Origin of the sequence: Cohnella baijiui, from assembly GCF_020731285.1 — a bacterium.
Classification (GTDB): domain Bacteria; phylum Bacillota; class Bacilli; order Paenibacillales; family Paenibacillaceae; genus Cohnella.
Genome location: NZ_JAJFOW010000022.1, coordinates 1 through 57,260, shown reverse-complemented (window position 1 = coordinate 57,260; position 57,260 = coordinate 1). Strand labels below are relative to the sequence as shown.

Sequence of the window (57,260 nt, the reverse complement as noted above, 5' to 3'; positions counted from 1 at the left end):
GACGTAGGTTTCCTTTAACCAATGCTGTACCGCTTGGCTTCCCTCAGCTTGGCTTGCCCGGCTTTCCGGACTTGCGGGAGCGACCGTCTTGTACTTGCCCGTCAGCACGCCCTGGGCGAGCGGGGAATACACGACTTGGCCGATTCCGTTGTCCCGGCACAATGGGATGATTTCCTTTTCGATCTCGTTCGCGAATAGATTATACAGCGGCTGGTTGGCCGCGATCGGATGCCAGTCTCTGCTGTTCGTGACCCGCACGGCCTCGCGAATGTGCTGCGCGCTCATATTGCTGATCCCGATATACAGCGCTTTTCCCTGCTGCACCAGGTCATTCATGGCGCGCAGCGTTTCTTCGAGGGGAACGTCGGGGTCCGGATAGTGGCAGTAATAGACATCGACGTAATCCGTCCCCAATCTTTTCAGCGAGGCCTCGCATTGTTCCATGATGTGCTTGCGGGACAGTCCTGCCTGGTTGGGACGATCGCCCATCGGACCTCTTACCTTCGTCGCGAGGACGTACGAAGAGCGCGGATATTTCGCAAGCGCTTGGCCGACGACCTTCTCGGCTTCTCCGTTCCCGTACACGTTGGCCGTATCGAAAAAGTTGATGCCGCATTCGTACGCCTTGTCGATGGTATCCTCCGCTTGGCGCGCTTGGACGTAGCCGCCATAAGTCAGCCAGCTGCCCAAGCTGATCTCGCTGACCTGGACCCCGGACGAGCCCAGTCTTCTGTATTTCATTCTCTTCCCTCCCGTCTGCATTTCCTTTCCAAATTATGAGCCGGGAAGGCGAATCAGAATCTGCTTTCGCATGATCGTCGTCGTTTTGGATAAACAATCGGGTTTTGAGCTAAAGCTTGCGCCGGCCTGGTATTCTATACTTAAATGAACCGTCGTCCGGGGGATGTCTCCGGCCTGCGGGATGCGGGGGAAACTCGGAGATGGAAGCTTGGATGAATACGCTGTCGCCGCACGTGCGGGCGGTCAAAATCGTGAAATCGTCCGCGCTTTCAATACGATGCCGCGCACGTCCGAACGCGCCGGGACGGCGAAGATGCGTAACATGCGAAAAGGAGAACAAGCCAATGAATAACAAGCAAATCGTGTTCACGGCGCCATGGCAGGTCGAAACGCAGGAGACGAAGCTCGCTTCAGCCGCGCTTGGCCCGAAGGAAGCGCTCGTGAAAAAAAAGTTCACGCTGATCAGCCCGGGGACCGAGCTGGCGTGCCTGTCGGGACGTGAGGGCTGGTTTCCCATGCCGGGCGTGCCCGGCTATGCAGCCGTAAGCGAAATTGTCGAGGTCGGCGCCGAGGTGCGGGAATTCAAGCCCGGCGACGTTGTATTCCATTACGGCGATCATTCGGCTTATCAGGTCGTCCCCGCGGAAGGCGTGTTTTTGAAAGCCCCCGAAGACGTCCCGCTGTCGTGGATTCCGTTCGTGCGGCTGGCTACGGTCGCGTTCACGTCGGTGCGCGTCTCGAATATCGAGCTGGGCGACGCCGTCGTCGTGACCGGGCTGGGACTCGTGGGCCATATGGCATCGCAGTTGGCCAAGCTTCAGGGCGCTTCCTTGTACGGCGTCGACTTGTCGCCCCGGCGCCTGCAGCTGGCCGAGGAGGTCGGAATCGACGCGGCGCTACATCCGGAACAGGTTGACGTCCTAGAGGAAGTCTTGAAACGGACGAACGGCGAGGGCGTCTCCGCGCTGATCGAAGCGACGGGCGTGCCGAAGGCGGCTGTGGACAACCTGCCGCTGCTCGCCCAATACGGCGAGCTGATCCTGCTGGGCAGCCCGCGCGGGGAATACCGGACCGACGTCACGGAGCTGCTGAATTACGTGCATCTGAACAACCAAGGCAGCATCACCATTCGGGGCGCGCACGAGTGGCGCTATCCGGTCGCACCCGATCCGTTCGTCAAGCACTCGCTCGTCCGCAATTCGCAGATCGTCTTCCGCTTGATGGCGCAGCGCAAGCTGCAGGTCGAGCCGCTGATCAGCCACGTGCTCCGGCCGGAGCAGGCCGCGGAGGCGTATGAGGGCTTAAGGAACGATAAAGAGCGTTACGCCGGCGTCTTGTTCGACTGGACCTAAGCGGAAAAGGGGACGCTTCGAAACGGATGCGGCGAAAAGAAGACGGCTCCGATTCATAGCGCTTCGGCTCGTGCGTCCCATACGTCGAAGCGCGCCGCCCCAGGCAGCGTGAAGGCAAACGTCACGCCGTCGCGCTCGTTCGTCGCCTCGCAGCGGCTGCCGTGAAGCTCGAGAATTTGCTTCACGATGGCGAGCCCGATCCCGGTCCCCCCGCTGGACCGGTTGCGCGCTTTGTCGATGCGGTAGAATTGTACCCAGATACGAGAGAGTTCCTCCTCCGGGATGGGGTCGCCCTCATTATGGACGGACAATCGCCATCCTTCGCCTTCCGCCGCGGCCGCGATCGTAACCGTCCCGCCGGCTGGCGCATGCCGAACGGCGTTCGTCACCAGATTCGTCAGCACTTGTCCGATTCGGGACCGATCCGCCATCGCGGGGACGGTCCCGTTCTCTTGTTCGGGCAAGGCCAACGCCACGCGTATGTTCCGCCCGGCTCCGAGCGCTTGCGCGCGAACGGCAGACTCCCGCAGCAGCTCCGCCGCGTCGAACGGCTCCCGATTGAGGCTGTATTGACCGGCCTCGAGATGGGACAGGTCCAGCATGTCGCCGACGATCGCCGACATGCGGCGGGTTTCGTCGAGGATCACCTCGACGTACTTCTCCCGCTTGACCCCCGAACCGATGTTGTCCTGCAAGCCTTCCGCATACCCTCCGATCAGGCTGATCGGCGTCTTAAGCTCGTGCGATACCCCGGTCACAAAGTCGCGGCGCATCCGCTCCAGCTTTTTCTCTTTCTCGATATCCGCTCGCAGCTTGTCGTTGGCCGTCTGGAGATCCTCGAGCGCCCGCTGCAGATTGTCGGCGAGGAAGTCGAACGACTGCGCGAGCCGGCCGATCTCGTCCTTGCGCCGCCAGCGGATGCGGGCGGAAAAATCGAGCGACGCGAGCCGGCCGGCACGTTCGTTCAAGGAGCGGAGCGGCTTGGTGAGGATGCCGGCATACAGGAAGGCGAGCAGCGTCACCAGCACGAACGAGATGCCGAACGCGTACCACGAGAAATCGCGAATGACGCTCGCGGCTCCGATGACCGGCTGCAGCGAAGAGGCGGCGAACAGGACGGTTCCGTTGCCCTTGCCGTCCGAATGGAACGGAGCGACCGCGATCAGCTGATCGCCCCCGGACTTCTCCGATCCGACGCCTTTCGTCCGGTACACCAGCGTCTTGCCCTGCATCAGCACCCGTTCCATGGCTTGAGGGTCAGTTCGCCATTCTACCAGCGCAAGCATGAACTTTCTCGTTTGCTCGTCGAATCCCGGGCTTGGGAATTTCAGCAAAGGATTAAACGGCGAATCGGGCAGCAGGGCGTCATCGGACGCGCCCGACTTGTCCTGTGCCCCGCTTTGAATCATGATCGTGCCTTCGTCAAACTTCACCAAAGAGATGGACGCATAAAAATCGTTCTCGAATCGGGAGAGGTAGGAAGGGAACCCGGACGGGGAAGACGATGTCTCTTCGCTCGCGTACCGGTCTTTGATGAGATTCATCTGCGATGTGATATCCCGGATCTGCCGGCGCTCGTAAAACGAAGAGAAGCTGCCCGCCAACGCCGACAAAAGTCCTCCCAGCAGCAGCATCACGACGAGAAAGGTAATGGCGAACAACCGGAAGGCGATCGAGTGTCTCCATGGCGTCATGACGCCACCTTCATCCGGTAACCGTTGCCTCTCAGCGTCACGATCCATTTCGCCCGGTCCCCCAGCTTCTGGCGCAGACGCTTCACATGGGTATCGACCGTCCGGACGTCCCCTTCGTAGTCAAATCCCCAGACAGCGTTCAGCAGCATCTCGCGGCTGAGCACCCGATTGCGGTTGCGGACGAAGTACAGCAGCAGGTCGAATTCTTTGGGCGACAGCGCCAGAGGCGATCCCGCCAGCGACGCTTCCCTCGCCGAGACGTTCAGCTTCAGTTCGTCCACCTCCAAAGCTTCCGTTTCGCCGGCTTCAGACCCCTCTTTTTTGGGTGCCTCCGCCCGCTTTAGCAAAGCTTTGATCTTGGCCGCCAGCACTTTCGGGCTGAACGGCTTGGTCATATAGTCGTCGGCGCCGAGGTCGTATCCGAGCAGTTTGTCGTCCTCTTCCGACTTGGCTGTCAGGAAGATGATCGGCACATTCGACTCGGCCCGAATCGCTTCGCACACGTCGTACCCATCCAGGCCGGGCATCAAGATGTCAAGCAGGACGAGCTGCGGCGCCTGCAGGCGGAACGTTTCCAGAGCCGCGTCGCCCCGTTCGCATTCGCACCAGGCCAGTCCCTCTTCCTCCAGATAGTCGGCGATCAACTCCCGGATTCGCCGTTCATCCTCGATTATCAGCACTTTCGGCTGCATGACGCCCCACCTTTCTTCGGTTCCGTTCGCTTCCATTAGCACCCTTATTGTAAGTGGCTCGCGCGGCTTTGTCATCCCGAAGGCTGTCACACGGTTGTCACACAACGCGGCTATGATGGGGTGCGAGTTCGAGAGGACGCGCTGCGGAGCATCCTCGGAAGGAGGTACCCATCTGAAGCGGCCGAGTCTTCAATACCGCCGGGACGCGCCGTTCGTGCTGCTGTTCCTGGCGCCGAGCCTGGCGGGATTTCTTCTGTTCTTCATCCTCCCGTTCGGCGCGGTCGCCTATTACTCGCTGATCGACAATCCCGTCAGCGGCCATTTTGTCGGTTTCGAGAATTACCGAATCTTGTGGGCCAGCGGTTCGTTCCGCAAAGCGTTCGCCAATTCCCTGACGTTTGCCGGCTTTGGCGTTCCGCTGCTTTACGCGGCATCGCTAGGGCTGGCGCTGCTGCTGAGAGGGAAGCTGCCGTTCCGGCAGTCGTTCAGGACGATGTTCCTCATGCCGCTGGTCGTCCCCGTCGCCTCCGTTATCCTGGTCTGGCAGACGCTTTTTCATTGGAAAGGCGCGATCAATGGCTTTTTCCTCCATTGGGGATCCGATCCCGTCGACTGGATGAACACCCGATGGGCGCTCGCCGTCATGCTGATCGTATTCGTGTGGAAAAATGTCGGCTACAACCTGATCATTTTCCTCGCGGGTCTGTCCAACATTCCGGCGGAACAGTACGAATCGGCGTCCATCGACGGCGCTGGAGCGGTCCGGCAGTTTCTGCACATCACCTGGCCGGGGCTCGCCCCGACTTCCTTCTTCGTGATCGTCATGAGCATCGTCCAGTCGTTCAAGGTATTCCGCGAGACGTACCTGGTGGCGGGCGCTTATCCGAACGACGCCATCTACACGCTCCAGCACTTCATGAACAACATGTTCCAATCGCTGGACTATCCGAAGCTGACGGCGGCGGCCGTCCTGCTGTCGATCGTGATCGGGGTCACGGTGTATATCCTGTTCCGGCTGGAACGCCGGTCGAGGGAGGCGCTGTCATGAGGAATGCGCTGCGCCAGATGTCGACGCTCCTGAAATGGTTGCTGCTGGCCGCGTTCGCGCTGATGATCTTATTCCCCGTCGTCCTGACGGTCAGCAATTCGTTCATGGCCGAGCAGGAGATCGGCCGGCATTACGACGCGCTCGGAGCCGACTCGACGGCCACCCGGGATCATGCCGCGATTCGGCTCATCCCGGAGCGCGCGACGCTGTCCCAATACAACGAGATCTTGCTTAAGCGTCCGAAGTTTCTGCTGCACTTCTGGAATTCGGCGAAGCTGACGCTCCCCATCATCATCGGTCAGGCCGTTGTCGGGACCTTGGCCGGATACGCGTTCGCCAAGCTGGTTTTCCCCGGGAGAGACAAGCTCTTCTTCGTCTACCTGCTCACGATGCTCATGCCCTTTCAGGTGACGCTCGTGCCGAACTATCTCGTGGCGCAGCAGTTGGGCCTCCTGAAGAGCTACGGAGCGATCGTGCTGCCCGGCATTTTCGCCTCCTTCGGCGTATTCCTGATGCGGCAGTTCATGAGCGGCATCCCGAACGGCTATCTGGAAGCGGCCAAGATCGACGGTGCAGGCCACTTGCGGGCATTCCTGCACATCGCCTTGCCGCTCGTCAAGCCGGGCATCGCCGCTCTCGTCCTCCTGTCGTTCGTGGACAACTGGAACATGGTCGAGCAGCCGCTCCTGTTCCTGAGCGAGCCGATCCGTCAGCCGTTGTCCGTCTACTTGGCCTATATCGCCGAAGGGGCGCGCGGCGTCGCGTTCGCCGCATCCGTGCTGTACATGACGCCGATGGTGCTCATCTTCCTGTATGGCGAAGAGCATCTCGTGGAGGGGATTCAGATGTCGGGCATCAAAGGCTAACCGGTAGAAGGAGGCGACATTCGCACATGCAACGACGCAAAAAAGCGCTGCGCTGGACGATCGGCTTGTTTTTCGCCATCCTGCTCGTCCTGACGTTTCTGTCCAATACGATTCAAGGCTTGTCGCTGCCCAAGGTGTCCGTAGACAAGCCCGAGACGGGCGGACTCGAGCTCACCGTATCGGGCGAAGGATTCCTCCAGCCGGCCTATACCGCTCCGCTCTATACGAAGGGGGATTGGACGGTCGTCAAGATCCTCAAAAGCAAAAACGACCGCGTGAAGCGCGGCGATCCGCTCCTCACGTTCGATACGTCTTCGACACAAAGAACGTTGGAGGACGAACAGGCCCGCTACGATCAGCAAGAGCTGCAGTTGGCCAAGCTGGCGGATCAACTGAAGACGATGCTGTGGAATGACGATACGGCCGGGATCGACAATCAGAAGCGCGATATTGAAGCGAAGCGACTGGATCTGCAGATGCAGAAGCGCAAGATCGACGATCTGAAGCAGCAGATCGCGGATGGCGGTACGCTGACTTCGCCGGTGGACGGCGTCGTGACGGCGATTAACGTTTCCGAGGGCGTCACGGCCGGCCGCGGCCAACCGGTCGTCGAAGTCGCCGACGATAGCTCGGGCTATCAATTCTCCGTCGTGGCGGACAGCAACGACGCTTCCGCGCTTCGCATCGGCGACAAGGTCAGCATTCAAGTCGAGGAGACGCCGCGGAGGACAATCGAAGGAAAGATTTCCGCGATCGAGGACGCGGTGTCGGACGCCAAAGGCGCCAGTGGCGAGAGCGGGGCGGAGGAGACCAACAAGAAAATCACGTTCGACGTGAAGGAGGCCAAGCTGCAACCGGGCCTGAAAGCCTCCGTCAGCATCACGAGTTCGAGCCATTCCTTCGGCATGCAAATCCCGAAGTCGGCGCTTCATCAGGACAACAGCGGCTACTACATCTTTACGGTGAAGGAAAAGGACGGGCCGCTCGGCTCCGCCTATTACGTTAGCAAAACCTATCTCCGAATCCAAGACGAGAACAAAGATACGGTCGTAACGGACGGGATGATGCCGAACGAGCAGTTCGTCACGGCATCCAGCGAACCGCTCAGCGACGGAGACCGCGTACGATATTGACTTCATTGATCAAAGATAAGGGAGGACGACGAAATGAAAAAGCAAGCGAACGGATGGAAGACGGGAGCGCTGATCCTGCTGTGCGCGGCCATGACGGCCTGCGCGGGCGGCAAGGACAAGGGCGGAGCCGGCGGGACGCCTGCCGCCGTAGGCAGTGAGACCGAGAAGTCGAACGGCAAGACGGTCGTGACGATGAGCGTCCTGACCAAGGACCGTTTTCTCGCGGAAGCGGAGCAAAAATTCGAAGCGGCGCACCCCGACATCGACATCGTCATCGACGAGCTTGTACCGATGGACACGAGCGAAGTCGGCGGCAAAATGGTCATGCGGCAAGGCGGGGGGGGGGAATCGGAAAAGGAGAAGCAAGACGCGGAGAAATATGCGAACAACGTCAACACGGCCATTATGTCGGGCAACGCGGCGGACATCATCTCCGTCGAAAATCTTCCCTTCGACAAGTACGCGGAGAAAGGGCTGTTGGCGGATTGGAACGCGCTGGCCGAAAAGGACGGCAGCTTCCGCAAGTCCGATTATTACGAGAATATTTTCAAAGGGCTGTCGAAAGGGGACGGCTGGTACGGCATTCCGGTCTCGTTCACCCTGGACGTCATGCTCGGGAACGCCGAACTGCTGAAGCAAAATCAACTGGACGACAAGACCTGGACATGGGACCAGTTCGTCGATCTGCTCGACAAGACGAAAACCGAAGGCAAATATGGCTTGGCCGCCATATCGCCCGAATCGCTGCTCGGGTACCTCGTCGGGTCGGTATACGGACAAGTGGTGAAGAACGACGGCAAGTCCTGGACATTCGATGCCGACGCGTTCGAAGCGTATCTGGAGAAAATCAAGAAGCTGTACGACACCGGTATGGCGACGTCGGAGATGATGGGGCCGGACACGGCGAACTTCAATCAAATGAACATGAATTCGCCGATGGATGTCGTGCTGATGCCGCAGATGGGCGACAAATCGCGGGCGATGCTTCGCCCGCCGGGGATCGGACAGGACGAGGGCATTCCGTTCAAGTCGGGTCGGGTGCTCGGACTGAACGCCAAATCGAAAGCGCAGGACGCGGCCTGGTCTTTCGTTAAATTCCTGCTCTCCGAAGAGATGCAATCCTCGATGTCCCTGATGCAATTCCCCGTCAACCAGGCCGCGCTCCAAAACAAGCTGGTCGAAACGAAGAACATGCTGGAAGGCAAAGGCGGAGGGGGGGGGATTCAAATCAGAAACAAGGACGGCACCACACTTCAGCCGAAACTGAGCGATGAAGATATTACGCGGGTGGTGAACCTGATGCCGTCCGTAAGCAAATATAGCAATCAGAATCCGAAAGTGCTGGCCATGATCGCCGAAGAATCCGCCGCTTACTTCTCCGGCAGCAAATCGGCCGATGCGGTCGCCAAGTCGCTCGCGAGCCGGATCGGCACTTATTTGAACGAATAGTCCGCCCGGAACGGGGAAGCGGGGAGAGCGGGAGCCGGCGTTGCGCGATCGCGCAAAAGAATTGCGCGGACGGGGAAGGAATTCGCAGTCCGCTACGGATACGCTGCCGTACGGAGGCTTGGTAGGATGAGAAGGCACCGAACTCATCCCAGAGACAAAGGAGATAGCCATGCGCATCCTGCCAAGATCAGCCGGCAGTTCGTTCTGCCGGGTGCTCGCAACCGTCTTATCCGCCGTCCTGATCTTCCCCTACCCTCTCTCGGCAGCTTCTTCCGGCCCCAGCGATTCCGCGGAAGCGGCGGCGTTCGCGGACGACTTTTTTAGCCGGCCGGACATCCGTCAGTCGCTCGTCGGCGCCGTCGTCGTCGTCGTCCGGGACGACCGGACGCTGCTCGCCAAGGGCTACGGCTACGCCGACGCGACGCAGCGGACGCCGGTCGATCCCGACGCGACGCTTTTTCGCCTCGCTTCCCTGTCCAAGACCGTGACGGCGGCCGCCGTCATGCAGCAGGCCGAGCAGGGGAAGGTCGAGCTCGACCGGGATGTCTCCGTCTATCTCGGTTCCCTGAACCTTTCGAACCGAACCGGAGTGCCGCTTACCCTCCGGCATCTTTTGACGCATACGAGCGGATTCGACCGGACGGAGGCGGCCGCAGACGAAGGGGAGCCGGAGGAGGTTTATCCGCTGGACGACTTCGTCAAGGACCACCTCCCGACCGTCGTCCGCAAGCCGGGTACCGCCTATCGCTATGACAATTACGCTTACGACTTGCTGGGGTACGTCGTGCAGCACGTGACGGGCCAGCCGTTCGGCCAAGTCGTCGCAAACCGGATCTTCGCTCCGCTCGGCATGAAGAGCAGCTACTTTGCCTTGAGCCCCTACGTGCAAAGGCGAATGGCGACGCCCCATGACGACGAAGGCCGTCCGCTGCCGCAGTACGCTACCTTCCCGACCGATTCGCCGGACGGCGGGCTGATCTCCACGGGCGCGGATATGGGCCGATTTCTCCGGGCGCTCTTGAACGGGGGACGGCTGGGGGGTGCTTCTATCCTGACCGAAGACTCCGTAAAAGAGATGGAGCGGCGGCAGGTGTCGATCCATCCCGATATCCCCGGCGTCGGCTACGGCTTCGAATCAACGTATCCCGACCTCTCGAACGGACAGTTCGTTGTGGACAAGGGCGGCGTCTCGACCGGATTCCAGTCGCATCTTTGGCTGCTGCCGGAGCGCAAGACGGGGTTGTTTGTCGCGCTGAACAGCGCTCGGGATGCGAGGACGATCCAACGGGAGCTGTTCGCGGCGTTCATGAACCGCTTCTACCCGGCTTCCGCCCCGCTGGAGGCGGAGACGACCGTTCGGCAGAGCCAGGCGGAGCTCCTGAGGCTGGAAGGGATCTATCGCGACCTGCGACTGCCGATGTGGCACTACGAGGTCGAAGCGCGCGAAGGGGGAATCACCGTCACCGACGGGTACGGCGCGCATCGGCTGACGCAGGAGAAGGAGCTGCTGTTCGTCGACGAGGACGGGAGAAAAGCGGCATTCAAGGAGGACGAGGCAGGGCGGATCGCCTACTTTGCCTACAACAAGGCGGATAGCTGGGCGGAGCGGCTGCCGGATCGGGAGCAGTATGCGGACGTGCCGGACGATAGTCCCTACGCGAAGCCGATCTCCTATGCCAGACAGCAGGGCTTGCTGGATAAGGAAGACGTCCGGCTGTTCCGTCCGACCGAGCCGATCACCCGCGCGCAGTTCGTCGGGCAGCTCATGGCGCTTGCGGGCGGGCCGTATTCGGAATCGCCGTCTGCGTTCGTCGATACGGCCGGCCATCCGTATGCGACCGAAATCCAGACGGCGCTGGAATACGGGCTCGTCACCGGGACAAACGGCGGAAGGTTCGAGCCGGACCGTCCCATTGCCCGGCAGGAGGCGGCCGTCATCCTGGCCCGCGCGCTGCAGCTCCAATTCGGCGCAGGGGGCGCCGCTCCGCTGACGACGCCGCTGAGAGGCGAGACAGCCGCGTGGGCCCGGGAAGGTGTGCAGACGATCGTCGCGCGGGGCTACTACGGCCCGGAAGTGGCGAAGGACGCGTCCGGCGCCGTCGACTATCGCTCCAAGCAGCCGATGCTGCGGCAAGAAGCGGCCGCCATGTTCTTTAAGTTTCCCTGAGGACACCCCCGACTCGAGCGGCCGATCGGTGCCGTTCGGGTCTTCTTCTTTTCCGTGGCCATGCTATACTGGAACCGGGTGATGAGAGATGTACGGAACGATCCGTGCCCGATCGAAGCATAAAACCCGCCTGCTGCTCGTCGCCTCGCTCGTTTGCTACGCGCTGCTCGCGGCGTACATGCACCTGATCTCTCTGCGCTCGCCGTATATCGGCTTGTCGCTGACGGCCGACGGCGGAGCGGGATGGACCGTGACCGCGGTTGAGGAAGGCGGCAAGGCGGAGCAGTGGGGAATCGCCAAGGGCGACAGGGTCGCGATGGTCGAAGGACGGCCGACGCCGAAGTTAGAGGTTACGGAAGCGGGTACGATTTTGCGCAAGGCGGAAAAGGTCGTCGTGCGGACCAGGGAGGGAAATGTCGAGACGTTCCGGAGTGCGCCGGGCGAGGCCGACGTGGCGGAGGCTTCTTTCGCGATCGGGATGGAGCTGATCTTGCTCGGCATCGGCTTGTACGCGCTGCGAAAGATGCCCCAATCCCGGATCGCTCGTTTGTTTTACTTGCTCAACTGGCTAATGGCCTTGTGCATCCTCACCCAGTTCACCATGGAGAAAAGCTTGGCCGACCTCGTGATCGCCTGCTGCGCCATTTGGTTGCCGCATTGCTTGCTGTCCTTTTATTTGCTGCTCGCCTTTCGAACGGAGTTTCGGCGCTTCCGGCCTCTGTCGCTCGGCAGTTTAGCCATTGCCGTCGCTTGGTCGGCCTATCTGGCGTATCTGCTCGCGACGGGAGGAGAGCTCCGCAAGGGAGTGGAGGACCTGCTCAATTGGGCGGTGATCGGCATCCTCGTCCTGCTGGCGGGCGTGACGGTCGTGCTCCGGAGATCGATCGAGCCGATGAAGAGATCACAGTTGCTTATCTTATTCGGCGGGGCGTTCCTCAGCCTGCTCCCGTATCTCGGCGGATACGCCGTGCCGACGCTCGTCGGAAGAGAGACGGCGCTGCCGATCCGGTTTGCGCTGATCGGGCTCCTACCTTTATCCGGTACGCTGACTTATTGGATGTCCGCCAAGGGGGTGGTGAACGCGCGGGTTCGGATTTCCGGGCCGGTCGTTCATGCCGTCTATTTCGGCGCGTCGTTCGGACTGATCGCGTTTGCCGCGCGAGGCGTGTCTGCGCCCGTCGTCACGCTGCTTTTCGCCGCGTTCGCCTTGCTGACTTGGGCGTATCGCCTCGCTTTGTCGAGGCGGCGGCGTACGGCGCTTGAAGGGAGGAGCCTGCTCGAAGCCCAGCATGCGGAGCGGATGCGGGTGACGTATTACTTGCACGATCAATTACTGCAGAATTTGATCTTCCTATCACGGGATCTGGAGGAGCTCCACGATGCCGGGGCATGGGAGCGGGAGCGGGTCGCAGCCTGGCTGGAGTGCGTCTACGACTCGCAGCGCGGCATTCGGATGCTGTGCGACGACCTTTATCCGCCCATCGTCGACAAGGGCGACCTCAAGGAAGCGCTGCAGTGGCTGCTCCGGACGATGCGGGACAAAGGCGGCATACAGACGGAGCTGCAGTACGAGCTTCGGCCGGGCGAGCCGGCGGACGAGCTCGTGAAGACGAATCTGTTCCGCGCGATTCGCGAATTTGTCCACAACGCGTTCAAGCATGCTCGCGCGACGCGTCTTCACATCCGGCTGTGGCGCGACCGGGAAGCGATCGTCTGTACCGTCGGCGACGACGGGCAGGGATTCGATGTCGCAGCCGCATTGGCTCCCGGCGCCGGCGAACGGCGTTTCGGCCTCCTGTCGGCATGCAGCCAGATCCGCCATCTGGGCGGTGAAACGGATATTCGGACTTTGCCGGGCGGAGGCACGCTCATTACGATCCGCCTGCCGCAGGAAAAGGAGAAGATCGCCCATGCCTGACCCCATCGGCGTCGTGCTGCTCGACGACCATCCGCTTGTGCTGGAAGGATTGAAAACAAGGCTGGAGAAGGAGCCGGATATCGCGGTGGCGGGGACGTTCGCCGATCCGCGGGACCTGCTGGCGCAGATCGACGCCATTCAGGCCGACGTGATCGTCCTGGATATTTCAATGCCGTACCTGAACGGCTTCGAATTGGGGCACCGGCTGAAGGAACGCTACGGACACGCGCTCAAGATGATTGTGCTGTCAGGGTTTACGTACGACGAATTCTACCATCGGGCCTACGAAATCGGCGCCCATGCTTATTTGTCCAAGCAGAGCACGTATGCGCAGATCATCAACGCGATCCGGCAATGCGTAATGGGGTACGCGCTCGTCCCCGAGAAAGCGATGAACCGGGCGCTGGATCCGCTCACGCCGACGGAGCGCGAAGTGCTGCGCCGGGTTGCCGAAGAAAAGACGAACAAGGAGATAGCGCGCGAGCTGGCGATGAGCCAGCGCACGGTGGAGTATCACTTGACGTCGATCACCGGCAAATTGGGCGCCAAGACGCGCATCGGCGCTGTCGCGCGCGGCTACGAGCTGGGCCTTCTCGGCGCCGTGCGCGATTCGGCCGCCGAAGAGGAGCGCTAGCAGGATCAATGGGGATCTGGCCCTTCCGGGGTCGCGCCAAGAAGCTTCCTTTCCCGCCGAACGGTCCTGGAAGGAAGCTTTTTTGTCGTGCCGCCGCAAAAACGGGGAAGCGGGGAGGACCCAAGTTACGACGGGGACGGGAGCGACGTCCTGCGGACCGCAAAGCCGTCTCCGTCGCGGTTCGGCAGCGACGGGACGGAGACGATCCGGTTGTTCTGGACCATGTACCCGCGCTCGTTCATCTTCAGCTTGGGGTTCGCGCCGTTGAGCCGGCATCGGGCGAACTTGATCGGGGCGAATCGCGCCAGGCGAGTCGGCTTCCCGTTCAGTTGGGGCGCCTCGACGATCCACTCCGCGGACGATTGGGGGCCGCTGTAGCTCTGAACGGTCGTGAACGTCCAGTTTTGCGTGGCGTTCCGCATGCGGATGACCCAGCGATTGCCGCCGCCGAGCTTGGCGATCGAAGCCTGAATGCGATCCCCCGGATAGACCGGATGCGGGATCACGGTCTCCGCGGCGGGAAGAATCTCCCACCAGGCCTGGTAGCTCGCTTTGCCGTTGACGTAATCGTGGGACGTGCCGGTCTGGATCAGGTTGTTGTTCGAGAATCCGTCGATCCCGATCCAGGCCGACGAATAGGCGGATCGGGATGAAGGGAGAACGTGCGGAACGATCCATTGCGCCGAGACGCGGTTGATCGCGCGGGCGTCTTTCGCGACGACCATGCCGGACCAGTTGGCCGAGGACCAGCCGTAGCCTCTGCGCAAGCCGGCGTTCACTTTGCGAATCGCTTGAGCTTGCCCGCGAGAAATAGGACGAACCATCATTCGGTCACCGCCTGTCTGCTGGGATACTACCAGTCAATGCGGGGCCGTCTCGCGGGGCTTGGACGAATGATCGCCGCGAAAGGCCGTTTTTAAACGGCGGGCCGGGCCTTGTCCCTTTCGCTTCGGGCAAGCGCCAAGCATGGTAGAATAGGGAGGTGCGAAACGCGAGAGAGGGGTAGGGAGATGCCGGCCTATACGCGGGGACAGTTGGCCAAGTTGGCGCAAGTGAACGGAGAGACGCTGCGTTATTACGAGAAGATGGGCCTGCTCCCGCCGCCCGCGCGGACCGAGTCCGGCTATCGCCGTTACGGGGAGTCGGACGTGGCGAGGTTGACCTTCGTCAAAAACGCCCAATCCTGCGGCTTTACGCTGCGCGAGATTCGAAAAGCGCTCGCGCGCGCCGAACGCGCGGAGCTCGGGATCGTCGATTTTCTCCAGGCGATCGATCGCAAGCGGGAGCGAATCCGCCGGCAGATCGCCGAACAAGAGGAAAAGCTGGCCCGGCTGGACGGACTTCAAGAGCAGCTCGGGCGGGCGGATCGGCATCCGCAAATTCGGGATACGCTTCGGGAGCTGGGGATGGATTCGCCTACTTGACCCTGTACCGTACTACAGGCCGTATGCTTGGGATAAACCAAGCAAAGGCGGGGAGTCGGCATGAAGTCAACCACGAGCGTCGAGACGCTTCGGGCAATCAAGCATCATCTTCGGCAAACGGGCAGTTACGAGAGCAGGACGGTCGAGCAAATTCGCCGGGACATGGAGGAGACTGCGCGCCGGTTGCCGCAGTTGGAAGGGGTTCGGGTTCGCGCGACGCGTATTGGCACCCTTGAAGGAGAATGGATCATCCCCGAAGCTGCTGCGGGGACGAGGGAAGAAGGCGCGATTCTCTACCTGCACGGAGGCGGCTTCGTCTCCGGCACCTGCGCCTTCTACCGGGACCTCGTCTCGCGGATCGCGCTTGCCGCCGGTACGCCGGCGCTCGTCGTCGCCTATCGGCTCGCACCCGAGTTTCCGTATCCCGCCGCGAACGACGACGCGCTCCTCGCTTACCGCTGGCTCGCGGAGAACGGCTGCGGCGCCGGCCGGATCGTGCTCGGCGGAGACTCCGTCGGCGCCTCGCTCGCCCTGATGACCCTGCTCTCGCTGCGGGACGGCGGCGAGGCGCTGCCGGCGGGCGCGTTTTTGCTGTCGCCGCATGCCGACCTCGTCCATCTGGACGGCGAGTCTTACGAGAGTCGGGCCGCATCGGACCCGACCGGCAGCCGGGCGGCGAGCGAGCGGATCTTGCGCGATTATTTGGGCTCCCGCTATCGCGAGGCGGAGTCCCTCCCGCTGCTCTCGCCCTTGCGCTGCTCGTTGGAAGGGCTGCCGCCGCTTCTCGTTCAGGCCGGAGACGAGGAAGTGCTGCTGAGCGACGCGGAGCGGCTGGCGGAGCGCGCGACGTCGGCGGGCGTTTCGGTCGAGCTGGAGGTTTGGGGGCGGATGTGGAGCGTCTTTCCGTTTCTGGCGTCTCATCTGCCCGAAGCCCGCGAGGCGATCGTCCATATCGGGTCATTCGTGCGTCGCAGGCTCGGGGTTCGCTAGGTTCGCGGCGGGTCGAGCGTCAAAGAGGGAGTCCAGGACTCCTACATGCGCGGAAACGGCGGGTCGAAGAGGGAGTCTAGGGGGCGAGAGTCAAAGAGGGAGTCCGAGTTTCCTGCTTGCCGATGCCTGGTTTCCTGCCCTATAGTAGAGGCATCGGTGCGTTCGGGCAGACAACGAGCCGGCGCAATGCACCCAACCGCTGAGCAGGAGGCGATCGCATGGCCGAAAACGTGCTGTGGAAAGGCAAGCCTTTCAACTACGGATTTCCGTCTTTCACGACCTATACGATCACGGATACCCGCGTCATCGTCGAGAAAGGAATCTTTACGAGAACGCGAAAAGAAATTCGGCTTTACCGCGTTCGGGACGGCTCTTCCAAGCGCAATCTGTGGGAACGCCTGTGGGGCATGGGCGATATTTATATCAGCTCGACCGATGCCGATTCGCCGCATTTTATGCTGCGCAATATCAAGGGAGCGGAAGAAGTGGCGGATATCGTGCTGAATGCCGCCGACGAGGCGAGAAGGACTCACCGCGCTTACGAAATGACGGAGATCAACGAGCCCTCGATTCGGTAATCATCCCCAACCGAATGCTCCATCACCGAAAAAACCGCCGATTCGGCGGTTTTTTCGCATGTTCCGGAAGGGAACGGCAAGGGCTAAGCAATAAAAAAACCAAGTCCCGAACGAAGGAGACTTGGTTGGATGGGCATCTGAATCGTATGTCCTTTTTTGGACCCACGATAAAAATATAATACAACAAAGAAAAATATAAGTCTATACCTTTTTTTCCATTTCTCTATACTAAAGACGATTCCAAGCAGGAAAGAGGGAGCGCGTATGGTCCGAAATCCAACCGAAGCGGAAGAGAAGATCTACCTGGCACAGGTCACCCGCATGCTGCGGGAAGCCGCGTCATCGATCGAAGCGAAGGTCGATAACGCCCGGCGGGGCGTGCTCGAGGCGAAGCGGTACGTCTGGGAGAACCGGTCCGGGCTCGATCCGGCCGAACTGGCGGCGAACCGGGTCGACATCTCGCTCGTCATCGACCAGGGGGAGAAGGCGGCGGAAAAGCTGCAGAAGCTGCGGAAACTGCTTGCGAGCCCCTACTTCGGCAGAGTCGACTTTCTCGCGGAAGGGGACGCGGAGGAGACCGCGCACTACGTCGGCGTCCATGCCTTTTCCGGGGAAGACGGCCGGGCGGACGTCGTTTACGATTGGCGCTCGCCGGTCGCGAGCCTGTTCTACGACTATGAAGTCGGGAAGGCGGCATACGCATCTCCGGGCGGAGAGGTGAAGGGAGAGTTGCTGCTCAAACGGCAGTACAAAATCCAAGAGGGTGCCATGGCGTACATGATCGAAACCTCGCTCGCGATCCAGGACGACGTGCTGCAGCGGGAGCTCAGCCAACGCTCGGACGAAAAAATGAAGAACATCGTCGCGACGATCCAGCAGGAGCAGAACCGCATCATTCGCGACGAGCACGCCCGCGAGCTGATCATTCAAGGTGTGGCCGGCTCCGGCAAGACGTCGGTCGCGCTGCACCGGATCGCGTTTTTACTCTATCGCCACAAAGGGACGCTTACGTCCGGGCAGATCCGCATCGTTTCCCCGAACAAAGTGTTCTCCGACTATATCGCGGGCGTGCTGCCGGAGCTCGGGGAGGAGAACATCCCGGAGCTCGGCATGGACGAGCTGGCGGCCGGCCTGCTCGCAGGGGTTTGCGAGTGCCAGACGTTCGGCGAGCAGGTGTCCGCGCTGCTCGCCGGAGGGGACGCCGGTCTCGCCGAGCGGATCCGCTTCAAGTCGGGCATCGATTTCGTGCGAACGCTCGAGTGGTTCGCGGAGCGGATCGCCGAGACGTACTTCGAACCGACGGATCTCGAAGTCGGCGGGATCCGTGTCGCCCGCGAGGACATCCGGACCGCTTACCATGCGGCGAGCGCGCTTCCCGTCGAGGCCCGCTTAGACAAAACGGCGGCCGTCATCGCGGGCGAAGCCCGGGACGAGGACGGCGACAAGCCGAGCCGGGCCGATGCAAAAGCGATCCGAACGAAGATCCGGCGCATGTTCCGGACACTCCGCGTCCTCGAGATTTACAAAGACTTTTATCGTTCGCTCCACAAACCGGAGCTGTTCCGGTCGCTCGGGCCGAAAAAGCTGGAGCATGCGGACGCGTTCGCCGTGGCGTATTTGAAGCTGCTGCTCGAAGGGAGCAAGGGCTACGACGACGTCAAACATCTGGTGGTCGACGAGATGCAGGATTACACGTGCATGCAGTATGCCGTTCTGGCACGCTTGTTTCCCTGCAAGAAGACGATACTCGGCGACGCCGGCCAGTCCGTTCAGCCTTACGTTTCCTCTGCGCTGGACGAGATCAAGGCGATCTTCCCCCAGGCGGACACAGTCGAGCTCCGCAAAAGCTACCGCTCGACGGCCGAGATCATCCGGTTCGCCCGGCATATTCGCCCGGACAGCCGGATCGAGCCGATCGAGCGCCACGGTCCCCAGCCCCGCGTTCTCGGCGCCGCCGATGCGGAGGCGGAGCTGGCGCTCCTTCGCCGGGAGATCGCGGATTTCCGCGCCGGGGAGCACCGATCGCTCGGCATCGTCTGCAAGACGGGGCCGCAGGCGGAGCGGCTCTATCGGTCGCTGTCGGAGAACGGGGCTGGCGAAGGACTCACGCTGCTCGACTTTGCCAGCGACCGCTATCGCGAGGGCGTCGTAATCGCTTTCGCCCATCTGGCCAAAGGGTTGGAGTTCGACCAGGTGATCGTTCCCCACGCCGATGCCGACCATTACCGGACGCCGCTGGACCGAAACCTGCTCTATATCGCCTGCACGCGGGCGATGCACCGGCTCGCCGTGACGTATGCGGGAACCGCATGCCCGTGGCTTCCGAAGGCGGGGGCGGACTTTTAGACGGCAGCTATCCGCCGTGCCTGTACAGCGGCGCGATCCGGTCGATCCGATTGGTCCAGATGCCGCCCGAGTAGTCGGCCTTCAGCCGCTTGAGGTCGGCGGGCGAATCGAAGCCGCTCGAGAAATCGCTGCCGTCCCCGCCCACGACGATGACGCGCGTGTCTGCGCGGTCCATCCGGTTCAAGAAACGGTCCGGCCAACCCCACAGCAGGGGCGCGATCTTCTCCGGAATGTGCAGCTCCGTATGTTTGCAGGCGTTCGGCAAATAGCCGGTCCAACCGGCTGCCAGATAAGGGACAAGGCAGCTTTTCATCGTTTCTTTGGACATCGCCCGGACCGTGGGGAGTTCGTCCTTCAGCGCCGCGATCGGCTCGTCCCCGCCGTAGACGGCCAGCTGATCGACGCGGCTTGCCGGCAGGGTCGCGAAATACCGCGCCAACTGCCGGCCTTCCTCCGGATCGTTGCTCTTGATATGGATCAGCAATTCCTCATCGGGGAATCGGCTCAGCACCTCTTCGAGCGAAGGCATCAGGCCGACGCCTTGGCCGCGGAACGGATAAGTTTTGCCTCCGTCGGCGGTGTAGCCGTATCCGATGTCGGCTCGTTTCAACTCTGCCATCGTATAGTCCCCGGTAGTGCCTTTCAGATTCGTCCGGCAATCCAGCGTCCAGTCGTGAAACACCGCAAATTCGCCGTCTTTGGTCGGCTTGATATCCAGCTCGACGACGTCCGCGCCGGCTTGAAACGCCGCGTCTATCGAAGGGATCGTATTTTCCAGGTACGGGTATTCGGGTTCGCGAATCCGCTCGGCTGTGCAAGTGTCATTCTCGATGCCTTCCATGGAGAAGGTTTGAGCCAGACCGCGATGGGCCAGCAGGAGCGGCGTTCCGTCCCGGTGGACCCACAGAGACGTATTGTTTGCATAGATAAAAGCGATCAGAATAAGCAGCGAAATCGTAATCTTGCTTTTAAAGATTCTTTTCAACCGTCGCATCGGCGATTCCCTCCCAGGCCAGGTCCAGCTGCCGAACGAGCATCCGGCGCATCTCCGGCGCGTCGAGCCGGGACGAATAGAGGATCAGCGTTTGAAAAAGAAGGCCGACCAACAGCGCGGCGCAATCGTCCGCATTCGCCCGGGTCCGTATCTCGCCGGCCGTCTGCGCGTCTTCCAGAAACGCGGAGAACGCGGAGCGTAACCGCGAAATGTTCGTTTCCTCGTCTCCGGCCGCGAGCGATGCGCGGATCGACTCCACCAGCGTAATCCGAAGCAAATCGGCATACTGCAAATAAAGGTCGAGCAGATCGCTCAGGATGCACTCGATGCGCGCCCGTACCGGACCGGTCCGATGCCGCCCGAAGATTTGACCCATTAGAGGTAAATAAGAATCGGCCATGTGCAGAAGAACGTGTTCCTTTTTGGAGAAATAGTTAAAAAAAGTCCCCTTGGCGATATCGCTTCGGAGCGCAATTTCCTCGACCGTTACCTGGTCGAACCCTTTCTCTTTGAACAAAGCGATGGCGTTGCGGGTGATGTCCGCTTTGATCTTCTTTTTCTTTTCCTCGCGGGTCATCGATGATTTCCTCCTCCATTTCAGCCATGGACTAAAAAATGACCTTGGTCATTTATGACTACGGTCATTATATCGAAGAGGGGTCTGACGTGCAAGCGAGAGGACGGCAAGAGGGGGGAGCGGCGCTTGACACCCATAAAGCTTCGGGGAGATGATAGACGTAACAACATTCGCTCGACATCGAGGAAGGGAGTGAGACGATGCACCGCTACCGACCGCTTCAACCGCCCATTCTGCAGCGCGATCTACAGGATGCGTCCTACCGTTACCGGGAGTATGCGCCGTCTCCCCTTCTATCGCCGTACGTCGCTTGCTATTGGACGATCGACGCACGGCCGTCCGAGGCCGCCCTGTTGCACCGCATCCTGCCGGACGGATGCGTCGATCTGATCTTTGACCGGCATGCATCGGATGCCTCGCGGGCCGCTTTCGCCGCCGGTCTCATGACGACGTACGAGACGATCGTCCTCGACGAAACGTATGCCATGTTCGGCATCCGATTTTTCGCGGATCGGGCGAAGCGGCTGTTCGGGCACCCCGTCTCGTCGCTGGCCGGCTATCACGTCCGGCTGGACGAGATGTGGGGCGCCGAGGCGGCCGAACTGGCGGAGAAGGTCGTCGATTCCAGCTCGGTTCGAGATGCGATCGCGCACGTGGAGCGCAGGCTGCGGCACATCCTGCATCGGACCGACAACGCGCCTGGCGGTTCGCTGGTCGGCGCGGCGATGGGGTATCTTTACGCCAGCGGAGGCGCGATGACCGTCCGCGAGCTGGCTGCGGCGGTCAGCTACTCGGACAAGCACCTGCGGCGCGCGTTCCGGCAAGAGCTCGGCATGGGGCCGAAGGAACTGGCCGGCATTATCCGGTTCCAAAGCGTGCTCGGCGAGCTGCACCGGGGGTCGCGCGCTCCCTTTGCCGATCTGTCGGTCCGGTTCGGCTATTACGACCAATCCCATCTGATTCATCATTTTCAGCGGTACTACGGATTGACTCCCCGGCAGGTGTGGCGGATATGATGTCCGTTTTTTCCTATTCCGGAACGTTGTCGATGGGCAATCATAGGAAGGAAGCCTTTGTAATTACAAGGAAGGGAAGGCGAAAGCGCGTATGAAACCAAGATTATCGGTATTAACGCTGGCCGTGGCGGATCTGGAGAAGTCGTTGGTCTTTTATCGCGACGGATTGGGCCTGCCGACCGAAGGGATTGTCGGCCGGGAGTTCGAGCACGGGGCGGTCGCCTTTTTCGAACTGCAGGGGGGCGTGAAGCTCGCGCTCTGGGGCCGGGACGACCTCGTTCACGAGACCAAGGTGCCCCGTTCGGCGCCCAGCTCGTGCGAGTTCACGATCGGCCACAACGTCGGGAGCAAGGAGGAGGTCGACCGCGTCGTCGAGCAGGCGCGCCAAGCCGGGGCGATCGTGACGGACCCTCCGCACGACGCCTTTTGGGGCGGCTACTCCGGTCACTTCCTCGATCCGGACGGCCACTTGTGGGAGGTCGTCTGGAACCCCGCGTGGCCGGTCGAGGATTAGACGCGGCGCCGGCGCCGTAGGCGCCATGTCGCCGAGGCGATTCGAATTCCGGGTCCCGACCGCCGCCGCAACGCCGAGCCGATCCTTGCAGCGTCGAGATCGAAAGCCTGTTCCGGACCGCACTGGACCGGGAAAACACGCCCTAAACAAAAGGACCTTCGGTTCCGCTGGCCGCGGAATCGGAGGTCCTTCGGCTTGGTTTCGAGCCGGCAGCGCTGCGCTGCGGGAAATAGCAGATGCCCCCGCGCACCGACCGCGATTATTTCTCCGGATACGGATCGATCGCGACGATCGTGCCGTCGTCGTTGTACCGCAGCTCGGCGAACTTCACGGAGCGTTTGTTGTCGGCGCCGCCGGACAGGGAACTGTCGTGATAGAAGAGGTACCATTTGTCCCGGAACTGCACGATCGAGTGATGCGTCGTCCAGCCGATGACGGGTGTCAGGATCGTCCCCTTAAACGTATACGGCCCCATGGGATGCTCGCCGACGGCATAGACGATTTTGTGGGTCGTGCCGGTTGAATAGGAGAGGTAGTAGAGGCCGTTGTACCGATGAACCCACGGACCTTCGAAGTAGCGGCGGTCCTCGTCGCCGGCCAGGATCGGCTGCCCGTCTTCGTCCAGGATGGCAATCTCCCGAGGCGCGTCCTTGAACGAGAGCATGTCTTCGCTCAATTCGGCGACGCGCGGCCCGAGCGCGGGCTCATTGGGCGCAGGCCCTTCGGCATCCGGATCGAACGTCCCGCCCTGCCACTTCTCCAGCTGTCCGCCCCACAATCCGCCGAAATACATATAAGCCCGGTCGTCATCGTCCACCAGGACGGCCGGATCGATGCTGAAGCTGCCCGGCAGGTAAGACGGCTGCGCCGCGAACGGGCCGGCAGGCGACGAGCTCGTCGCGACCCCGATGCGGAAGATGCCGTCGTGGTCGCGCGCCGGGAAGAACAAATAATAAGTCCCGTTTTTGCAGGCGGCGTCCGGCGCCCACATTTGCTGTTTGGCCCAAGGGACGTCTCTCACATGCAGCGCCTCGCCGTGGTCGACGGCGGCCGACGCCGCGTCGTCCATGGACAAGACGTGATAGTCTTCCATGTCGTACTGGTCGCCGTTGTCGTTGGACGCCCGTTCATGGTCGAGATCGTGCGACGGATAAATGTAGATCTTGCCTTCGAAAACGTGCGCCGACGGGTCCGCGGTGTACATGTGCGTAACGATCGGCTGGTTGAATTTAACAGGTGCGGTCAACTCGGTTCCTCCTCGAATGGCGCTTGAGAGCGTTATTTCCCCATTCTAACAGACCGAAAAGCGCCGATGGACCCTACAAAGCATGGTTGATGACCGAGAAAAGTATAGATGTTTTTTTCGCCATCCGCGTTTCGACGCCAAGATGACGATTCCGACGAATCACTATGCCTCCCGTCCCAGCAGGTTTTTTTTGGCGTTCGAGGTGCAGCACGGCTCCTGCGCGTGAACCATCCGCAAGAAAGCTTCCGCCCCGCCTGCCGCCCAGCTGCTTTTCATGTAAAATAAGCAATAGACTGGCAAGCGCTCCGTGACTTGACGGCCCTTTTTCCAAGATGGGGCTGAAAAGAGGGAGCGCCATGTCGCTGCAGATCTTCATCTGGGCTTCTTGAGCCAAGGGGATCATCGTTCGTACGACATGAGGGGGGCGAAGAGACGATGAAAATCGTGCTGGCACCGGATTCGTACAAGGGCACGCTGAGCGCCGCGCAAGTGTGCGCCGTCATGGCGCGCGCGGTCCGGGAGGAGCTGCCGGAAGCCGAGACGGACGCCGTTCCGATGGCCGACGGCGGGGAAGGCACGCTCGATGCCATCGTGAACGCGGCGAATGGGGAACGGATCGGGATTGCCGCCGCCGGGCCGTTCGGACGGCCTTTCGCAGCGGAGATCGGCATTTTCCGTCGCGGCGGGGAGCGATGGGCCGTCGTAGAGGCGGCGGGCTTGTTTGGCCTGCCGCTTTTGCGGCTGGAGGAGCGCAATCCGCTTCACACGACATCGCGGGGACTCGGCGACGCGATCCGTGCGGCGCTCGATCTGGGCATCCGGCACCTGGTCGTCGGCTTGGGCGGCAGCTCGACGAACGACGGCGGGATGGGGATGCTCGCCGCGCTCGGCGCTAAGTTTGCGGACGGCCGGGGCGCCGAATTGACGGGATTCGGCCGCGATCTCGCGGAGATGGCCGTCGCCGACCTGGCCGGACTCGACCCGCGGCTGGCGGAATGCACGCTGCTCGTGGCCAGCGACGTCGCCAATCCGCTGCTCGGCCCGGAAGGGGCGACCCGGGTGTACGGTCCGCAGAAGGGAGCGGATCCAGCGACGGTGGAACGTCTGGAGCGGGCGATGGCGAATTATGCCGAGCTGCTTGCGCAGGCGAGCGGGAAGCGCCATGCCGACGCGCCGGGCGCGGGCGCGGCGGGAGGACTGGGCGCCGCGCTCCTGACCGTCGGCGCGCGGATCGAGCGCGGCGCCGAAGTGGTGGGCCTGCTGTGCGGGCTCGAAGAGCGGGTTCGCCGCGCTGACGTCGTCTGGACGGGCGAAGGCAGCAGCGACGGGCAGACGCTATACGGCAAGCTGCCGCTCCATGTTGCGGGTGTCGCCCGGGAAGCGGGCAAGCCGGCCTACCTGATTTCCGGCAGCCTCGGGGACCGATGGATCGAGTTGCTGCCGCATTTCGCGGGCTGCCTGTCGACCGTCACGCGCCCGGCGGCGCTGGAGGACTGTCTGCGGGATGCCGAGGCCAACCTGTATGCGACGTCGCGCAATTTGGCAAGGATGCTTGCGTCCGTCAGGGGGCGATAAGAGAGGCTGGGCCGGTTCGCCGACGTCCCTGGCGCGATTCTGACCATTCATCGAAAATCAAGGAGGGAAGCGCCCGATGGAGAAAGACACGCAGCGCACTTATTTGACCCGACTCGGACTTGAGGAGCCGGCGTCTCCGACGCTGAATTACTTGAAAGAGCTCCACCGCGCCCATGTGACGCGTATTCCGTGGGAGACGGTCGACATTTTCGCAGGGAAGCCGATGCCGATCGGCGTGGCGCAGTCGGTCCGGCTTTTGACCGAAGGCAGGAGCGGGTATTGCTTCCACTTGAACGGCGCTTCCGGGCAGGAGGGGGAATCGCGGGCGGTATCGGAAAAAGCGAAGGTTCTACTCGTCCGGAGGCGGCTTCAAGCGCGAAGAGGCGGCAGCTTGCGACGCGGTTAGCTCAAATGCTGGCGGTTGACTTGTTCGTTTCGGATCATTTGCTCCAGCTTATCCCGAATCGCGTCATGCTCGGGCGGCTTGCGACGCAGACGCCAGAAAGATATGCGGCTTTCCTTTTTCAGCAACTGGAGCAGGTACATCTTTTCCTTGAGCGTAAACATGATCGACGGCACCTTTCCTACGGGACAATGAATCTGCCACGGTTGGTCATAGGGTCAGGATAACACAAATTGCAAGCCGCGTCCCGTGCGAACGACACGCCTGACCGATGGCGCATGTTCCCACCAAGGAGATTCCCGTTATTCGCAGTCACGTCCCGATTGGCTTCCTCCGCCCCCGGCGGATCGAACGATTTGATGCCATCTGCTGCGAGGAGTCCGCTCCGGGAGCATCTGGACCGAGCCGTACGCGCCGGCCAAGGCGTCGAGCGACTTTAAGCGGCCATACGGCGGACCGAATATGCACGACTGTCCCCCCACAAGCAGGACTGTCCCCACAAGCACGACTGTCCCCACAAGCAGGACTGTCCCCACAAGCAGGACTGTCCCCACACCAAGCACGACTGTCCCCGCAAGCAGGACTATCCCCACAAGCACGACTGTCCCCACAAGCACGACTGTCCTTCAACAAACAAGATTGATCCTCCTTGCAACTGATTGACCTCATCAATCAATCAATATCGCGCCGATTGACTTACCTCCAGCAAGAAAAAAGTCCAAATATCCCTTTACAGGAATATTCCGTTTAGAGTATATTTAAGTCGTAGGCCCGGATAGCATTCACTACAAGCAGGAACGAGCAAGCAAATCACGAAGATGTGGTAAGTAAACGGCAAACGATAACGAAGCGAAGATCCATATTCAAGTACGGGAGGAATCCGAATCATGAGTCAAGCGCATGCCCCGAACGAAACCAACACGGCCATCGAAGGCCCTCAACTGAAAGTTACCCGAACGTTTAACGCACCGCGCGAATTGGTTTACAAAGTGTGGACGGAACCGGAGCATCTGCCGCATTGGTGGGGGCCGTCGGGTTTCACCATCACGACGCAGGCGATCGACGTCAAAGAGGGCGGCCGTTGGCGTTTCGTCATGCACGGTCCGAACGGCGCCGATTATGACAATCAGATCCGCTATTTGGAGGTCGTTCGTCCGGAACGGATCGTATACGCGCACGGCGACGGAGAATCGGAGGATTTCCGGGTGACGGTGACGTTTGCGGAACGGGGGCAGCAGACCGACCTGACTATGGTCATGACATTCCCGTCGGTTGAGGCCCTGGAGAAAACCGTCCGTGAAGTTGGCGCGATCGAAGGCGCCAAGTCCACGATGGACCGATTGGCCGCTCATCTGGCGGAAACGGCCTAAGCAGGCGGAAAACGCTCAAAGAGAGAGTCCTAGACTCCCTCATTCGCATCCAGCGGGCCAAACCGCTCAAAGAGGGAATCGTGGACTCCTTCTTCGGCCTATGGCGGGCAAAAATGCTCAAAGAGGGAGTCCTAGACTCCCTCTTTGACGTTCGACCAAGCCGCGAAGCTCGTCCTAGTGTTCCAATCCTCCAGCTCGTACTTCTCACACGAGCGGCGTCATGCCGCGTTCGACCCACGTATCGTATGTCGGCCCATATACGTCGGGGACGCGAAGGCCCGCCTGGCTCATGAGGACGGTCATTTGGCCGCGGTGATGAACCTGATGCATGACCGTAAATCTCAATGTAGCGCCGTTTTGCCACTCCTCGCCGAACAGCATCTGGGTCCTCGCCAAATCCTCGTCCTTCCACTGCGTCTGCACGGCCTGTACCATCCGTTCGCCCAGCTTCCGGTATTCTTCCGCGATCGCGGCGGCGCTTTGGCGGATCGCCTCGTCTTTCGCAGGACCTTCATAAGACAGGCCGCACTGGCTCATGTAGCCCAGCGACTCCACGAGATGCCAGGCGAGCCCTCCGAGCGTCCGGCGGTCGCCCCGGATCGCCTGGGAGAGGGAAGCGTCCGTCAGGGCGTTCATGACGTTCAGCGTAATCTGGTATTCTTGGTTCCATTCCGAGACAAATCCTTCGATCGTGGTAAACATGCACAATCCCTCCGATGTCTAGTGGTGGTTCGTTTCTTCTATTTTAGTATAGGGGAGAACGACTGACAAATACGGCCAGCGAATTGAAGTTTGTCATTACGAATTTTCGAACCTAAAACATGATCCTGTTCTATTGACCGAATCGCCGGACCATGTTACTTTTGGTTCATAACGTTATAATGTTTAAGAATGGATGGCTGCGTATTGGGCGTATGCGACAAATGCGGCATATGAGGAATAGGCGATGTGTATACGGGCATGCGCCGTATGCAGGCATTCGCCATATGCGGACATGGGCCAAATGCAGGCATGCGCTAAATGCGGTACATTCGCCATATCGGACATGCGCCATATGCGGTGTATGTGTCGCATGCCCCGCCCGCATGCTTGCCGCCAGAGCCTAGGTGAAACAAAGCTCACGGCATCCTACGCATTTCAACCCAGCAAACGAGAAGAAGGTGAGAGCATTGGCTGAACGGATCGTGCTGCAAGGCGTTAAGCGGGTGGACGGAGAAACGATCGACATTGTCGTCGAAGACGGCGTCGTCGCGGACATCGCGCCGGCGGGAACCGCCGCCGGAGGCCGGGTGCTCGCGCTGGACGGATGCTACGTCTCGAGCGGGTGGATCGATCTGCACGTTCACGCGTTTCCGGCGTTCGACCCGTATGGCGACGAGATCGACGAAATCGGCGTGAAGCAAGGCGTGACCACGGTCGTCGACGCCGGCAGCTGCGGAGCGGACCGAATCGCGGATCTGGCGGCGAGCCGCGATCAGGCCTACACCAATTTGTACGCGCTGCTGAACGTCTCCCGCATCGGTCTAGAGCGGATCGATGAGCTGTCCGATCTCGCCTGGATCGATCGTGCGGAGGCGTTGAAGGCGGTCCGGGCATTTCCCGACTTCATCGTCGGCCTGAAAGCCCGCATCAGCAGCAGCGTCGTCCGCGACAACGGACTGGAGCCGCTGCGGCTCGCGCGGGCGTTCGCGGAGGAGACGTCGCTGCCTCTCATGGTGCACGTCGGCTCCAAGCCGCCGCGCATCCAGGACATTCTTCCGCTGCTCGCGCAAGGGGACGTGGTGACGCATTACTTGAACGGCAAGCCGAACATGCTGTTCGACGACGAAGGCCAGCCGATCCCGGAGCTCGCGGCGGCGCGAGCGCGCGGCGTCCGACTCGACGTCGGCCACGGAACCGCGAGCTTCTCGTTCCGGGTGGCGGAGGGGGCCAAGGTGCACGGGGTCCACTTCGACACGATCAGCTCGGATCTGTACCGCGGCAACCGGCTGAACGGTCCCGTCTACAGTCTGGCCCGCGTCATGACGAAGTTTTTGCAGCTGGGCTATCCGCTCGCGGACGTCGTGGCGGGTGTGACGAGCCGGCCGGCGGCGTGGCTGAGACGCCCCGAGCTCGGCCGCATCCAAGTCGGAGACCGGGCCAATCTGACGTGGTTCGAGATCCGCGACGAAGCGGTGGCGCTGATCGATTCCGAAGGGGAAGCGCGCATGTCATCAATCAATTTGGTCGCAAAAGGGGTTATCGCGAATGGGCGATTCATGGAATGCTAAATACGGATTAAAAAGGGTCATCAACGCGAGCGGCCGCATGAGCATCCTGGGGGTTTCGGCGCCGAGCGACACGGTTATGGAAGCGATGAAGCGCGGGGGCCAGCGGTACGTCGAGATCGCGGACCTGGTGGACAAGGCCGGCGATTACGTCGCCCGCATCCTCGGCTCGGAGGCGGCAGTCGTCGTCAACTCCGCGTCGAGCGGCATCGCGCTTTGCGTCGCGGGCATCGTGACGCAGGGCAACCGCAGGCTGAGCGAGCGTCTGCATCAAGAGCCGATCGCGAAAAACGAGATCCTCATCCTGAAGGGACACAACGTCCAGTACGGCGCGCCCGTCGAGACAATGGTCTTTCTGGGCGGCGGCAAACTCGTCGAAGTAGGCTACGCCAACGAAGGCAAAGCCGAGCACCTCGCGGACGCGATCGGCGAGCGGACGGCCGCGATCCTGTACGTGAAGAGCCACCACGCCGTTCAAAAAAACATGATCTCCGTCGAGGAGGCGTGGGAGGTCGCCCAGCGTCACGGCGTGCCGCTTATCGTGGATGCGGCGGCCGAAGAGGATTTGCAGAAGTACGTGCCATATTCGGATCTTGCGATCTACAGCGGCTCCAAAGCGATCGAAGGGCCGACCTCCGGCATCGTCGGCGGCAAGCGCCGCTACGTCGAATGGGTCAAGGTGCAGCTGCACGGCATCGGCCGCAGCATGAAGGTGGGCAAGGAGACGACGTTCGGTCTGCTTCAGGCGCTGGACGAATACAGCGTCAAGGTCGACCGCAGCGCGGAGGAAAAAGCAGCCGTCGAGCGGGTGCTGCTGCCGCTGAACGACATCCCCGGCGTCAAAGTGACGATCGTGCAGGACGAAGCGGGACGCGCGATCTTCCGGGGCCGCGTGCATATCGATCCCGCCGCGTCCGGCACGACGGCCAAAGCGGTCGTCCTGGGACTGCAGGAAGGCGACATCGCCATCTATACCCGTGACTACGGCGTCCGCCAAGGCTACTTCGACATCGATCCCCGCCCGCTGCAGGGCGACGACATCCACGTGATCGCGGACCGGATCCGCGCGCTGACAGGAGGCAATTGACATGACCCGGATCGCAAGCAGATGGTACAAGGGGCGGGCCGCACTGAACGTGCTCGCAAACAGCATCGATAACGCCAAGGAAGTGTTCGACGCGGCCGAGGGCCATGTGCTGGTCGGCGTCCTGTCAAAGGATTATCCGACGGCGGAGGCGGCGGTGGAGGCGATGCGCCGCTACGGCGAAGCGATCGACGAGGCCGTGTCGATCGGGCTCGGCGCCGGCGACAACCGTCAGGCGGCCGTCGTCGCGGAGATCGCGAAGCATTATCCCGGCAGCCACATCAACCAGGTGTTCCCGGCCGTCGGCGCGACGCGCGCGAACCTGGGCGCCCGGGACAGCTGGATCAACGCCCTCGTATCTCCGACGGGCCAAGCCGGCTACGTGAACATTTCGACGGGTCCGGCCAGCGCGGCCGCCGGGCAGACCGCGATCGTGCCGGTCGAAGCGGCCATCGCGCTCGTCCGAGATATGGGCGGTAACGCGCTGAAGTACTTCCCGATGAACGGTCTCGCCTGCGAGGACGAGCTGCGCGCCGTCGCCAAGGCTTGCGGGGAAGCCGGCTTTGCCCTGGAGCCGACCGGCGGCATCGACCTCGGCAACTTCGAAGCGATCCTCCGCATCGCGCTGGAGGCGAACGTGCCGCAGGTCATCCCGCACGTGTATTCATCGATCATCGACAAGTCCACGGGCCGAACGAACGTCGCGGACGTGCAAGAGCTGCTCCGGACGACGAAACGTCTGGTCGACGCCCATGCCTAAGCGGATTGCGGCATTCGGCGAGGTGATGATGCGCCTGCAGGTGCCGGGCTACGAGCTGCTGACCCAGGGGAGCAGTCTGAACTACTCCTTCTCCGGAACGGGCGTGAACGTTAGCGCGGCGCTCGCCCGGCTGGGCCACGAAGGCAGCCTCATCACGCGCTTGCCGGACAATTCGGTGGGCGACGCCGCGGCTTCTTTTTTGCGCAAGCTTGGCATTTTGCCTCATTTTCTGCATCGGGGCGGCAAATACTTGGGAATGTACTTTCTCGAAAACGGCTTCGGCGTTCGTCCGGGACGCGTCACCTACACGAACCGGCAGGAGAGCAGCTTCAACACGGCGCCTCCGGACGCCTACGATTACGAGGCGATTGCGGGGCGGATCGACGTCGTCCACTTTTGCGGCATCTCCCTCGCCATGAACGACGGGGTGCGCGCGCATATGAAGGCGCTCGCCCGCGCGGTGAAGGCGCGGGGAGGCACCGTCGTCTTCGACTGCAATTACCGGCCCGCGCATTGGGGCGAAGGCGGCTATGCGCTTGCCAAGCCGCACTATGAGGAGATGCTTCAGCTGTCGGACATCGTGATGATGAACGAGCAGGACGCGATCCATACGTTGGGCATGCCTACGAGCCAGGCCGAGCGCCGCGAGCAGCTGGTCGAGCTCATCCCCGCGGTCGCGCGAAGTTTCGATCTCGCGGCTGTCGCAGGCACACACCGGCAAATCAACGGGGACAATACGCATTCGTTGCAAGGCTATCTATACAAGGACGGGACGTTCTCGTTCTCCGACAAGCTTACGTTCGCCGTCTACGACCGGATCGGGGCAGGCGATGCCTACACGAGCGGCATCGTACACGGAGAACTGGAACGCTTCGCCCCCGGCCGCACGGTGAACTTCGCGGCCGCCGCGGCGATGCTCGCGCATACGGTCGTCGGGGATACGCCGATGTCGTCCGAGCGCGACATCGTCCGCGCGATGACGGACGCCGCGGGCGATGTCGAACGATAGGAGGCGAACCCCATGAAGCTGTCCCGCCGGCAAAAGCCGCTTTATTTGCAAATCATGAACATCCTCAAAGACCGCATCCTGCACGGCGTGTATCCGGTCGGCACGAACATCCCGTCGGAGCCGCAGCTCGAGCAGGAATTCCAGGTCAGCAAGATCACGGTCCGGAGCGCCATCAAGGAACTGACGCAGGAGGGCTATCTGGAAACGGGCAGCGGCAAAGGAACGAGGGTCATCCGCAACACCTCTTCGTCCAAGCTGTCCAAGCTCAAGCGCTTCACCGAAGTGCTGGTGGAGGAAGGGCACCGGATCCGCAAGCAGCTGCTGCGGGCGGACATCGCGGCCAATCCGGAAGGGACCGAAGCGCACAGGCTGTTCGGCGAGCGCGCCCTGCGCATCGAACGCCTCTATTTTTTGAACGACCGGCCCTACATCCATTACACGCATTACCTGACAAGCGAGGTCGCGGATCTGCTTGCGTCCGATCTCGGCGCCCAGTCGCTGTACGGACTGCTGGAGGAGCAGGACGTGTCGCTCGCGAAATACCGGGACGAATTTTCCGTGGAAACGGCGCCCCCGGACGTGCAAGCCGCGCTCGGGGTGCCGCCGGGCGGGTTGCTGCTCAAGCGGACGCGGTATTCGTACGACGCCGAAGGCGGCTTGGTCGAGCTGAGCCTGGGCTATTACCATACGGAAATGCATCGCTATGTCGTCCACTACGACGTGTAGCGATGCAGGAAGCAAGACGACTCCCTCTGCATCGCGGAGGGCCGCGGGTTCCGCCCGCGGTCCGCGCGGCAGAGGGAGTTTATGATTACGGAGGTGCGACATGACCGATTGGCTGCGCAGATCGCTCAAACGCAAAATCTCGATTCTGCTCCTCGTCTCGATTTTGTTCCCGCTGCTTTCGCTCGGCTTTTTCTCCTATCTCATCGCCTCGAACCTGACGGAGGAGAAGGCCAAGCAGTCGGGCACGAGCGTGCTGCGGCAGCTCGGAACGAACCTGGAGTTCATGATGCGGGATGTCGAGAACATGTCGATCTTTCTGATCGGCAACAAGGACGTCCAGCTGTACCTGAGGAGCCCGGAAGCCGAGGCGGCCATGCAGCAGACGCGCATGATCGAGTTTATTTCGAATTTGACCTACTCCAAAACCTACATTTCGGACATGACCATCTATCCGAACAGCGCGGCGGTGCCGGTATCGAGCACGACGATCTTCGAATCGGAGCTGCCGGACGTCACGCGGACCGACCCCGAATACTTCGAGGCCCATCCGTCGTGGTGGACGCCGCTGTACCGGACGAATACGGCGGCCGGGCAAAAGCAGGTGCTCTCGCTCGTGCGGCCGATCCGCAATTTAAACTCGTTCCGGCCGCTCGGCAAGCTGGTCATCAGCCTGGACGAAAGCGTCGTCGCCCGCATGCTGAAGCGGTCGGGCATCGAGGGCGACGGCTTTCTGCTGCTTGCCAACGCCTCCGGCCAGGTGCTTTCCGGTTCGATGGACGCACTACCGGCGACGGTGGACGAGCTGCTGCCCGGCCTGCCGCTCCTCGACGGGACGGAGGGGGCCGTCTACCACGGCAGCGGCAAGAGCCGGATGACCGTGCTGTACCGCACCCTGCCGGTCGCCGATTGGCAGCTGATCGAGGCGATTCCGGTCGCGGATTACAAGGCGCAGAACCGCTATGTGCTCGCCTTGACGGCCGCCGCCGTAGGCGTCGCGCTGCTCGCGATCGCCGCGCTTGTGCTGTTTTTCGTGCAGCGGATGACACGTCCGCTCCGCATGCTGACCAATTTCCTGAAACGCACCGATCCCGAAAAGCCGATGCCGATCTATCCGGTCGAGTCGATGGACGAGGTCGGCCAGCTCGTTCGCAGCTACAACCAGCTGGGCGGCCGGATCGAACGGTTGACCGAGCAGGTGAAGATGACGGAGGCGGCGCGAACCGAAGCCGACCGGCAGGCGTTGCAGGCGCAGATCAACCCGCACTTTCTCTACAACACGCTGTCGTCGATCCATTGGATGGCGCTCATGAATCAGGATCACCAAATCGCGGAGATGGTCGGCAATTTGAGCGACTTTTTGCGATTCAGTCTGAACCAGGGCGCGCAGTTCTGCACGGTGGAGCAGGAGATCGCCCACGTGCGCCACTATGCCAACATTCAGGCGATCCGGTATCCGGACCAGTTCGACATTCTGTTCGCCGTTGACCCGCAGCTGCTGAGCCGGACGATGCTGAAGCTGCTGCTGCAGCCGCTCATCGAGAACGCGCTCGCGCACGGCATCCAGAAGAAGGTGGGCAAAGGGACGATCAGCGTCCATGCGAGCCTGCAGGGCGAGCAAATGACGTTCGCGGTCGAGGACACGGGCGTCGGGATCGAGCCGGACAAGCTGCAGCGGATCGTCGCGCGGCTGAACGAGCCGCAGGCGCCCGACCGGACGGCCAAGGAACACTACGGGCTGCGCAACGTGCAGCACCGGCTTCTGCTGCACTACGGGGCGGAAGCCGGACTTCAAATCGAAAGCACGGCGGGCGTCGGGACGCGCGTCTCGTTCACGCTGCCGGCCACGGAGGGGAAACCGACATGAAGGTCATGATCGTAGACGACGAAGTCATCATCCGCAACGGCCTCAGCACCGTCATCAAGTGGGACGAGCTCGGCTTCGAGCTGCTGCCTCCCGCCGCTTCCGGAGAGGAGGCGCTCGCGCGGTTCCCGGCCGAGCAGCCGAACATCGTGCTGACGGATATCCGCATGGCCGGCATGGACGGCCTCGAGCTGTCCGCCGAGATCAAGCGGCTGCTGCCGGACACCGAAATCATTATCCTGACGGGGTACGACTCCTTCTCGTATGCCCAGCAGGCGATTCGGGACGGGGTAGGCGACTATTTGCTGAAGACGAGCCGGCCGGAGGAGATCATCATGGCGGCGATGAAGGCGAAGCAGCGCCTTCTCGCACGCTGGGCGTCGCGCAGGCAGGAGAGCTTGGGCCGCACCGCCTTCCGCGACAGCCTGCTGGAGCGACTCGCGACCGAAGGCCCGCCGGCCGATTCGTCTGCTCCGCCGGTTCAGGAGCTCCTGCCGGCTTTGCGTGCGGACGCCGCCGCCTACCAGGTGCTGCTCGTCTCCGCCTCGGGCTGGGGCGCCTCCGCCGCGGACCTGGCGCTGGCCCACTTCGCGGTGGCCAACGTCGCCCAGGAGCTGCTTCCCTGCGAGACGCTGCTCCGCAAAGATCACATCCTCCTCGTCCTGGGCCGCGCTGAAGCGGATCGCGGGACCGAACCGATCGAGGCGGCACTCGGACGGATCTGCCGCAAGCTCAAATGCAAGCTGTTCGCCGCGGCCGGCTCCTGCGTCGGCAGGCTGGAGGAGCTTCCCCGCTCCTATCGGGAGGCCGAAGCCGCTTTCGCCTATCGCTGGATCGCCGGCGAAGAGGCGTTCGTCCGATACGATCGCGTCGCCGGATGCAACGGCAGCCGGGCGTTCTGCACGGATAAGGAGGAGGCGGGGCTCATCGCCGTCCTCAAGACGGGAAGCGTCATCGAGCTGCGGAACTGGGTGGACGACGCGGTCGGCGCGCAGCTCGCCGATCCGGAGGTGACGCCCGACTCGCTCGAAGCGTATCTGCAATCCGTCGTCCTCTCGGGTCAGCGGTGGGTGTGGCGGGCCATGCAGTCGCTCGGCGAGGACGTGCCTCCGGACGAGCAGATGCGGCACGAGCTGCCGGACCGGACCGGAAGTCCCCGGGAGATGCTGTTCGGACGGCTGCAGGCCGTCATGGAGCTGTACCGGGACTTCCTGTCCGGCGACCGGGTCTCCTACGTCCGCCGGGCGATCGTCTACATCCAGGACAACCTGGACCGCAATCTCACCCTGCAGCAGGTGGCGGGGCACGTCCACCTGCACCCTAGCCATTTCAGCGAAGTGTTCAAGCGGGAGACGGGGCTCACGTACATCGACTTCGTGACGCGGGAGCGCATGCGCCGGGCGATGGCGCTGCTGGACCGGTCGCCCGCCAAGATCGGCGAGATCGCCGGAAACGTCGGCTACGAGGACGTCAAATATTTCACGCAGCTGTTCAAGAAACATACCGGCCAAACGCCGACCGAATACCGCCAAAGACCCGATCGTTTTCCCCCCTCCTCCTGATGGCTGTCCCCTGCCCGCCCCGGCCAGCCGCCTCTATACTGGAGATGTTCCACCGCAAGCGACATCGAACTTCAATCAGGAGGGGTATATCGAATGAAGAAAAAGACATGGGCGCTCGCCGCTCTCGCGCTGTCGACGTCGCTGGCGCTGGCCGGCTGCGGGAGCAGCAACGGCAATAGCGGCGGCAAGGAATCCGGAAACGGAAACGGCGGAAACGCCGGCGGCGACGGCAAGGAAAAGGTCACGCTGTCGCTCTGGCATAACTATACGGGCGACGACCAGCGCGCCAAGACGATGCGCGCCATCATCGAGGAATACCAGAAGAGCCATCCGAACGTCGAGCTCGACATCCAGGCGATTCCGCCGGACGGCTACCGGACGCGTCTAAAGACCGTCGCGGCCGCCAACGAGATGCCCGACCTGTTCGTCATGTGGCCGGGCGTCATGACCAAGGAGTTCCAGGCCGGGGATTTGATCCAGCCGATCAACGAGCTGCTGGACGGCAAGCCGGAGTGGAAAAACAACTTCCTGCCCGGTTCCTTCGACGGCTTCACGATCGGCTCCGACATCTACAGCGCGCCGATCGCCCTGTCGCCGACGTCCATTCTTTATTACAACAAGTCGATCCTCGACGCCAACGGCCTGCAAGTGCCGAAGACGTGGGACGACCTGCTCAAAGCCGTCGACGTGCTGAAGAGCAAGAAGATCACGCCGATCGCGCTCGGCAACAAAGCCGCGTGGCTCGCCCAGTCGAGCATCTTCAGCTCGCTGGCAGACCGCGTCACCGGCACGGAGTGGTTTCTCAAAGCGGCGGCCGGCGACGGCGCGAAGTTCACGGACCCCGAATTCGTGCAGGCGCTGAAGTACTTGCAGGATCTGCAGAAGGCCGGCGCGTTCCAGGACGGATTCAACGCCCTCGACAATACGCAGATGGAGCAGTATTTCGCCCAAGGTAAAGCCGCGATGATGATCGACGGCGGCTGGGCGCTGACGAACCTGGCGGCCACGGCTTCCCAGGACGCGATGTCCCAGATGGGTGCGACCGTACTGCCCGCGATTCCGGGCGGCAAAGGCGATCCGAACACGCTGTCCGGCGTCGTCGGCACGGGTCTCGGCATGGGCAAGAAGGTATCCGGCGCGAAGAAGGAAGCCGCCTTCGATCTCCTGTACGCGATGGCCGGCCCGGACGCGCAGAAGCGGGTGCTTGAGAGCAACCAGCTCGTCAGCTACAAGGTCGATCTCGACAAGAGCAAGGTCACGCCGATCTTCGCCGAAGTGTACGCGCTCGTCAACAGCGTGAACCGGACGCCCGTGTACGACGGCGTGCTGTCCTCCGCCGTCGCGGACGAAGTCAACAACGGCCTCCAAGACCTGCTGATGGGCGGCAAGCCGGAGACGATCGCGAAAAAAATCCAGGACGCGCAAGACAAGTCGACGCAGTCCGCCAAGTAACGTTTGCACCAAGCCTCGCGCGGTTCCCGCATCGCTCCCCGGGAGAGAGGCGGGACCGTGCGGAGCCCGTTATTCGAAGGAAAGGGAGGGGGCGTAATGACGTCTACCGGCCGAGCTAGAGGATTCATCGCGATTGCGCTGCTCCCCGCGCTGCTCCTGTTCGTCTTTTTCGTGATCGTGCCGATCTTCTGGTCCGCCTACTACGGCTTCTATGATTGGAAGGGAATCGGGGCGGCCAAGTTCATCGGCTTCGGCAACTATGTCGAGGCGATCCAGGACCCGGTGTTCTGGCGCGCCTTCAAAAACAACATGCTGATCGTCGCCGCGTCCGTTTTCGGACAGGTGCCGATCGCGCTCGTGCTCGCACTCCTGCTCGTCCGCAACCGCTGGATTCACAAGTTCATCCGCACCTCCGTCTTCATGCCGATGGTGCTTTCGTCCGTCGTCGTCGGCATCATCTGGGGGTACATCTATCACCCCGAGATCGGCATTCTGAACTTTCTGCTGGACGGACTCGGACTGGGCTCGTGGAAGCGGCAGTGGCTGTCCGACCCGCACGTTTCCATGTATTCGCTGATGGTGCCGATCATCTGGAATTATATCGGGCCGTATCTCATCATGTTCCTCGCGGCTTTGCAGAACATCCCGGGCGAGATGGACGACGCCGCCAAGATCGACGGGGCCGAAGGCTCGCGCAAGCTGTTTTCCGTGACGCTCCCGCTGATCTGGGACACGATCAAGGTCGCCGTCGTGCTCTGCATTTCCGGCAGCCTCAAGGCGTTCGACCTGATCTACATCATGACCGGCGGGGGACCCGCGCACTCGACCGAGCTGCTCGCCTCCTACATGTACAACAACACGTTCTCTATCTATAGATTCGGCTACGGCAGCGCCGTCTCGACGACGATCATCTTGATCAGCCTCATACTGATCGCCGGCAGCCAGTATCTCATGAAGAGAGACAACCGGTAAGGAGGGGATCGTCCATGCAATTGCGCCACCTGCGAAACGGCGTAACGAACGGCCTGATGACCGTCTACGCGCTCGTGACGCTGTACCCGCTGTTTTGGCTGTTCGTCAGCTCGCTGAAGTCCAACGAAGAGTTTTATTCCCGTCCGTTCCAGCTCCCGACGAGCTGGCACTGGGACAGCTTCTCCCGGGCGTGGAAAGTATCCGACATGGGGACCGCGATGTTCAACTCCGTCGTCGTCACGGCGCTATCGCTCGTGCTGACGCTCGCGATCGGCGCGCTCGCCGCCTACGTGCTGTCCCGCTTTCAATTCCGGCTGAAGCTGCTGGTGATGGGCCTATTCCTACTTGGCATGCTCATCCCGATTCACAGCACGCTTGTGCCGCTTTTCATCGTCATGAACAAGGTGCATCTGCTGAACACGTACGGAGCCCTCATTTTCCCGTATGCGGCGTTCGAGCTGCCGATCGCGATTTTCATCCTCCAGGCATACATGAACACGTTCCCCAAGGAAATCGAGGAAGCGGCGTTCATCGACGGGATGGGCTATTGGGGCATCTTCGGCAAGATGATGCTGCCGCTGTCCGCGCCGGCGCTGGCGACGGTCGGGATCCTGGCGGTGCTGCGCTTCTGGAACGACTTTTCGTTCGCGCTCGTGTTCATCAGCAAGCCCGCGCTCAAGACGCTGCCGCTCAGCCTGTCGATGTTCGCCACCGGGTACATGACGGACTATCAGCTGACGATGGCCGCCTTGGCGATCGCCGTCATCCCGACGATCGTCGTCTATTTGATTTTCCAGCGGCCGATCATGCAGGGAATGGTCGCGGGCGCGGTGAAAGGGTAAACGAACGCAAACGCGAAAAAGGAAATCGACGGGGGAGGAACAGCGTTGAAACTGCGACTGGCAGGTGATGCGGCCGACTTGCTGCCGGGTGTCGCGGCGCTCTCGGCGGAGCTCGGCATCGCGGTCTCCGAGGGAGAAGGGATGCTCGTCCGCGCGGAAGCGTCGGGCGACTTGATGTCGCTCGAGGTCGGCTTCGCGAACGGCGAGGCTTATATCCGCTACGGACGCAAGCATCAATTTTTCCGCGGCCTCGGCTTGCTTCTGGAGCGGCTGGGCGCTCGGCCGGACGAGCCGTTCGATCTTCGGGAAATGCAGCAATTCGACCGGATCGGCCCGATGTTCGATCTGTCCCGCAACGGCGTGCTGACGCAGGCGGCGTTCGAGCGGCTGCTGAACAAAATGGCGCTGATGGGCCTGAATTCGGTCATGCTGTATATGGAAGACACGTACGCCGTGGAGGGCGAGCCTTATTTCGGCTACATGCGCGGGCGATACACGCAGGCGGAGCTGAAGGCGATCGACGATTATGCGGACCGGTTCGGCATCGAGGCGTTCCCGAGCATCCAGACGCTCGCGCATCTGGAGGAGTTCCTGAAGTGGGAGCCGGTCAAGCATTACCGAGACACGAAGGGCGCCCTCCTCGTCGGCGACGGGCGGACGGACGCGTTGATCGAACGGATGATCGACGCGGCCAGCGCCCCGTTCCGCAGCCGGCGCATCCACATCGGCATGGACGAAGCGGAGGAGCTCGGCCGCGGCAAGTATCTGGACCGCTTCGGCTACGCCGACCGGTTCGACATCATGGCGGCCCATCTGGACCAGGTGCTGGCGGCCGTGCGCAGCCGCGGGCTGGAACCGATGATGTGGAGCGATATGTTCCTGAAGCTCGCGTCCGCGAACGGCAGCGAGTACTACGACGCGGACACGGCCATCCCCGAAGAGATGGCCCGCCGCATCCCGCAAGACGTCTCGATGGTGTACTGGGACTACGTACATCCGGACGAGGCGGATTACGAGCGGCAGATCGCGAACCACCGGCCGCTCGGCGGCAAGCTCGTCTTCGCCGGCGCGGTCTGGATCTTCAACACATTCGGCGTGAACTACGGCCTGTCGCTGAAGGCGTCGGACGCCGCCTTGCAGGTGTGCAAGCGCGAAGGCATTCGCGAAGCGTACGCGACGATGTGGGGCGACGACGGCAACGAGGGCAACCCGTTCGCGGCGCTGCTCGGCTTGCAGCTCTACGCGGAGCACGCGTATTCGGCGGACAAGCCCGAGTGGTCGAGGGTCGCGGCGCGGGCGAAGTTTTGCACCGGGATCGACGCCGAGGCGTTCTTGCTGCTGAAGGACCTGGACGAGGTACCCGGCTCCGAGCCGGACAATTGCATGCAAAGCAATCCGTCGAAGTTTCTGCTCTACCAGGACGTGCTGCTCGGCTTGTTCGACCGGCAGATCGAAGGGCTGGGTCTCAACGCTCACTATGCACGGCTGGAGGAGCGCATTCGCCGGCATCGTACGCCTGGCGCGGCGCTGGACGACCTGCTCGAGGTGCCGCAGCGGCTGTGCGCCGTGCTGAAGCGCAAGAGCGAGCTCGGCATCGCGCTGAAACGGGCCTACGATGCCAAAGACTACGATGCGCTGCAGCACGCCGCGGTCGAGACGCTGCCCGCGATCGCGGAGTCTGTCCGCGAGCTGCGGGACGCTCATCGGACGCAGTGGCTAAGGATGTTTAAGCCGTTCGGCTGGGAGGTGCTCGACATCCGCTACGGCGGCGTTCTGAGCCGGCTGGACTCGGCGGCGCGGCGGCTGTCCGACTTCGCCCTGGGACGCGTCGACCGCCTCGAGGAGCTGGAGCAGGAGCGGCTCGTCTACAGCTCCGCCAACCGGTTCAACAAGCGGGGCGTCGGCTGGTGCAGCTACTACTACCGCATGGCTTCGCCGAACGTGTTCTACCACGTTGTCAATCCGTTTTGACGCGAATAGGGGCGCAATCGCAAAACGACCGTTTTCCCTTGGGGAAGGCGGTCGTTTTGATTGTGCGCGCGTTTTTTCGTTTCCGTCGCGGTATTTGAACCTTTTGTTGTTTCCTCGCTCCTTGAACGTCAGGAGCAGGAGGGAGTTATGCGGTTTTTCCGCACAACTCGGTGCGGAAAGCCCGACGCCGCTGGGAGTTACGCGGTTTTTCCGCACAACTCGGTGCGGAAAGCCCGACGCCGCTGGGAGTTACGCGGTTTTTCCGCACAACTCGGTGCGGAAAGCCCGACCCTGCCGAGAGATATGCGGATTTTCCGCACAACTCGGTGCGGAAAGCCCGCTCCCGCCGGGAGTTATGCGGTTTTTCCGCACAACTCGGTACGGAAAGCCCGCCTCCGCCGGGAGTTATGCGGATTTTCTGCACAACTCGGTTCGGAAAGCCCGCCCCCGCCGGTGAAGTTCCTGCGGATGGAGGTTTTTTCGTCATACAGAATGTATAAGTTGTACCCCTATCCATTTCTGAATGACATCCAAGTAAAAACGTGCCGCCGTACGAGAAGACGGCGAAGCCGGTTTTACTTGGATGTCGGTCCAAACCGGCTAAAACGGCTTGAATACCATCAACAGGATCAGGATAAACGCGATTGCATGCGTAACGCTCTCCAGCCTCGCGGACTGCGCGGCGATCGCCTTGTATTCGGACGGAAGCTGCTCCCCTTGCGCGGATGCCAGCAATTCGCTTTGTTTTTTCGCTTTCCGGGGAAGGATGCCCGCCACGATGACCATGGCGGCGAGAAAAAGAACGATCGAGCCGATGAACCAAACTTCCTCGAACAGGTATGGCTCCAGAAATCCGAGCCACAACCCCGTGGCGAGCAGCAGCAGGCTGCCGATCTTCGGCAGCATTTCGAGCTTGTGGAGCAGTGCCAGCGCGAATTTCGCTTGCGAGACGGTTTTCGCGCTTTTGAGGACGATCGGGAATCCGAATGCGGCCCCCAGCCCCATCACGGCGGCGACCAGGTGAACGAAAAGAAGGTAAATGTACATGTTGAGACCTCCGATATCATCATGGAATTCAAACTACGGGTTGGATCGCGTCCCGCCGGCGGGACAGGCGTGCGGCGGTAACCGGCGGGTCATAAGGGTAGTATGGGGGAGATCGGGTCTTTTGAGAAGAACGCACTATTTTGTAAGTAAGGATGGGAGGTACCGAATGATCTTGGCGATGACCGCGAGGAGTGCCGCCGGGCGCTTTCGAACGAAAATAAACCGCCATCCGGAGGAAGATCTCCTTGGATGGCGGTTTTTGCGGCGATAGGAGGAGGTTCGTGGATTCCCGCCGCGATGTCCGTTCAAACCGGGTAACGATCTGCTATCGGAAAGCTTTAAGCCGACTTGAACAGCTTGAACAGCTTGAACAGCTTGAACGCTTGAACGCCATCAGTGATCTGTCCGTCAAGCGGCTTTTGTACAAATTGAGCGAGATCGGCAAATCCCTGCAGACGATCATCGTCCTGATGTGCGAATGGGGGGAGAGATATATCGGGGGGGAGTGGAACGAGGCAGGTCCCCGATCGATCGCCGATTCGCCCAAGTAACGAGGCGTCCACTCTCCGTATATGCGCAATGCATATGAATAGGGTATACGTACCTTATCCCCGAAGGAGAGTGGCTCGATTGAAGTGTCCGCCAAAAAGGGACGCCGCGCGCAGCAGACAAAGGAGCGGACGCTTGAAACGCAGACGGAATCGCCGGCGTTCGGGGCAGCTCGAGCTTTGCAGGAACAAACGCCCCTACCGACGCGCCAAATGCCGCCCGATCCATCCGGCCAAGAGACGGCTTAGGCTTCGCGGTTCGACGCCGTCCGGCCCGCAAGGCGAGCAGGGTCCGGCAGGCCCGGGAGGGCTGCAAGGTTTGGTAGGCCCGCAAGGGAATCCCGGCCCGGCAGGGGCACCTGGAGCGGGTTTGGTAGGCCCGCAAGGGATTCCCGGCCCGGCAGGGGCACCTGGAGCGCCGGGCATTCCGGGTCCGGCAGGGATGCCGGGCATCCAAGGCGCCCAAGGCGCCCAAGGCTTGCAGGGCCCCGAAGGACCGGCAGGACCCATCGGTCCGCAAGGGCCTCCCGGGATCGTTTTCGTCCCCGCAGTCGCCATCACGACGGCCGTTAACCGTTATTTCTTTTTCCCGGCCGCCGATCTGGATTTGTCGGCATCGATCACGGTGCCGGCCACCCAATTTACGAACGACGCGGGGAGCCCGGCCGCCGACTTTGCCGGAATCGGGCAGGGCAACAGCTACGACAATCTTTATATCAACGGAATCTTGCAGCCCGAAAGTTCGTATCTAGCCCGTACGGACGCGTTGGTTTTTCCGCCCCAAAACGTTACCCTCTATGCCGGGACGCCGATCGTTCTCGAATCGGTACAGCTGACCGCTAACGTTGTACCCTAGTACATTTTGTTAGACTCGCCCTCACTTCTACCAGCCCTATTGCACATGATTAACAGGGAAGGGAGGTGAGGAACCATGCCAATCGTAACGCCGTATCAAAACAGCAGACGGTTTACGTCCACCATCAGCGCGGGAACGGGAACCGGCGCGACGTTCGCGATTGCCGCCACGGCCTTCACCAGCGATGCCGGTACAACCGCGACGGCATTTCCGGCAACGTACAATTATTACAACCTGTATATCAACGGCATCATGCAAACGGCGGACACGTCCACCGTTACAACCACGACCATAACGATCCCGGGAGGCGACGCACTCGACCCCGGAACGCCCCTCGTCGTTCAATTCGTCGTCTCCTGATTTCGTTTGGTCCGCAATTGGCCAAGCCCTCTTGGGCCTGCGCAGCGGCTTCTATCCTGGATAGAAGCCGTTTTTTATGTAGAGTGGATCCCTCTTCCGGCCCGCGACGACATCCTACCCGCCTGCCGTGCTGCCGTACGGATGCTCGATCCGGAAGGAGCCGAATTGGGGGCGGCGCGTTCGGGACAGGTTTTGCGAAACCCGAATTTCCGCTATAATCGAACGGTGAAGAGGGAAGGAGGCGAGGAATGGTGAAATACGTAGCCGTATTTTGCGGATCCGGCAACGGCGCTTCGGACATCTACCGGGCGGAGGCCGGGCGGCTCGGCGCGGAGATCGCGCGGCGCGGGATGACGCTGGTGTATGGCGGCGCGAACGTCGGGCTCATGGGCGCGGTCGCGGATGCCGTCCTGGAAGGGGGAGGCCGGGTCGTCGGGGTGCTGCCCCGATTCCTGCAGGATCGCGAGATCGCGCACAGGGGGCTCTCCGAGCTCATTTTGGTCGATTCGATGCACGAGCGCAAGGCGTTGATGGCCGAGCGCGCGGACGGTTTCGTTACGATGCCAGGCGGCGCGGGCACGCTCGAGGAGTTTTTCGAGATTTTCACGTGGGCCCAGCTCGGGCTTCACCGCAAGCCCTGCGGCATTCTGAATGCGAACGGCTATTACGACCCGCTGGTCGCGATGTTCGACCACATGGCGCAGGAGCAATTCCTGCAGGAGCGGTACCGCGGGCTCGCGATCGTCGAGTCCGATCCGGCCAAGCTGCTCGATCGCTGTCTGGCGTACGAACCGCCGCCCGTTAAGACGTATCTGACCGAGCAGTGCACCTAGTTCGAACAAGAGCCTCCTTTTCCCCTTTGCGGGCGGAAAAGGAGGCTCTTTTTGAATAAGAACGCAACATCTCGAAACGCCAACGGGAGGATCCCCGATGTCATCGCAACATTTCGAAAATTCGCCTATGGTACAACTTATACGATCTTCGAAAAGGAGCTGAGCACGCATGGAAAAGTTAAAGGGAAAAGTTGCGCTCGTCACCGGAGCCAGCCGGGGCATCGGAAGGGGGATCGCGCTGCGCCTGGCGAAGGACGGCGCAGCCGTCGCGGTCCATTACGGCAAAAGCAAGACCGCGGCGGAAGAGGTCGTCCGCACGATCCGGGAGCAGGGGGGCGCCGCGTTCGCGATCGGGGCCGACTTGACGTCGGTCGCCGACATCCGGGCGCTGTTCGGCCGGCTGGACGGCGAGCTGCACCAGCGCTTCGGACATGCCGGTCTGGATATCCTCGTGAACAATGCCGGCATCGGCCAGCAGCTGTCGATCGAGGAGACGACGGAGGCTTCGCTCGACGAGGTGTGGGCGCTTCACGTCAAGGGGCCGATCTTCGTCATCCGGGAGGCGCTCTCCCGGCTTCGCGACGGCGGGCGAATCCTGAACCTCTCGTCGGCCGTCACGCGCATCGCCCTGCCGAACCTGCTGGGGTACAGCGTCACCAAGGGCGCGGTCAATACGCTGACGTACGTGCTGGCGCAGCAGTTGGGCCCTCGCCAGATTACCGTAAACGCGCTTGCGCCGGGTTTCGTCGAGACCGATATGAACGCCGATCTGCTGTCCGATCCGATCGGTCGGCAGTTTGCCGCCGGTTTTTCCGCTTTCGGCCGCTGGGCGCAGCCCGCGGATATCGCGGACATCGCCGCGTTCCTGGCTTCGGAAGACGGTCGTTGGGTGACCGGACAAGTGATCGACGCGAGCGGAGGCTCGCGGCTGTAATCACCCCGTTTACTCCAGGAACAGCGTGTCGAACGGATGACTCGCACTGCTGCGCCGATAGACGCCGGGAGAGAGACCGAGGTACTGGCGGAACACTTGACCGAAATAGCTGGCGCTCTCGAAGCCGCATCGGCGGCCGATCTCCTGGGCGCTCAGATCCGTTCGCCTGAGCATCGTGACGGCCGCTTCGACGCGCCGCCTGCGCAAGTATTCGAGCGGCGAAACGCCTAGCTTGCGCTGAAAGAGCCGGCAGAGGTACGCGCGCGAAACGCCGCTGTAAGCCGCGATATCCTCCAGCGAAACGTCTTCCGCGTAGTGGGCTTGCATATACCGCTTGGCCTTATCGAGCGGCGCGGGCGCCGTCCGGTCGGGCCTGACCGCGGAGCGAACCGGTTCGAACAGCGACAGCATCCACGCATACAACTGCGAGGAGAGCGTGGCCGGATCGGACACCCTCTCCTCGGACACGGCCCGGTACAGCGCCCAAAAGCGCTCGATCGGCAGGCTGGCCGGCGAGAGGGCGAGCAGCGGGCCGGTCCGCTCGACGATCCGGCTCCATAGCCGCAGGGCATCTTCTCCTTTGGCGTTCAGCCAGACGAACTCCCAGGGCTCGCCATTCTGCCCCGCATAGTAGTAGCGATGAGGGCTGGGACTCGTCACAAGGAACGCCGTTCCCGGCTTCAGCTGATGCGTAACGCCGTCCAGGTTGATCGCACCTTCTCCGTTCAGCGTGAATTGGAAGATGAGGTGACCCGCATCCGTCCGAGAGAGGCCGTCGTTGGCATAGGCGGGGGAGTCGGCGCTCTGCCATCCGATCGAATCCAGCAGCATAAAGGGCAGCGATTCGCCGTAGCGAAACGCGAACGAACCGGGAGCGAGCAAGTCGCGCCGCCTCCTTTCCAACGGACCTATGAATGTAAACCTGCTTATAGCTCAGATGTCTGGCTTCAAAACGTTTCCTTCACTATATCATAGACTTTGCGCGGTTCGGAATGGCAGGAAGAGAACGGATCTTTGAATGAAAGATCAATATTGCGATAGTATAGGCCAACATCTTATGATTGAGGGCGACCGGGCGCCTTGATAAGATGAAAGCGCACAAGCATCGAATTCCAAAGATGAAACGAGGGTTATGCGATGGAAAACAACCAAACCGCATTCGATACCCGCTGTCTCAGTTCGCTGGCCAAGGTGTTCCCGGACGCCGCGCCGGCGGACCGTCCATTTCCTGCCGCCACCGCGCTATGGAAAGAAACGTACGCCTTCCAGGTCGCCTATCGTTCCTCCCGGGCGATCGCCCGCATGAAAATCTCCGTCCAGTCAGAGCTGGCGCCGTACGTGTCGGTAAGGGAGGTCGGGCTGTCGCCATCCGAGCTGCCTGTCCTGGAAGATCCGGATCCCGGCTACCTGCGGACGGCGCCCGGGCTGTACCCTGATCCGCTCTATCCGTTGGCGGATGCGATCCGGGCCTTGCCCGGGCAATGGCGGTCCGTCTGGGTGACGATCGCGCTGCCGTCCCGCGCGCAGGGAGAGGCGTCGCTGGGCGGAAAGACCGAAGGCGCGATCCCGATCGAGGTCGCGTTCGAGGACGAATCCGGGGAGCGGCTCGGGAGCGAAACGTTCTCGCTTTCAATCCTGCCCGCAGAGCTGCCGGAACAGCGGTTGAAGCACACCGAGTGGTTCCACGCCGACTGTATCGCGACGCAATACGGCGTCGGGGCGTTCAGCGAGGAGCACTGGCGGCTGCTGGAACGCTTTATCCGCAACGCGGTCGATCACGGGGTTAATATGCTGCTTACGCCGCTGTTCACGCCGCCGCTCGACACGGCCGTCGGGGGAGAGCGACCGACCGTTCAGCTGATCGGCGTTACCCGGTTCGGCGAGGACGACTACCGCTTCGACTTCGGCCGGCTCGAGCGTTGGGTCCGGATGTGCAGGGAAATCGGCATCCGCTATTTTGAATTTTCGCATCTGTTCACGCAGTGGGGAGCGAAGCACGCGCCGAAAATCATGGCAACGGTCGACGGCGAGGAGCAGCGTATTTTCGGCTGGGAGACGGATGCGGGGAGCGAGTCGTATCGCCGATTTTTGGATCGGTTCCTGCCGGAACTCGTTCGCTTTATCGAAAAGCAGGGCATCGGGGATGTCAGCTACTTCCACGTGTCGGACGAACCTTCTCTGGAGCACCTCGCATCCTATCGGCAAGCGCGGGAGTTGCTGCGCCGTCATTTGTCGGCCTACCGGTTTTTCGAAGCGCTGTCCGATTATGCCTTTTACGAACAAGGTCTCGTTCCGACGCCGGTCCCGGCCACGAATCATATCGAACCGTTTCTGGAGCATGACGTCGAGCCGCTTTGGACGTATTACTGCGTCGGGCAGCATCGAGACGTGTCGAACCGCTTTTTCAGCCTGCCTTCGGCACGCAACCGGATCATCGGCTTTCAATTATACAAGCACGGCATCCAAGGCTTTCTTCATTGGGGGTTCAATTTCTGGTACACGCAATACTCGCTGCGATCGGTCGATCCGTTTCGGGTGACGGACGCGGGCGGGGCGTTCCCGTCCGGCGACGCCTTCGTCGTGTATCCGGGCGCGGACGGTCCGATCGATTCGCTGCGGTGGGAAGTGTTCCGCGAGGCGCTGCAGGACGTTCGGGCGCTCGAACTGCTGGGTTCGCTGCGCGGCAGGCAAGCGGCGCTCGACGCGCTGACGGAAGGGCTGGAGAAGGGGCAGCTAACCTTCTCGCGTTATCCGGGCAGCGCGGAATGGCTGCTGGAGACGCGCCAACGCGTCAATCTCGCCATTGCCGCCGCGGTCCAAGACTCGGATCGCACAAATTCCCGCAACGACGCTTGATAAGGCGTATCGAATGCCAGCGAAGGGAATGTTTCACGGCTGCTCGCGCGCATGTTCCGGCGAATTCGGGAGACGATAATTAGCGAACTCAAATCATCACCAAGGCCATCACACCTAGGGAGGTTCGCAACTTGAAAAAAACGATTGGCACGCTGGCAGCCGGTACTTGCTTGTCCTTAGTTCTTGCGGTTCCCGCCTTCGCGGCGACCACGACGACGACCGTTACGCCTACACCGACCCCAAGCAGCTTCAACATGACCGGAACGGGGTACCCCACGACGGGTACGGGCTACTACAACAACACGCCGAGTACCTACGGATACAACGCGTATAACACGCCCGGCTACACCCCGAACGGCTACACGACCGGCAACAACATGACGGGCTACAACATGAACGGCTACAATGGCTATACGAACCATGCATACACGAACGGCACGTATCGCGCCCGTTCGACGACGGACGGCGTATACCGGGCGAGAGCGACCACGACCCGCGGCTCGAACTGGGGCTGGCTCGGTCTGCTGGGTCTGATCGGCCTGGCGGGCATGCGCAGCCGCAACGGCGAACCGAATCGCTAATCTCATTTGATCTGATTTCCCGAACCCGGCGAGTCGCTGTCTAACAGGCGGCGATCTCCCGGGTTCTTTACCTAATATGGCCGCAAGCGGATTGTAAGATCCTTTGTTCAGCAAAACTTAAGGGTTTGATAAGGGATTGACCGCTTCACCTTTAAGATGTGCCCGATATACTGGGTTCATCAAGGAGGCTTGGAATGACCGATGCAAAAGAAACATGGAATCGGAGTCGTCGTATTGTTCTGCATCATTGTCGGCATCGTCTTGTTCAACTTGAGAACGCCGGCCAAAGCCGGCCCGGGGCCGATCAGCGTCAGCTGGAAGGGCAAGATATACGAGGTGCCGGCAGCCGCAAGGATCGACGGCGACCTGATGGTGCCGCTCAGCTTTTTGAACCGAGCGTTCAAGGAAGACGCGCCGCCAAAGGCCGAATCGTCCGCTCCGCCCGAGGTCCGGCATTATACCGACCGCGTCGCCGTGCTGATGTACCATCACCTCATGGTCAAATCGAATCGGAACGATATCATTTCCGCGGATCAGTTCGACGGTCAGATGAAGCTGCTGAAGGATAACGGCTACCATGTAATCGGGTTGGACGCGTACAGGGATTTTATGCTGAACGGCAAGCCCGTTCCGGACAACGCGGTGCTCATCACGTTCGACGACGGCTACGAATCGTTCTACGATATCGCCTTTCCGATCTTGAAGAAATACGGCTTTCCCGCCGTGAACTTTATTATCGTTTCCGGGGTGGACGATCACGCCAAGCCCGGCATTCCAAAGCTGCATTGGGAGCAGATGCGCGAAATGAAGCGGTCGGGCATGTCATTCATGAGCCATACTTACGACATGCACGGGATGGGTGTCGTCAACGAAAAGGGCGGCAAGAAGCCTCTCACCGTCGGCAGGCTTTATATGAAGAAGGAAGCCCGGAAGGAAACGGCCGAGGAGTACCGGCAGCGGGTAACCGCGGATCTGGCGCTGGCCGAAAAGCGGCTGCGCGAGGAACTCGGCAATACGTACGGGGCGCTGGCTTTTCCTTACGGAAAGTACAACGCCGATCTGCTCGAAATCGTGAAGGAGCTGGGGATCGATCTGACGTTTACGACCGAGTCGGGCATCGATACCCCCCTGAACCGCAAAGCATATCGCATCAACGGCGGTCGCTCGGACAAAACGCCGGACGACTTCCTGAATGCCTTGTACGCATACGGCAATTCGGAGATCGATGGCCGCGATCCTCGTTCCGTCTTAACCGTCCAAGGCAAGACCATAACGTTCCCCAAGGTCATCATGAGCGATCAAGGCGATGGACCTCTCGTGTCCCTGCAGTCATTCTGCGAGCAATTCGACTTGAAGATGCATTGGGACAAACGCAAGAAGCGGGCGACGCTTAGCGAAGCCTAACACTTAGGAAATTGCTCAAAGAGATACAAATCGCTGCGCTAGCCATGGCTGGCGCGGCGTATTTGCAAACAGCCAGTTCTTGCGCCCGATAACCAACGGCTTGATCCAGTCGATCCTAACTCAAGAGATTGGTTTACGAAAACGTAAGTGCATCTTTAGATCTACTATTTGATGTCTGTATTAAGGGGACGAAGATGATAAGCGCCCCTAAGAGAGAGTTGGCTCTACTATGGGCATATTTTGGAAAATGGGAGCCGGAAATTTCAAAGCCCAGATACGGCAAACGCTACTCGCCGTATGAATAGGGTCTATTGGTGTCGTTCTGATTTTTTCTTGTTATTTTGTCATTTCTTCGATTACACATAGTAAATCACTATGGGAAGAAAAACACTTTGGTGTAATTGGTACAGAGATTTACCCGCGTGTCGGACTTGAGTTATCCGAGGCTCAAATTAAAAAGGTTAAGACGAGACTTCAAACCAGAAATATTGCCAGTCTTCCCTACGTGTCTCAGGTGGTTTCCGTGCACAGCGGGAATCATGATGAAGCCAGGGAAATGCAGTTGATCTTACAGAAGTAACACCCCCTACGAATGGTAACAAATGGGCATATTCGCAAGTTGTGTGGGGAAAGTGGCTAGGGGAAGGTTATCAATTACCGCTCACTTCCCGTGCGCCGCAATTTCAGACCGATGCAGAAGTATTTCAGGCCATGAGTGATCAAGCGTCTGTCGTTCTCGTGGATGATACATTGAAAGGCACGTACCGAGTAGGCGATCAGATTCCGCTTCGTTTACTGAAAGGCGGGGGCAAAGAGGAGAACCTGATTGGAGAGGAAGTGGTCACGATAGCGGGAACGTTCGCCATTGGTAAAGATAACCGCTTCAATGGGCAACAGATCGTGTCATCCGTATGAAAGACGGAAGACTAACCGATTCTGTTTAGTTTATCATATGCTGTTCCTCTAAAACAGGTGGGTTAGGTTGGACCGCTTACGTTCATTTGATGACCCCAGCGCAGAACCGATTTTCATCGAAAAAAAATGACCTCAACCTCCATTTGTTATTGTGATGCGGGGCTTTTTTCCATGGAGGGAGCAGCGATCGACCGCTTGCGTCCGCAAGAGGAGATTCGCAAACTTTTCCGTGCCGTTATTGGCTTTTTAGACGGTCGGTAAGACGATTGGCTAGAATCGACCCAGAATTGGCTAAGATCCACACATTGCGCGAATCGCGCAGATGACTCTACACTCTTGTTAGGGGCCCCTATGGTCTGATCCTCGAAGAAAAAGGGTGGGAGATTCAGGTGCGCGTGCTCATCGTGGATGACGAGCTGGAGATTCGGGAAGGGTTGCGGACCAAGATCCCTTGGTCGAACTACGGAGTGGACGACGTGATCACGGCGGACGACGGGGACACCGCCTTGGAGGCCGCTCGGACGTTGCTGCCCGAGCTGATCGTAACCGATATTAAGATGAAGCGAATGTCCGGCCTGGCGTTCATTCAGGCGCTGGCGGCCGAGGCGTCCTATTCGTGGCGGTCGATCGTCGTCAGCGGATACGACGATTTCGAGATGGTTCGTCAAGCGATGAAGCTCGGCGCGATGGACTACGTGCTGAAACCGATTAATACGACGGAGCTCGGGGACGTGCTGCGCAAAGCGGCCGACGAGCTCGAGCAGGAACGGCTCGCCAAAGCCAATCAGCTGCTGCTGAACGACCATGTGCAAAATGCGATTCCGAAAATGCGCGAGGATCTGCTGCGGGAACTGGCGGAGTCCGAGCACAATCCGTACCGCGAGGCGCGGATTTCGCACCGGCTGCAGACGCTGCAGCTGGAATGGATGCTGTGGGACCGAATGGCGGTCATGGTTATCGAGGTGGACGATCTGAAGGCGATCGGCAACCGCACCGGCTCTTCCCGGGAGATCGGCCTTATCGTCTTCGGAATTGGAAACGTTGTCAAACAAACGCTAGAGGAGGAGTACCCGTCTCCCTTCGCGCTTTACGCCGACGCCAAGCACCGCTGGATCGCGGTGATGAGCTGCAAAACCCCGGATCGGATGGAGGCGTGCAAAGAAATGGCGCAGGTGTGCATCCGCCGCATCAACGATTACGTGAAGGTGAAGGTCAGCATCGCGCTCAGCACCGCGCCGGGCCGCTTCCATCAGCTGCACGAGCGGTTCGTCGAGGCCGGCGACATCCTCGAACAGAAAGCCGTCTACGGCGGCAACCGTCTGCTGACGAGCCAGGGGTGGGAGGGAGACGCCGACCCGGACAACCCGTCGATCCGCAATCTCGACGAGGTGCTGGATCTGGCGAGGTATGGGACGGACGAGGATATCGCCGCTGCGATGGACCGCTTCGTCGAGATGGTGCAGAGCTGGCAGCTTTCGCAGACGCGGGACATTCAGCAGAAGCTGTTCGAATGGCTGCTTTCCCTGTTCAAGAAAGCTTCCGCCCTCGGTTGGACGGACCGCAGCTGGGAAAAAAATCCGATCGGCCTTTGGGAGCAGCTGGAGCAGTTCGATACGCTCGAATCGCTGCGCGCCCAGACCGAGCGGTTCCTGCTGGATATGGCCCGGAATTTCCGCAGCCACGCCGCGTCGTCCAGCCAAATCATCCAGGAGGCGGACAAGTTCATTCGGGCGCACTACGCGGAAAGCCTGACGCTGCAGAGCGTGGCTGCGGAAGTGCACGTCACGCCCGTTTGGCTCAGCAAGCTGTTCAAAAAAGAGAAGCGCAAGACGTTCCTCGAGTATTTGACGGACGTTCGCATGGAGCGGGCGCGCAAAATGCTGGGACAAGTTCAATACAAAATTTATCAAGTCGCGTCCGAGGTCGGGTACAAGGACCCCGTTCATTTTACGAAGCTGTTCAAAAAGCAGGCGGGTTGCACGCCAAAGGAATACCGCAGGCTGCAGGGCATCGCGGATGACTAAAATTTCGCTGCGGCTCTTGTCCTCGTTCCGGAACCGAATGATCCTCATCTTCTTCATGATTATCATCGTCCCGTTTCTGATCTTCGCCTATTACGCGCACATCAAGTCGATCGAGGGCATCTCGAACGCCAATACGACGATCTCGATGAGCTATTTGCAGCAGACGAAAAAGAATTTCGAAATCTACCTGGACCGCATGAACGACCAGGTTAACGATTTGATCGGCAATAAGCGGCTGCAGGAGCTGCTGGAAAATAGGCCGGAGACGGCCGAGGACGAAGAAGCGTTCACGGTCAATCTGCTTACGGTGCTCTATCAGAACACGCCGCTGATCGACGCGTTTCGGGTGCACGTTTATCCGATCGCGCCGCGGACGTATTCGACTTATATGAATACGATCGGCGAATCGACGGCGGTCGAGGACGAGGCGTGGTTCCGGCGATCGCTCCGGACGATCGTGCCGACCTGGCACCTCTCGATGCCCCGGCAAGGCTTGTACGCCAAGCCGCTGCTGACGTACGTGAAGCGGTTTTCGGGCCTGCACGATCAGCTTCCACGCGGCATCGTCGCGACCGATCTGTCGGAAGACCAGCTAAAGCGGTTCATCTCGCCGTCCGACCGGATGGACGGCCAGAAGCTGCTGCTGCTGGACGAGGAAGGCCTGGTCCTGTACGATACGTCGGACAACGCGTGGACCGGACGTCCGATGCCTTCCGAGAGGTTCATCGACGACATCCGAAAAGGAACCGAGGGCGCCGAGTCCATCTCGATCGACGGCGCGACGCATCTGGCGACCTATCAGCGGATGGACAGCGAGCCGTGGGTGCTGGTCAGCCTGACGCCGCTCCACGAGCTGACGGGCACGATCGAGGAGATCAACCGGCTGCTCGTCATTTTCCTGATCGTCTATCTGATCTGCTGCCTGGGCGTCGTCTTCTATATTACGGTGTACTTTACGCAGCCGATCGTGAAGCTCGTCCGCCTGATGCGCAAGTTCGAGTCGGGCAGCTTTCAGCCGGCGTTTCCTTGGCTGACGAGGCAGGACGAGGTCGGGTGGCTGTACCGGGGCTTCGGCAGCCTCGCGCAGAAGATCGAAGGCTTGATCGAAGAGGCGTCCCGGTCGGAACGGAAGAAGAAAGAACTTGAATTTCAGGTGCTGAGCCACCAGATCAACCCGCACTTCCTGTACAACACGCTCGAGTCGATCCGCTGGAAGGCGGAAAATCACGGGCGCAGCGACATCGGCGAGATGGTATCCGCGCTCGGGAACCTGCTCCGTCTGAGTCTCAATCAAGGCAAGGAAATTACGACGCTCGGCCGCGAGATCGAGCAAGTGAAGGCCTACGTCCAGATCGAGCAGGCGCGAATGGGGCAGCCCGTGCGGATCATCACTGTCTTCGAGGAGGAGACGCTGGCGCTGCCGTTCCTGCGGCTGCTGCTTCAACCGCTCGTGGAAAACGCGATCCAGCACAGCGTGCGCGACAACTTCGAGAAGGGCAAGATTCTATTGTCCGGCCGCCGCGAAGGCCAGGATATCGTCATCGAGATCGTCGACAACGGCCACGGCATTCCGGAGGAGACGCTCGCCCGCCTGGCGCTGGATACGGACGCCGGAACGGAGCCCGCAGGCGCAAGGCGGCGCGGAGTCGGCCTGCGCAACGTGAACGACCGCCTCAAGCTGTATTTCGGGGAACGCTACAAGCTGCAGATCGACACGGGTCCGGGCCGCGGCACCAAGATTACGCTCCGACATCCCGTGCTGAAGGATGAAGAAGCGGAGGGAGAGGCGGCGGCAAGCATTGACTAGAAGAGGATACGCTTGGCTGTTCGTACCGTTGTGCCTGCTCCTGCTGGTCTCCGTCACGGCCTGCGAAAAGGGAGAAAAGGCCGGACCCGCCTCTCCCGGGCGGGGCGGCACGTCCGAAGAACCGGTGCTGCTGCGCTTTTACTTCAGCGGGGAAAAGAAAGCGGCCACGGACGAAGTGTGGGCGGCCATCGGCGATTATGCGCGCAGCAAAGGGCTGAACGTCCGGTTCGACGTCCACTTCATCCCGATCGGCGACTACAAGGACAAGATGATGGTCAAGTCCGCCTCCGGAGACCGGTGGGACCTGAACTTCGACGGGGATTGGCTGTCCTACAAGCAGATGGCCGCCAAAGGCGCCTATCTGATCTTAAACGACCTGCTGCCGCTATACGCTCCCCACCTGTACGAGAAATACATGCAGCAGGGGACGCTGGAGGCCGCGATGATCGACGGCAACATCACGGGACTGCCGTGGACGATGAAGATGAATCAACGTTTCTATGCGCAGTGGCGCTCGGATCTGGCCAAGAAGGCAGGGCTAAATCCCGCGTCCGGCTCGATTCGCACGATCGAGGACGTGGATGCCTTTCTGATGGCGTTGAAAAAGGCTTATCCCGACGCCAAGCTTTCCCGCACGGTGCCTCGGGATATTTACAAGCTGCGGGACGAGTGGGTGGACCTCGGCTTTCACGGCATGGGCTTCTACTTGAACGATCCGCACGTGCGCATCCAGCCGGTGGAGCAGCAGCCGTTTTATCTCGAAGCCGCCATCATGGCGAAAAAGTGGTACGACGCGGGCATTTTGAACCGGGACATTTTGCTCGACAAGGAGGACGGCGCCTCTCTGTGGCGGAATGGCAACATGCTGTTTACGGCGCAGTCGCACGAGTGGGTGAACGCGAACCAAGGCTTCAGCGATCCGTCGTTCGAGCAGATGAGCTCGCTGCTCTATCCGGACCGCAAGGTGGTGAACCGCACGCCGCTGGCGAACGTCATCGCGATCAACCGCAACGCCGAGCATCCGGATCTCGCGCTGCGGTTTCTCGATCTGCTGGAAACGGACCGCAAGCTGTACGACCTCGTCCAATACGGTATCGAGGGCAAAACGTACCTCCTGCAGCCGGACGGCTCGGTGTCCTACCCCGAAGGGATGAGCACGCCTACGAGCAACTATATGGAGTGGGGCGGTCAATGGGGATTCTGGAAGCCGCAGTTCATGCGGCCGACGCCGACCTATGGCAAGGACTTCTGGCTGAAGGAGGAGGCGTTCGCGAACGAGCCCAACAACGTCAACTCGCCGATCGACGGCCTCTTCATCTCCGAAGACCGCATCCGCGACGAGCTCCTCCTGCGGGACCGCAATGTCGAGACGTACGTGGCGGCGATCGAGCTCGGCACGGTCGCGGATCCGCAGAAGGCGCTGGCAGACTATATCCAATTGCAGAAAAACAGCGGCCTGGACAAGATCATAGCCGAAGCCCAGCGCCAGATCGACGACTATCTGGCGCGCAAGCGGCCGGTTTCGGCTGCGGGCGCCACACCTCCGCCGCGGTAAGCGGCGGTACGCAACAAAGAGCAGCAGTTCAAAGTTTTGAACTGCTGTTTTTATTTCATCGCATGCTACCCGGGGATTAACGAGAATTCCGCCTCAAACCGAAATCGGTGCTTAACCAGAGGAGTAGATGCGAGTGCGCAAAAGCTTGCGAAAACTCTAACGGTTGTGAGCGACGCTATTTGGGTAAAAAGGGGAGTTTACAATAGGTAACGGGTGCCAGCGAGCCTATTTTCCGTTTTTTCGTAGGCAGAGGCAGAAATTTTGCAAACAAAGTGACATCCTTTGCTTGTTCTCCTGCAACTGCGTC

53 protein-coding genes (1 of these 53 running past the window's edge) are annotated in these 57,260 nt (G+C 61.0%); 41 read left to right on the top strand and 12 right to left on the bottom strand.

Going from position 1 to position 57,260, the window contains the following annotated elements; all coding sequences use genetic code 11:
* Positions 1-741 carry the 5' portion of an aldo/keto reductase family protein gene (locus LKX83_RS19235; protein WP_227883929.1) on the bottom strand. 222 nt of this gene lie to the left of the window's left edge, so only the first 741 of its 963 coding nucleotides appear in the window; its start codon is at positions 739-741; its stop codon lies off the left edge, out of view.
* 208 nt (positions 742-949) lie between these two features.
* Here LKX83_RS19235 and LKX83_RS19230 point away from each other — a divergent pair, with 208 nt between their 5' ends.
* Positions 950-1,093, top strand: coding sequence for a hypothetical protein (locus LKX83_RS19230; protein WP_227883927.1), 144 nt, complete (start codon positions 950-952; stop codon positions 1,091-1,093).
* Complete coding sequence (locus tag LKX83_RS19225) at positions 1,086-2,093, top strand: zinc-dependent alcohol dehydrogenase (protein WP_227883925.1); 1,008 nt, start codon at positions 1,086-1,088, stop codon at positions 2,091-2,093. Before LKX83_RS19230 ends, LKX83_RS19225 begins: the two co-directional genes overlap by 8 nt.
* Positions 2,094-2,146: 53 nt before the next feature.
* Here the strand turns inward: LKX83_RS19225 and LKX83_RS19220 are convergent, their stop codons facing one another.
* Both LKX83_RS19220 and LKX83_RS19215 read right to left on the bottom strand, forming a co-directional pair.
* On the bottom strand, positions 2,147-3,787 hold the full coding sequence (locus tag LKX83_RS19220; protein ID WP_227883924.1) for a sensor histidine kinase: 1,641 nt from the start codon (positions 3,785-3,787) through the stop codon (positions 2,147-2,149).
* A complete protein-coding gene (locus LKX83_RS19215) occupies positions 3,784-4,479 on the bottom strand; it encodes a response regulator transcription factor (RefSeq protein WP_227883922.1) in 696 nt (231 codons plus the stop codon). Before LKX83_RS19215 ends, LKX83_RS19220 begins: the two co-directional genes overlap by 4 nt.
* Before the next feature lie 94 nt (positions 4,480-4,573).
* Here LKX83_RS19215 and LKX83_RS19210 point away from each other — a divergent pair, with 94 nt between their 5' ends.
* The 7 genes from LKX83_RS19210 to LKX83_RS19180 all read left to right on the top strand — a co-directional run bounded on the left by LKX83_RS19210 (position 4,574) and on the right by LKX83_RS19180 (position 13,694).
* Positions 4,574-5,527, top strand: a complete 954-nt coding sequence (locus LKX83_RS19210) for a carbohydrate ABC transporter permease (protein ID WP_227883920.1) — start codon at positions 4,574-4,576, stop codon at positions 5,525-5,527.
* Complete coding sequence (locus LKX83_RS19205; RefSeq protein WP_227883916.1) at positions 5,524-6,393, top strand: carbohydrate ABC transporter permease; 870 nt, start codon at positions 5,524-5,526, stop codon at positions 6,391-6,393. Before LKX83_RS19210 ends, LKX83_RS19205 begins: the two co-directional genes overlap by 4 nt.
* Positions 6,394-6,419: 26 nt before the next feature.
* The gene (locus tag LKX83_RS19200) at positions 6,420-7,526 is read left to right on the top strand and encodes an efflux RND transporter periplasmic adaptor subunit (protein ID WP_227883914.1); all 1,107 of its coding nucleotides are present in this window, start codon (positions 6,420-6,422) and stop codon (positions 7,524-7,526) included.
* Positions 7,527-7,559: 33 nt separating this feature from the next.
* Positions 7,560-8,975, top strand: coding sequence for an ABC transporter substrate-binding protein (locus LKX83_RS19195; protein WP_227883913.1), 1,416 nt, complete (start codon positions 7,560-7,562; stop codon positions 8,973-8,975).
* A gap of 169 nt (positions 8,976-9,144) precedes the next feature.
* Complete coding sequence (locus tag LKX83_RS19190) at positions 9,145-11,142, top strand: serine hydrolase (protein ID WP_227883912.1); 1,998 nt, start codon at positions 9,145-9,147, stop codon at positions 11,140-11,142.
* A gap of 88 nt (positions 11,143-11,230) precedes the next feature.
* Positions 11,231-13,060 carry an ATP-binding protein gene (locus LKX83_RS19185; RefSeq protein WP_227883910.1) on the top strand — a complete coding sequence of 610 codons (1,830 nt, stop codon included), beginning with the start codon at positions 11,231-11,233 and terminating at the stop codon, positions 13,058-13,060.
* Entirely contained in the window at positions 13,053-13,694 is a 642-nt protein-coding gene (locus tag LKX83_RS19180; protein WP_227883907.1) for a response regulator transcription factor, read from the top strand. The genes LKX83_RS19185 and LKX83_RS19180 overlap by 8 nt, the downstream gene beginning before the upstream one ends.
* A gap of 125 nt (positions 13,695-13,819) precedes the next feature.
* Here the strand turns inward: LKX83_RS19180 and LKX83_RS19175 are convergent, their stop codons facing one another.
* The gene (locus tag LKX83_RS19175; RefSeq protein ID WP_227883905.1) at positions 13,820-14,521 is read right to left on the bottom strand and encodes a G1 family glutamic endopeptidase; all 702 of its coding nucleotides are present in this window, start codon (positions 14,519-14,521) and stop codon (positions 13,820-13,822) included.
* Positions 14,522-14,704: 183 nt separating this feature from the next.
* Here LKX83_RS19175 and LKX83_RS19170 point away from each other — a divergent pair, with 183 nt between their 5' ends.
* The 4 genes from LKX83_RS19170 to LKX83_RS19155 all read left to right on the top strand — a co-directional run bounded on the left by LKX83_RS19170 (position 14,705) and on the right by LKX83_RS19155 (position 19,032).
* Positions 14,705-15,118, top strand: a complete 414-nt coding sequence (locus LKX83_RS19170; RefSeq protein ID WP_227883903.1) for a MerR family transcriptional regulator — start codon at positions 14,705-14,707, stop codon at positions 15,116-15,118.
* 60 nt (positions 15,119-15,178) lie between these two features.
* Positions 15,179-16,108: an alpha/beta hydrolase gene (locus LKX83_RS19165; protein ID WP_227883901.1), complete on the top strand. Its 930-nt coding sequence runs from the start codon at positions 15,179-15,181 to the stop codon at positions 16,106-16,108.
* 218 nt (positions 16,109-16,326) lie between these two features.
* Positions 16,327-16,686 (top strand): PH domain-containing protein, encoded by a 360-nt coding sequence (locus LKX83_RS19160; protein ID WP_227883900.1) that lies wholly within the window; start codon positions 16,327-16,329, stop codon positions 16,684-16,686.
* A gap of 264 nt (positions 16,687-16,950) precedes the next feature.
* Positions 16,951-19,032, top strand: coding sequence for a HelD family protein (locus LKX83_RS19155; protein ID WP_227883899.1), 2,082 nt, complete (start codon positions 16,951-16,953; stop codon positions 19,030-19,032).
* Between the two features lie 7 nt (positions 19,033-19,039).
* Here LKX83_RS19155 and LKX83_RS19150 read toward each other — a convergent pair whose 3' ends face one another.
* Entirely contained in the window at positions 19,040-20,026 is a 987-nt protein-coding gene (locus tag LKX83_RS19150) for a glycerophosphodiester phosphodiesterase family protein (protein ID WP_227883898.1), read from the bottom strand.
* Positions 20,001-20,603 carry a TetR/AcrR family transcriptional regulator gene (locus tag LKX83_RS19145; protein ID WP_227883897.1) on the bottom strand — a complete coding sequence of 201 codons (603 nt, stop codon included), beginning with the start codon at positions 20,601-20,603 and terminating at the stop codon, positions 20,001-20,003. Before LKX83_RS19145 ends, LKX83_RS19150 begins: the two co-directional genes overlap by 26 nt.
* 200 nt (positions 20,604-20,803) lie before the next feature.
* Here LKX83_RS19145 and LKX83_RS19140 point away from each other — a divergent pair, with 200 nt between their 5' ends.
* Positions 20,804-21,619: an AraC family transcriptional regulator gene (locus LKX83_RS19140; protein ID WP_227883896.1), complete on the top strand. Its 816-nt coding sequence runs from the start codon at positions 20,804-20,806 to the stop codon at positions 21,617-21,619.
* Positions 21,620-21,710: 91 nt separating this feature from the next.
* Entirely contained in the window at positions 21,711-22,133 is a 423-nt protein-coding gene (locus tag LKX83_RS19135; RefSeq protein ID WP_227883895.1) for a VOC family protein, read from the top strand.
* Positions 22,134-22,392: 259 nt separating this feature from the next.
* Here the strand turns inward: LKX83_RS19135 and LKX83_RS19130 are convergent, their stop codons facing one another.
* Both LKX83_RS19130 and LKX83_RS19125 read right to left on the bottom strand, forming a co-directional pair.
* A complete protein-coding gene (locus LKX83_RS19130; RefSeq protein WP_227883894.1) occupies positions 22,393-23,379 on the bottom strand; it encodes a glycoside hydrolase family 43 protein in 987 nt (328 codons plus the stop codon).
* 73 nt (positions 23,380-23,452) lie between these two features.
* Positions 23,453-23,773 (bottom strand): hypothetical protein, encoded by a 321-nt coding sequence (locus tag LKX83_RS19125; protein WP_227883893.1) that lies wholly within the window; start codon positions 23,771-23,773, stop codon positions 23,453-23,455.
* Positions 23,774-23,814: 41 nt separating this feature from the next.
* Between LKX83_RS19125 and LKX83_RS19120 the strand changes: the two genes are divergently transcribed.
* Positions 23,815-24,954 carry a glycerate kinase gene (locus tag LKX83_RS19120; RefSeq protein ID WP_227883892.1) on the top strand — a complete coding sequence of 380 codons (1,140 nt, stop codon included), beginning with the start codon at positions 23,815-23,817 and terminating at the stop codon, positions 24,952-24,954.
* 76 nt (positions 24,955-25,030) lie between these two features.
* A complete protein-coding gene (locus tag LKX83_RS19115; RefSeq protein WP_227883891.1) occupies positions 25,031-25,360 on the top strand; it encodes an arylamine N-acetyltransferase in 330 nt (109 codons plus the stop codon).
* On the opposite strand, the gene LKX83_RS19110 is transcribed toward LKX83_RS19115, so the two are convergent.
* Entirely contained in the window at positions 25,357-25,521 is a 165-nt protein-coding gene (locus LKX83_RS19110; RefSeq protein WP_227883890.1) for a hypothetical protein, read from the bottom strand. The genes LKX83_RS19115 and LKX83_RS19110 overlap by 4 nt on opposite strands.
* 723 nt (positions 25,522-26,244) lie before the next feature.
* Between LKX83_RS19110 and LKX83_RS19105 the strand changes: the two genes are divergently transcribed.
* A complete protein-coding gene (locus LKX83_RS19105) occupies positions 26,245-26,727 on the top strand; it encodes an SRPBCC family protein (RefSeq protein WP_227883889.1) in 483 nt (160 codons plus the stop codon).
* 204 nt (positions 26,728-26,931) lie between these two features.
* Here the strand turns inward: LKX83_RS19105 and LKX83_RS19100 are convergent, their stop codons facing one another.
* Entirely contained in the window at positions 26,932-27,429 is a 498-nt protein-coding gene (locus LKX83_RS19100; protein ID WP_227883888.1) for a DinB family protein, read from the bottom strand.
* Positions 27,430-27,896: 467 nt separating this feature from the next.
* Here LKX83_RS19100 and LKX83_RS19095 point away from each other — a divergent pair, with 467 nt between their 5' ends.
* The 11 genes from LKX83_RS19095 (at position 27,897) to LKX83_RS19040 (ending at position 41,233) form a co-directional block, all read left to right on the top strand.
* Positions 27,897-28,997 carry an amidohydrolase/deacetylase family metallohydrolase gene (locus tag LKX83_RS19095; protein WP_227883887.1) on the top strand — a complete coding sequence of 367 codons (1,101 nt, stop codon included), beginning with the start codon at positions 27,897-27,899 and terminating at the stop codon, positions 28,995-28,997.
* On the top strand, positions 28,975-30,081 hold the full coding sequence (locus LKX83_RS19090; protein ID WP_227883886.1) for a DgaE family pyridoxal phosphate-dependent ammonia lyase: 1,107 nt from the start codon (positions 28,975-28,977) through the stop codon (positions 30,079-30,081). The genes LKX83_RS19095 and LKX83_RS19090 overlap by 23 nt, the downstream gene beginning before the upstream one ends.
* A 1-nt stretch (position 30,082) precedes the next feature.
* Positions 30,083-30,838 carry a 2-dehydro-3-deoxy-phosphogluconate aldolase gene (gene dagF, locus LKX83_RS19085; protein ID WP_227883885.1) on the top strand — a complete coding sequence of 252 codons (756 nt, stop codon included), beginning with the start codon at positions 30,083-30,085 and terminating at the stop codon, positions 30,836-30,838.
* Complete coding sequence (locus LKX83_RS19080; RefSeq protein ID WP_227883884.1) at positions 30,831-31,847, top strand: sugar kinase; 1,017 nt, start codon at positions 30,831-30,833, stop codon at positions 31,845-31,847. Before dagF ends, LKX83_RS19080 begins: the two co-directional genes overlap by 8 nt.
* A gap of 12 nt (positions 31,848-31,859) precedes the next feature.
* Positions 31,860-32,573: a GntR family transcriptional regulator gene (locus tag LKX83_RS19075; protein WP_227883883.1), complete on the top strand. Its 714-nt coding sequence runs from the start codon at positions 31,860-31,862 to the stop codon at positions 32,571-32,573.
* A 100-nt stretch (positions 32,574-32,673) separates the two neighbouring features.
* Positions 32,674-34,437 (top strand): cache domain-containing sensor histidine kinase, encoded by a 1,764-nt coding sequence (locus LKX83_RS19070; RefSeq protein ID WP_227883882.1) that lies wholly within the window; start codon positions 32,674-32,676, stop codon positions 34,435-34,437.
* Positions 34,434-35,996, top strand: a complete 1,563-nt coding sequence (locus tag LKX83_RS34150; RefSeq protein ID WP_304518340.1) for a response regulator — start codon at positions 34,434-34,436, stop codon at positions 35,994-35,996. Before LKX83_RS19070 ends, LKX83_RS34150 begins: the two co-directional genes overlap by 4 nt.
* A gap of 93 nt (positions 35,997-36,089) precedes the next feature.
* Positions 36,090-37,448, top strand: coding sequence for an extracellular solute-binding protein (locus tag LKX83_RS19055; protein WP_227883881.1), 1,359 nt, complete (start codon positions 36,090-36,092; stop codon positions 37,446-37,448).
* Positions 37,449-37,544: 96 nt separating this feature from the next.
* A complete protein-coding gene (locus LKX83_RS19050) occupies positions 37,545-38,420 on the top strand; it encodes a carbohydrate ABC transporter permease (RefSeq protein WP_227883880.1) in 876 nt (291 codons plus the stop codon).
* Between the two features lie 14 nt (positions 38,421-38,434).
* Positions 38,435-39,262: a carbohydrate ABC transporter permease gene (locus tag LKX83_RS19045; protein WP_227883879.1), complete on the top strand. Its 828-nt coding sequence runs from the start codon at positions 38,435-38,437 to the stop codon at positions 39,260-39,262.
* 45 nt (positions 39,263-39,307) lie between these two features.
* Entirely contained in the window at positions 39,308-41,233 is a 1,926-nt protein-coding gene (locus LKX83_RS19040; protein ID WP_227883878.1) for a beta-N-acetylhexosaminidase, read from the top strand.
* 600 nt (positions 41,234-41,833) lie between these two features.
* On the opposite strand, the gene LKX83_RS19035 is transcribed toward LKX83_RS19040, so the two are convergent.
* The gene (locus LKX83_RS19035; protein WP_227883877.1) at positions 41,834-42,280 is read right to left on the bottom strand and encodes a DUF2269 family protein; all 447 of its coding nucleotides are present in this window, start codon (positions 42,278-42,280) and stop codon (positions 41,834-41,836) included.
* A gap of 281 nt (positions 42,281-42,561) precedes the next feature.
* On the opposite strand from LKX83_RS19035, the gene LKX83_RS19030 reads away from it, so the two are divergent.
* The 5 genes from LKX83_RS19030 (at position 42,562) to LKX83_RS19005 (ending at position 45,811) form a co-directional block, all read left to right on the top strand.
* Positions 42,562-42,831 carry a winged helix-turn-helix transcriptional regulator gene (locus LKX83_RS19030; protein ID WP_227883876.1) on the top strand — a complete coding sequence of 90 codons (270 nt, stop codon included), beginning with the start codon at positions 42,562-42,564 and terminating at the stop codon, positions 42,829-42,831.
* Between the two features lie 133 nt (positions 42,832-42,964).
* Positions 42,965-43,684: a DUF4183 domain-containing protein gene (locus tag LKX83_RS34145; protein WP_304518339.1), complete on the top strand. Its 720-nt coding sequence runs from the start codon at positions 42,965-42,967 to the stop codon at positions 43,682-43,684.
* Between the two features lie 75 nt (positions 43,685-43,759).
* Positions 43,760-44,044 carry a DUF4183 domain-containing protein gene (locus tag LKX83_RS19015; protein WP_227883874.1) on the top strand — a complete coding sequence of 95 codons (285 nt, stop codon included), beginning with the start codon at positions 43,760-43,762 and terminating at the stop codon, positions 44,042-44,044.
* Positions 44,045-44,295: 251 nt separating this feature from the next.
* The gene (locus LKX83_RS19010) at positions 44,296-44,877 is read left to right on the top strand and encodes an LOG family protein (protein ID WP_227883988.1); all 582 of its coding nucleotides are present in this window, start codon (positions 44,296-44,298) and stop codon (positions 44,875-44,877) included.
* Between the two features lie 169 nt (positions 44,878-45,046).
* On the top strand, positions 45,047-45,811 hold the full coding sequence (locus LKX83_RS19005; protein WP_227883873.1) for an SDR family oxidoreductase: 765 nt from the start codon (positions 45,047-45,049) through the stop codon (positions 45,809-45,811).
* Between the two features lie 9 nt (positions 45,812-45,820).
* Here the strand turns inward: LKX83_RS19005 and LKX83_RS19000 are convergent, their stop codons facing one another.
* Complete coding sequence (locus tag LKX83_RS19000) at positions 45,821-46,693, bottom strand: AraC family transcriptional regulator (protein ID WP_227883872.1); 873 nt, start codon at positions 46,691-46,693, stop codon at positions 45,821-45,823.
* A 255-nt stretch (positions 46,694-46,948) separates the two neighbouring features.
* On the opposite strand from LKX83_RS19000, the gene LKX83_RS18995 reads away from it, so the two are divergent.
* The 7 genes from LKX83_RS18995 (at position 46,949) to LKX83_RS18965 (ending at position 56,953) form a co-directional block, all read left to right on the top strand.
* Entirely contained in the window at positions 46,949-48,667 is a 1,719-nt protein-coding gene (locus LKX83_RS18995; RefSeq protein ID WP_227883871.1) for a DUF4091 domain-containing protein, read from the top strand.
* Between the two features lie 131 nt (positions 48,668-48,798).
* Positions 48,799-49,248: a WGxxGxxG family protein gene (locus LKX83_RS18990; protein WP_227883870.1), complete on the top strand. Its 450-nt coding sequence runs from the start codon at positions 48,799-48,801 to the stop codon at positions 49,246-49,248.
* Between the two features lie 201 nt (positions 49,249-49,449).
* Positions 49,450-50,652 carry a polysaccharide deacetylase family protein gene (locus LKX83_RS18985; RefSeq protein WP_227883869.1) on the top strand — a complete coding sequence of 401 codons (1,203 nt, stop codon included), beginning with the start codon at positions 49,450-49,452 and terminating at the stop codon, positions 50,650-50,652.
* Positions 50,653-51,363: 711 nt separating this feature from the next.
* On the top strand, positions 51,364-51,567 hold the full coding sequence (locus LKX83_RS18980; protein ID WP_227883868.1) for a hypothetical protein: 204 nt from the start codon (positions 51,364-51,366) through the stop codon (positions 51,565-51,567).
* A 395-nt stretch (positions 51,568-51,962) separates the two neighbouring features.
* A complete protein-coding gene (locus LKX83_RS18975) occupies positions 51,963-53,591 on the top strand; it encodes a response regulator (RefSeq protein ID WP_227883867.1) in 1,629 nt (542 codons plus the stop codon).
* Entirely contained in the window at positions 53,584-55,398 is a 1,815-nt protein-coding gene (locus LKX83_RS18970) for a sensor histidine kinase (RefSeq protein ID WP_227883866.1), read from the top strand. The genes LKX83_RS18975 and LKX83_RS18970 overlap by 8 nt, the downstream gene beginning before the upstream one ends.
* The gene (locus LKX83_RS18965) at positions 55,391-56,953 is read left to right on the top strand and encodes a DUF3502 domain-containing protein (RefSeq protein WP_227883865.1); all 1,563 of its coding nucleotides are present in this window, start codon (positions 55,391-55,393) and stop codon (positions 56,951-56,953) included. Before LKX83_RS18970 ends, LKX83_RS18965 begins: the two co-directional genes overlap by 8 nt.
* Positions 56,954-57,260: the final 307 nt, after the last annotated feature.

Excerpts from the sequence above, each read along its gene's own strand:
- LKX83_RS34150 (WP_304518340.1), top strand. The coding sequence starts at position 34,434 with ATGAAGGTCATGATCGTAGACGACGAAGTCATCATCCGCAACGGCCTC.
- LKX83_RS19200 (WP_227883914.1), top strand. The coding sequence starts at position 6,420 with ATGCAACGACGCAAAAAAGCGCTGCGCTGGACGATCGGCTTGTTTTTC.
- LKX83_RS19205 (WP_227883916.1), top strand. The coding sequence starts at position 5,524 with ATGAGGAATGCGCTGCGCCAGATGTCGACGCTCCTGAAATGGTTGCTG.
- LKX83_RS19220 (WP_227883924.1), bottom strand. The coding sequence starts at position 3,787 with ATGACGCCATGGAGACACTCGATCGCCTTCCGGTTGTTCGCCATTACC.
- LKX83_RS19150 (WP_227883898.1), bottom strand. The coding sequence starts at position 20,026 with ATGCGACGGTTGAAAAGAATCTTTAAAAGCAAGATTACGATTTCGCTG.
- LKX83_RS18985 (WP_227883869.1), top strand. The coding sequence starts at position 49,450 with ATGCAAAAGAAACATGGAATCGGAGTCGTCGTATTGTTCTGCATCATT.
- LKX83_RS19100 (WP_227883888.1), bottom strand. The coding sequence starts at position 27,429 with ATGTTTACCACGATCGAAGGATTTGTCTCGGAATGGAACCAAGAATAC.
- LKX83_RS19110 (WP_227883890.1), bottom strand. The coding sequence starts at position 25,521 with ATGTTTACGCTCAAGGAAAAGATGTACCTGCTCCAGTTGCTGAAAAAG.
- LKX83_RS19080 (WP_227883884.1), top strand. The coding sequence starts at position 30,831 with ATGCCTAAGCGGATTGCGGCATTCGGCGAGGTGATGATGCGCCTGCAG.
- LKX83_RS19070 (WP_227883882.1), top strand. The coding sequence starts at position 32,674 with ATGACCGATTGGCTGCGCAGATCGCTCAAACGCAAAATCTCGATTCTG.
- LKX83_RS19005 (WP_227883873.1), top strand. The coding sequence starts at position 45,047 with ATGGAAAAGTTAAAGGGAAAAGTTGCGCTCGTCACCGGAGCCAGCCGG.
- LKX83_RS19180 (WP_227883907.1), top strand. The coding sequence starts at position 13,053 with ATGCCTGACCCCATCGGCGTCGTGCTGCTCGACGACCATCCGCTTGTG.
- dagF (WP_227883885.1), top strand. The coding sequence starts at position 30,083 with ATGACCCGGATCGCAAGCAGATGGTACAAGGGGCGGGCCGCACTGAAC.
- LKX83_RS19075 (WP_227883883.1), top strand. The coding sequence starts at position 31,860 with ATGAAGCTGTCCCGCCGGCAAAAGCCGCTTTATTTGCAAATCATGAAC.
- LKX83_RS18980 (WP_227883868.1), top strand. The coding sequence starts at position 51,364 with ATGAGTGATCAAGCGTCTGTCGTTCTCGTGGATGATACATTGAAAGGC.
- LKX83_RS19155 (WP_227883899.1), top strand. The coding sequence starts at position 16,951 with ATGGTCCGAAATCCAACCGAAGCGGAAGAGAAGATCTACCTGGCACAG.
- LKX83_RS19195 (WP_227883913.1), top strand. The coding sequence starts at position 7,560 with ATGAAAAAGCAAGCGAACGGATGGAAGACGGGAGCGCTGATCCTGCTG.
- LKX83_RS19120 (WP_227883892.1), top strand. The coding sequence starts at position 23,815 with ATGAAAATCGTGCTGGCACCGGATTCGTACAAGGGCACGCTGAGCGCC.
- LKX83_RS19160 (WP_227883900.1), top strand. The coding sequence starts at position 16,327 with ATGGCCGAAAACGTGCTGTGGAAAGGCAAGCCTTTCAACTACGGATTT.
- LKX83_RS19185 (WP_227883910.1), top strand. The coding sequence starts at position 11,231 with ATGTACGGAACGATCCGTGCCCGATCGAAGCATAAAACCCGCCTGCTG.
- LKX83_RS19140 (WP_227883896.1), top strand. The coding sequence starts at position 20,804 with ATGCACCGCTACCGACCGCTTCAACCGCCCATTCTGCAGCGCGATCTA.
- LKX83_RS18970 (WP_227883866.1), top strand. The coding sequence starts at position 53,584 with ATGACTAAAATTTCGCTGCGGCTCTTGTCCTCGTTCCGGAACCGAATG.
- LKX83_RS19055 (WP_227883881.1), top strand. The coding sequence starts at position 36,090 with ATGAAGAAAAAGACATGGGCGCTCGCCGCTCTCGCGCTGTCGACGTCG.
- LKX83_RS19045 (WP_227883879.1), top strand. The coding sequence starts at position 38,435 with ATGCAATTGCGCCACCTGCGAAACGGCGTAACGAACGGCCTGATGACC.
- LKX83_RS19170 (WP_227883903.1), top strand. The coding sequence starts at position 14,705 with ATGCCGGCCTATACGCGGGGACAGTTGGCCAAGTTGGCGCAAGTGAAC.
- LKX83_RS19115 (WP_227883891.1), top strand. The coding sequence starts at position 25,031 with ATGGAGAAAGACACGCAGCGCACTTATTTGACCCGACTCGGACTTGAG.
- LKX83_RS19225 (WP_227883925.1), top strand. The coding sequence starts at position 1,086 with ATGAATAACAAGCAAATCGTGTTCACGGCGCCATGGCAGGTCGAAACG.
- LKX83_RS19215 (WP_227883922.1), bottom strand. The coding sequence starts at position 4,479 with ATGCAGCCGAAAGTGCTGATAATCGAGGATGAACGGCGAATCCGGGAG.
- LKX83_RS19175 (WP_227883905.1), bottom strand. The coding sequence starts at position 14,521 with ATGATGGTTCGTCCTATTTCTCGCGGGCAAGCTCAAGCGATTCGCAAA.
- LKX83_RS18995 (WP_227883871.1), top strand. The coding sequence starts at position 46,949 with ATGGAAAACAACCAAACCGCATTCGATACCCGCTGTCTCAGTTCGCTG.
- LKX83_RS19165 (WP_227883901.1), top strand. The coding sequence starts at position 15,179 with ATGAAGTCAACCACGAGCGTCGAGACGCTTCGGGCAATCAAGCATCAT.
- LKX83_RS19015 (WP_227883874.1), top strand. The coding sequence starts at position 43,760 with ATGCCAATCGTAACGCCGTATCAAAACAGCAGACGGTTTACGTCCACC.
- LKX83_RS19145 (WP_227883897.1), bottom strand. The coding sequence starts at position 20,603 with ATGACCCGCGAGGAAAAGAAAAAGAAGATCAAAGCGGACATCACCCGC.
- LKX83_RS19035 (WP_227883877.1), bottom strand. The coding sequence starts at position 42,280 with ATGTACATTTACCTTCTTTTCGTTCACCTGGTCGCCGCCGTGATGGGG.
- LKX83_RS19090 (WP_227883886.1), top strand. The coding sequence starts at position 28,975 with ATGGGCGATTCATGGAATGCTAAATACGGATTAAAAAGGGTCATCAAC.
- LKX83_RS19135 (WP_227883895.1), top strand. The coding sequence starts at position 21,711 with ATGAAACCAAGATTATCGGTATTAACGCTGGCCGTGGCGGATCTGGAG.
- LKX83_RS19190 (WP_227883912.1), top strand. The coding sequence starts at position 9,145 with ATGCGCATCCTGCCAAGATCAGCCGGCAGTTCGTTCTGCCGGGTGCTC.
- LKX83_RS19050 (WP_227883880.1), top strand. The coding sequence starts at position 37,545 with ATGACGTCTACCGGCCGAGCTAGAGGATTCATCGCGATTGCGCTGCTC.
- LKX83_RS19105 (WP_227883889.1), top strand. The coding sequence starts at position 26,245 with ATGAGTCAAGCGCATGCCCCGAACGAAACCAACACGGCCATCGAAGGC.